Below are 52,613 nucleotides of genomic sequence, written 5' to 3' on the forward strand. Positions count from 1 at the left end.
CGGGGGAGAGGGGGATGCGTGGGGTGAAGGCAGCCGCACGCGAAGTGTGCGCTGTTGCCCGGGACCTAAGCAGGAATGGACGCGGGCCCTCAAGCTGAGAACCTGGATGCAACGGTTGTTCTGGGCATGAAGGCTTGCGCACGAGCCTCTACGCGCTCATGCAATTCACGACGTGCACTTGCGTCCGTGCACAACGTGCGGCACTCCCCGCTTCTGGCGCAAAGCCGACACCGGCCCTTCAGGGCAGGAGGCTCGTCGCGAGGCGGTGGCCATGCTCCCGCGCGCGCTCCATCCAGGAGCTGGCCCGCGGGAGATCCTCGCGGTTCGTAGGCGGGGGTGACCATGGCTCGGAAGCTTCTCACGGCGGCTGAGTGTCGGCTGTGTGTCGATCGCGTCGTACCCATCGAACTGAAGCGGGAGGCCGCGGCGCGCGCCATCGAGGTGAACCCAGAGAACGATCCGGCGCCCGTGCTGGCCCGGGTGAAGCGCGCGGGCTCCTCGTGGCATCCGCTCAAGCTGGCGCTCGAGACGGGCAAACGCTGGAAGCCTGGGCAGACGCTGCGCATCCGGTTCCTCGACGGCAGCCCGACGCAGCGCCGGCGCGTCGTGGAGATGGCGGACCAGTGGATGCAGTTCGCGAACATCCGGTTCGACTGGAAGGGCGGTCCGGGTGCGGAGATCCGCGTCTCGTTTTCGGCCGATGCGGGCTCGTGGTCCGCCGTGGGCACGGACTGCCTCATCACGCGGTACTTCCCGAAGAACGAGCCGACCATGAACTTCGGCTGGCTCGAGGACGACACGGACGACGTCGAGTACCGCCGCGTCGTCGTGCACGAGTTCGGTCACGCGCTCGGCTGCATCCATGAGCACCAGAACCCGAAGGGCGGCATCCAGTGGAACGTGCCCGCGGTCATCGCGGCCTTCAGCGGCCCGCCCAACAACTGGTCCGAGGAGGAGATCCGCTTCAACGTCATCGACAAGTACTCGCTCGATCAGCTCAACGCGACGCGGTTCGACCAGAACTCCATCATGCTCTACGGCTTCCCGAAGGAGCTCATCAAGGGGCCGCCGTCGCTGCTGCGCAGCGGAACGCCGAGCAACACGCGGTTGTCGGCCCGGGACAAGTCCTTCATCCGGAAGATGTACCGGCCCACGAACGGCAAGGCACACCGGGCCGCCGGGCGGTGGACCGCCGTGTCCCAGCACGGCCCGATGATGTAGCGGGTCCGGTGGCTCCGGCGCAGGCCGCCCGGAAACACGGGCGGTCCGCCGCCGCGCATCAGCGCCGGCACAGGAAGATGTCGTCGAAGGCGCCGTCTCCGAGGGGCCGCTTCAGGGGCTCGACGCGGAAGCCGGCCTGGGTGAGCACGCGATCCCAGGTGTCCCGGGTGAAGAGCCCCTCGACGTGCCGGTCGTGGACGGCCTGGACGGTGTCCCCGTCGCGCAGCAGGAACGCGAAGTCGACCTGGTAGGTGCTGTCCTCGGGGTGGGGATCCCACGTCCACATGAGGCCGCGCATCGAGCGGCCTCCGCGGTCCTCCTCCAGCGTCTCCGTGGTGTCCTGGAAGGTCTCCCGCAGGGTGTCCGGCGCGAAGATGGCGGCGCCGCCGGGCCGCGTGTGCTCGAACGCCGTCCGGGCCGCGGCGAGCAGGTCCTCCTCCGTCAGCATGTAGCAGATGGCGTCGTGGACCAGCACCGCGTCGAACGTCCGGCCCAGGCGCAGGGTGCGCATGTCTCCGAGGACGTGCTCGCAGTCCGGGTTCTGCTCGCGGCTGAGCTGCTGCATGCCCGGGGAGAGGTCCGTGAGTGTGCAGGTGAAGCGGCGCTTCAGGTGCAGCGCGGTGTTTCCGGCGCCCGCTCCGAACTCCAGCAACGTTTGCGGCCGCGGGGAGATGATGTGCTCGAACGCCGACTGGAAGCAGACGGCCTCGTCTTCATGGTCCTCGGGAGGGTCGACCAGGGAGTACCAGGGCACCAGCTCGCTGTAGAGGAGAGGTTGCATGGGACGGGGTTCTAGCACCCACCCGTTCCGTCCCGCCGGGAGCCGGCCGCCGTGGAATGAACCTTCATTCCGCCGCCGCGTCAGGGAACGCGCGGTGGGCCGTCACGCGCTCCTGTTCGGGCGACGGACACCCGGCGAAGGAGCGCATGCGGATGGCGAGGTCCCGGAAGCGGCTCCTCAAGGGGGATGCGGTAGGGCTGGCGAAGCTCGAATGCGCCTTGAGGGGCGAAGACCCCGACATGGTCCCCCACGTGGCCGCCGATAAACTCGCCAGGTACCGTGAGGGGCTGAGACTGCTGACCCGAATCCTCTCATCGCCGGGAGACCCCACGCTTCGCGAGGCCGCCGTCTACGGATTCGTGTTCGCACACCTTGCTCCAGAGCACCTCGTGCTCCTGCGGCGCATCTACGCGAATCCGCACGAGGCACCGGGCGTCCGCTCACAGGCCGCGGAGGCGCTGGGCTCTCACTACTCGAACTACCGGCACATCTGGCAGCGCCGCTACCGCCGTGTCATCGATTTGCTGGTACGCGGGCTCGATGACCCAGAGCCCGCGATCCGGCTCTGGTCCATCTACGCGCTGGCCGGACACAAGGACCCGAGGATCCGTCCCAAGCTTCAGGCCATCGCGGAGAACGACACCGCGACCGTTCCCGGGATGTGGTCACTCCGGCAGGAGGCGCTCTGGGCCCTCGACTGGGGGACGGACCTCGTCCTTCGCGATCCCCAGTCATTCTGAGCAGGGGCCCGCCCATCTCCCTTCACGCCCAGGGAGACGGGCTGGCCCGGCCCTCCAGGGCGTGATGCCGAGCATCCGGTTCCCAAGGAGGGCCGTCCCCGGATGGGGGGCGGGTTTCCCTCGGCCGAGGAGGCTCGCCGCGTCCGGCGGATGATTCCGTGCTGGGGCACGGAGTCATCCGCCTGGATGCAACCGGGTGTCTCAAGAGTCCGGCGCGGTACAGGCGATCGCCCGTTCAGGCCACGACTCCGTGCTTGGGGCGCGGAGTCGTCCACTCTGGACTCAACAATGAGCGAGTGGGGCGGCGCCTACTCGCAATTGTATTGGATATACACTTTGGGGGAGGGGACCGCGTTGCAACTCGAGCCGAGCGTCGAGCATGGCTGACCCTCCGGGTTGGCGGAGGCGCACCTTTGAGGCGGGCAGGAGCCGTTGCAATACAAAACCCCGCAGAGTTCGTCGCAGAACCCCTCGTTGCCGTTTGTATCCCTGCGCCATGTTCCACCGACGGTGACGCATGCTCCATTGCTGCACGTCTGTCCTGAGGAACAGGTCTGGACCAGGGTGTCGGTGGATCCACACGTGCCGCCGCTGACGCAACCGGTGCCGGTGGTCCTCCGGACGGTATTGCCGCTGCAGTAGGTCGTGCTCGCGGTGGAGCATGTCTGGACAAATGAATCCGAGGAACCACAAGCCCCACCACTGCAGCCGGTGCCCGTGCTCCTGCGGATATCGTTGCCGCTGCAGTAGGTGCTGCTCGCGGTGGAGCACGTCTGGACAAGTTGCTGGGCGGACACGCAGGAGCCACTGAGGCAGCCGCTGTTGACCGTTCTGTAGACGGTATTGCCGCTGCAGTAGGAGCTGCCGACACCCGTCTGACACGTCTCGACAAGTTGCTGGGCGGACACGCAGGAGCCACTGAGGCAGCCGCTGTTGACCGTTCTGTAGACGGTATTGCCGCTGCAGTAGGAACTGCCGACACCCGTCTGACACGTCTGGACGAAGTTGTCGCTGGAGTCACAGGAGCCACCGCTGCAGCCGGTGCCCGTGCTCCTGCGGACATCGTTGCCACTGCAATAGGTGCTGCTCGAGGTGGAGCACGTCTGGATGAGGGTGTCGCTGGAGCCACAGGAGCCGCCGCTGCAGCCGGTGCCCGTGCTCCTGCGGACGGTGTTGCCACTGCAATAGGTGCTGCTCGAGGTGGAGCACGATTCGATGAGTTGCTGGGTGGACCCGCAGGCGCCGTTGATGCAGCCCTGGTAGACGGTCTGGTAGGCGCCGTTGCCGCTGCAGTAGGCCCCGCTGGTTCCCGTCTGACAGGTCTGGACGGCGGTGTCGGTGGAGGTACAGGCGCCGCCGCTGCACGTTCCGGTGCCGGTGGTTCTGCGGACGACGTCACCGCTGCAGTAGGTGGTGCTCGCGGTGGAGCAGCTCAGGGGCGCGCCACCGCATGAACCGGCGCCATTGCAGACGTCGCCCGTGGTGCAGCTGTCGCTATCATTGCAGCTCGTCCCCGAGGCCTTCGGCACGTAGCTGCACGTCCCGTTGGAGCAGGTGCCCGCCGCCTGGTAGCACTGGCTGGGCGGGCTGTTGCAGCTCAGCGCCGCGCCGCCGCACGTACCGGCTCCGTTGCAGACGTCGCCCGTGGTGCACGCGTTGCCGTCATTGCAGCTCGTCCCCGAGGACTTCGGTGCGTAGCTGCACGTCCCGTTGGAGCAGGTGCCCGCCGCCTGGTGGCACTGGCTGGGCGGGCTGTTGCAGCTCAGCGCTGCGCCACCGCACGTACCGGCGCCGTTGCACACGTCGCCCGTGGTGCAGGCGTTGCCGTCATCGCAGCTCGCCCCCGAAGCCTTCGGGACATAGCTGCACGTCCCGTTGGAGCAGGTGCCCGCCGCCTGGTAGCACTGGCTGGGCGGGCTGTTGCAGCTCAGCGCCGCGCCACCGCACGTGCCCGCGCCGTTGCAGACGTCGCCCGTGGTGCAGCTGTTGCCATCATCGCAGCTCGCCCCCGAAGCCTTCGGGACGTAGCTGCACGTCCCGTTGGAGCAGGTGCCCGCCGACTGGTGGCACTGACTGGGCGGGCTGTTGCAGCTCAGCGCTGCGCCACCGCACGTACCGGCGCCGTTGCACACGTCGCCCGTGGTGCAGGCGTTGCCGTCATCGCAGAGGGTCCCCGCGCTCTTGGGCGGGTAGGTGCACGCGCCGTTGCTATACGTGCCCGGGGAGTCATGGCAGGCGTCCGGAGGCGTCGTGCAGGCCGGCACTCCCGCGCAGACTCCCGCCCCGCTGCACACGTCGTTGAGGGTTCCTCCGTTGCCATCGTCACACGCGGTGCCCGCGGCCTTCGGTGCATAGGTGCACGCACCCTCGCTGCACGTGCCCGCCGCCGCGTAGCACTGCCCGGGCGGGCTGTTGCAACTCACCGGCGTCCCCGCGCACCCTCCGGCCCCGTTGCACGTCTCCTCCACGGTGCACGCGTCTCCGTCATCACAGCTGGCGCCCGAAGCCTTGTACGCGTAGGCGCACGCTCCATCGCCGCCGCACGTCCCGTCCGCCACGTAGCACTGCCCGGGCGGACTGCTGCAACTGGTGGCGCTCCCCGCGCAAACGCCCGCGCCATTGCACGCGTCCTGCCCGGTGCACGCATCCCCGTCATCGCAACTGGTGCCCGAGGCCTTCGGCGCGTAGCTGCACACCCCGTTGCCGCACGTCCCGGCCGCCTCGTAGCAAGGCCCTGGGGCGCTGTCGCAGCTCACCCCCGCGCACGCGTCATACACATACGTCTCCGCCGTCTTCAGGCTCGCGCCGCTGACGCCGATTCCGCCCACCACCAGCACCTTCCCCCGCCCCTCCAGCGGCACTGCCACGTGCACGTACCGCGCGCCTCCCATCACGGTCGTCACGCTCCACAAACGGGTGTCCGGGGCGTACACCTCCGCGCTGCCCAGCGCGTTCGTCGCCGCGCTGCCGTACATGCCTCCGGCCACCAGCACCTGTCCCGTGCTCAGCGGCACCGCCGTGTGCAACTCGCGCGCGGTGCCCAGCGCACCCGCCGCGCTCCACAGCCCCGTGCTCGGGTCGTATTCCTCCGCCGTCGCCACCAGCCCGGTGCTGCTGTTGCGCCCGCCCACCACCAGCACCTTGCCGGAAGGCAGCAGCGTCGCCGTGTGGTTGTGGCGCGCGGTCGACAGGCTTCCCGTCGCAATCCAGGTGTTGCTGGAGGGCGTGTACAGCTCCGCGCTCGTCAGGCTGGTGCTCGCTCTTCCGCCCACCACCAGCACCTGGCCCGAAGGCAGCAGCGTCGCCGTATGGTTGCGTCGCGGCATCGCCAGACTCGCCCCCGCGCTCCACGTGCCGGAGGCCGGGTCATACACATCCACCTTGCCTTGCGGTCCCGAACCGTTCCCGCCGCCCGCCACCAACACCTTGCCCGAGGGCAGCAGCGTCGCCGTCAGGGAGTCTCGTGCCACTCCGGTGGCGAAGCTGCCAGCGGAAGTCCAGGCATTGGAGGCCGGGTCATAGAGGGCAGTGGAAGCCAGACGGCCCGTCGCGTTCTCCCCGCCCGCCACCAGCACCATGCCCGAGGGCAGCAGCGTCGCGGTGAGGACCTGCCGGGGCTCCGGCATGGGGGCCGCGGCCGTCCAGGTGCCCGTGCCCGGGTCGTAAAGAGCCGCGGAGGACAGATACCCGCCAGCGTTGTACCCACCCGCGACCAGCACCTTGCCTGAGCTCAGCGCCACCGCCGCGTGGTACTTGCGCGCTTCCGCCATGTCGGCCGTGGCATTCCACCCCTCCACGAGAGGGGACGCGTTGCGAGTCAGCGTCTTCTCTTCGGGCGGCTTGCTACAGCCGACGACAACACAGAAAAACCCCAACAGCAGAGCCCGGCCGGCTCTCATTGCTTGCATGACATCCCCATGAATGGAGGCTGTCTCCACGCCCCCCGTTGACTGGCCTTCGAAGGCCAGGGTGCCTCACTTGGCGTGAAGAATACAATCGCACTGCTGATCATCCAGACGTATGAGCTCATACGCTAATCCCACCCGCAGACTGGGGTTTTGGGTGACTCATGCGAGTCAAGATTCAGTCATCCGGGCTGACGACTTGCGTCAAGCTGTTGCGACGACCGTTTGAGACCGCCGGCTGAGGGTGGGACTCAAGTGAGTGTCGCTGCGCAATCTTTCGCCCTCAGGGGTTCTTCACGGCGAGACACGTTCATCGCCATGAGAGGGATTCCGTGAGGCAATGTTGGATGGGAATGCTGTGGGCGCTGGCGCTCGGGCTGCTGAGCGCATGCGGGCCCGGGGTGAAGGGCCGGCTGGGTCCCCAGCCACAGTTGGAAGCGGGTCTGGATCCAATCCTGAGCGTTGGATGAGTTGACAGGCCATCGAGCGGCCGTGGGCCTGTTCATCGGCAGGGTGCGAGACGTCTGGAGGGTTACCTCGACGGAGGAGTACTCATGCCGAAGGTGACGCTCGATGTACCGGAGGAAGTCGCGCAGCTGCTCAAGGCCATGGAAGCGAAGCTACGGCGGGAGGCCGAGGTGGGGAAAAGCTTCGGGAAAGTGGACCCGGACGGCGCGCTGGAGGCCATCGACGAGGCAGCCGAGGCGCTGCAGCGCGATGCGAAGCGGAGGTTGCTTCGAGGCTACGACGTCGACGCCCCCCGTCTCCAACTCGCAGGCCAGGTCCACGCCCGGGTCGGCCGGTACACGGCGACGTACAAGACGCGGCAAGGCCCCGTCGAAATAGAGCGAAGCCTCTACCGGCAGGTAGGGGTGCGCAATGGCCCCACGGTGGACACCCTCAGCGTGCGCGCCGGGTGCGTGGCGGATGGCTGGCTGCCCGAGGCGGCGGTGCCCATGGCGTACCTGCTGGCCCGGGGCACGTCGCGCGAGGCGGAAGCGACGGCGCGTCAGGTGGGAGCGCTGCCCTACTGCCGCTCCTCCTTTGAGCGGATGGGCCACGAGGTGGGCGGGCTGTACGGCCACCAGCGGCCCCAGGTGGAGGCCGCGCTGGCCGAGGCCCTGGACGCGCCTGAAGGCACGCACAGCGTGAGCGTCAGCATGGACCGGGTGGCGGTCCCCATGGAGGAACCGAAGAAGCGCCCCGTGGGACGGCCTCGCCGGGGCGCTCCCAAGCGCCCGGTGGACGTCGTCTGGCGCATGGCCTACACCGCGTGCCTCACCTTCCATGACGCCCAGGGCGACGCGCTGGGCAGCGTGCGCTACGGACGCATGCCCCAGGGCGATGCCCGAGGGCTGGCCGAGCGGCTGGTCCGCGACGTCCAGTCGCTGGTCTCCAAGCAGTCCGCCCTTCATGTCGCCGCTCTCACCGATGGCGCTCCCGAGCTGCATGGCCTGCTGGACGAGGCCCTCGCCGCTCACGCTCCGGCGGCCACCAAGGTGGTGCGTCTGGTGGATTTCTGGCACCTGATGGAGAAGCTCGGGACCGCGGCCCTCGTGGTCGCAGGTGAAGCGCATGCCTCCGCCCTGTGTGAGAAGTGGAAGCTTTCCCTGCTCAACACCCCTGGGGCCGTGTGGACCATCGCCAGTGCGCTGCACGCTTCCGGCAGGCGGGACGTCGTCCTCGGTGACCGTCGACCGGTACACGAGGCGCTCACCTACCTGGAGAACCACGGCGAGCGGATGCATTACGCCGACGCACGAGCGCGGGGGCTGCCCATTGGCAGCGGCAACGTGGAGGCCACCTGCAAGTCGCTGGTCGCCCTGCGCATGAAGCGCCCAGGGGCCCGATGGAAGGAGGCGTCCGGCCAGCACATCCTGGACCTCCGCTCCCTTGCGCTCTCGGACCGGTGGGACGCCGCCATGAACCTCACGCTCGCGCCGCAGCGCGCGGAGGTGCGGCGCGTCTCGTGATCAGGATGGGCGCCACACCCTTGGAAGCCGTGACCACGACGTTCGAGAGCGTGGACGGCACGATGCTCCGGTTGCAGGTGAGCGGCTCGCGGTTCACCCACGACTGCGCCGTGTATTGGAGGGGTCAGTCACTGCCGACCACCTTCGTGAGCGAAACGGAGCTGACCGCCGTGCTGTCGGCGACGACGGACATCTGGTCGGACGACGATGATGACATCACCGTGCGGAGTGCGGAGGGAGCCGTGTCTTCTGCCTGGCAGCTGCCCCATCCCAGGCTGGTAATCCTCGCCATCAGCCCAAGGACAATCCAAGCGAAGCCCGAGGGGCCGATCCGTTTGACGGTGACGGGCCGCAACTTCGTCACCGGCACCCAGGCCTCCTTTGACCTGAGCACCTATCTCACGACGGTCCGGAGCACCGACACGCTGGAGGTGGAGCTCCCGGCCTCCGCGCTGCAATCTTCCGGGACCCCATCGCTCCAGCGCAGGACGCCCTGGCCCATCTGCGGCGGCGGCATGGGCCCCTGTGATCACATCCTCAGCGACCCGTATTTCGTCCAGGTGGACCCCGCCGACCCGTGCCAGGGGGGCGCCTGCGAACCGCCGCCTCCCACCTGCAACGCGTCCAACTGCAATGGCTGCTGCAACGGCACGACGTGCGTGGCCGTCTCGTCCCAGTCCAACGGGCAGTGCGGCCGCGGAGGCAACTCCTGTGGGGCGTGTGGCTCGAGCGAGCCGGTGTGCCTGGCAGGGGAGTGCGTCAACCTGTGTCAGGGCGTCACCTGCGACCAGCCTCCGGCCTCCACCTGTCTTGATGCCACCACGGTGCGGCAGTACGTCTCGCCTGGCACCTGCGCTCCGTCCACCGGAACGTGCAGCTACTCCCCCCAGATGGTGGCATGCGCCGACGGGCAATCCTGCGTGAACGGAGTCTGTGCAACGAGCAGCCCGCCATGGAGCCAGGCCCACCCGGCCACCGTTCCCTCCATCCGCAAGGACTTCGCGATGGTCTACGACTCGGCCCGTCAGCGCGTGGTCCTCTTCGGGGGATTCGACGTGCAGCAGGGGCAGCCCCTCAACGACACCTGGGAGTGGGACGGCACGAATTGGGAGCAGAAATCACCCGCCATTGCGCCCAGGTCACGCGCCTACCACGCGCTGGCGTACGACTCGGCCCGTCAGCGCGTCGTCCTCTTCGGAGGCGCGGAGAGGAAGAGCAACAGCGTGTACGTCGATCTCAACGACACCTGGGAGTGGGCCCCCCAAGGCTCCTCTGACTGAAGTTCGAGCAGAGGCCCACGGGGCGTCACCGGACGACACCCTGTGGGCCTCCTCGGCACCTCTGCATCAGCCCTCACCCTCAACAGGCCTTCTCTTCGCCCTATCCGTTGAGTCAAAGCGCTCGCGGGCCTTCTTGACGACGCCGATGTGGTCGATCGACCAGTTCCGGATGGCGTCAACGATGCCGTAGAGAGAGCGGCCAAGCGGCGTCACCTCGTATTCCACCGTGACGGGGACCGTCGCGAAGACGCGGCGCTCGACAAGGCCATTCCGCTCGAGGCGGCGCAGCGTCTGGCCGAGCATCTTCTGCGTGATGCCTTCGACCTTGCGCTTCAGCGCATTGAAGCGCACCGGTCCGTCGGAGAGGGCGAGCAGGAGCAGCACCGACCACTTGTCAGCGAGCTGGTCGAGCAGCTCCCGCGTCGGGCACGTCGCGACGAAGGGGCCTCCCGGTTTGCGTTTGGCCATCTTGGTTTCCTCCAGGTGCCTTGGTCCCATCCAAGTACCCTGAACGCCTCCTGGTATCCTCTTGATACCAGCTATCCCCAGGCACATGGTGGGGCCCATGAATGACTTCCAGCATGACGTCGTCGAGGCCAACGGGATCGCGATCCACGTCGCATCGGCCGGCAAGGGGCCGCCGCTCCTCTTCCTTCACGGATTTCCGCACACCTGGTTCGTATGGAGGAACGTGATGCGAGCGCTCGCCAGCGAGCATCACGTCATCGCACCGGACCTCCGTGGTCTCGGAGACACGACACGGGCGGCGTCGGGCTATGACCTCGACACGCTCGTCGCCGACGCGCTCGCCGTACTCGACGCGCACACGAAGGAGCCCGCGGTCATCATCGGCCTCGATCTCGGCGCGCCGATCGCGTTTCTCACCGCCTCGCGCCATCCCGCGCGTGTGAAGAAGCTCGTCGTCATGGAGGCGCTTCTCGGTGGACTCCCTGGCGCGGAGACGTTCCGTCCACCGTGGTGGTTCGCGTTCCACGCGATCCCTGGCATGCCGGAGGAGGTCATCTCGGGCCGCGAGGAGGCGTACCTCGACCACTTCTTCGCCATCGGCACGAAGCGCGGCCTTCCCGCCGAGGCGCGCGCCGCATTCCTCAAGGCATACCGTGGCCGGGACTCGCTCCGCTGCGCCTTCGCGCACTACCGCGCGCTCCCCGAAAACGCACAGCTCCTTGCGAAGGTCGAGCGCCTGACCGTCCCAACGCTCGCGATCTCCGGGGGCGTCGTCGGCGACGCACTCGCGCGCCAAGTCGCGCCGCTGTGCGACCACCTCGAGACCGCGCGCCTCACCGACGCCGCACACATCCTGCCCGAGGATCAACCCGCGGCGCTCGCGGCGCTCCTGCGAGGCTTCGCCCGGACGCAAGGCTGAGCGTCCTGGACGCCCCGCGTGTCCCACAAGCTGAGGATGCCCCTTGCTGCGGCATGGGGACGCGCCCGAGGTTCTTCAGCGTGGCGTTACTGTGTCGCGACGTGACGCCCATCCGGCGATGAAGACGCGCGTGTTCGTCGATTTCTTGAGCGAGCCGGCTTCATCCGGCGCTCGCTCCGTGGCGGGCCATGCGGGCAACGACGAGATGGTGGAAGGGCCGGATGACGTTGAAGTACACGGGTCCGGCCCAGTTCCGGTAATGCACCAAAGTCACCACGTGGAAGCGCCGACGGGGGCCTTCCGCGGGCTCCACCACCACCGCCAGCGTGGCCTCCAGGTGCGTGTCCTTGGCCGACACCACCCACACGTGCTCTTCCTCGGCATGGCGCACGGTGAAGAATGAGGCCGCGCTGCCCGGCGTCATCGGAATGTCCGCGGGCCGCGACAGGCGCTGCTGGGGGATGCCGTGCTGCCGCATCCCGAGCAGCCGCACGAACACGGCGCGAACCCGGTACAGCGCGCTCACCCACACGGGCTGGTAGGACATGAGGCCTGCCAGGAACTGGCGCAACGTGGCCTGGGATTCCACCGTTTTCACGTCCACGTGGTCCGCACCCTGCGCGAAGGGGCGCAGAACGTCCGGCAGCGACCTGCTCGTCACCCGCATGTGGAGCCTCCCATTGTCCATCCGATACGCTACCGTATCGCGATACGGTAGCGTATCGAGGTGCTGGAAACCCGTGCCTCCAGACTGGATTGGACGATGAGCCGCACTCCTTCCCGAGTTCCCGAACCGGCGTCCTTCCGGAGCATCGAGGACATCCGCAGGGCCCCTCGGGGGGCCGGGTTGTCGGCGGAGGATTGGGCGGATGCCGCGCTGTGGAGCCTGGAGAATGGCGTGGATTCGCTGTCCGTGGAGCGGCTGGCGCGCAGCCTGGGGGTGACGAAGGGCGGCTTCTACTGGCACTACAAGGATCGGTCGGACGTGCTCCAGGCCGCGCTCTCACGGTGGGCGGAATGGGCGACCACCCGGGTCATTCAGCGCCTGGAGGCGATGCCGGATCCCAGGGCGCGCTTGCGCCAGCTGCTGGAGCTGACCTTCGAGCAGGGCGCGCATGGAAGAATCGAGGTCGCCCTGGTCGCTGGTGCTTCTTCGGACCCTCGCATCCAGCCGGTGCTTGCGCGGGTGTCCCAGCTGCGCATCGACTATCTCACCAGGCTCTACAGGGCGCTGGGGCTGCCGGCGCGTGATGCTCGCAGGTGGGCGCTCCAGGCGTACTCCACCTATGTGGGCCTGCTGCACCTGTCCATCGCCAGCCCTGAGTCGCTGGGCACGAGCCGTGCCCGGACCGAGTATGTGCAGCATGTCGTGCGGACGCTCATGCCGGTGTGAGGGTCGCCTCACTTTCCTGCCTGCTTCTGCCGGACCGAATACTCAGTGCCCGAGACCGACGAACAGGCACTGCCTGACACTTTCGTTCCGACTACTTCATTCGGCTCCAGCGGCTGCGCACTGCCTTTCCGTGGATCGAGGACACCAGGCTATCGCGGCTGGAGCCTGAGCTCGCCGCGGCGATCCGCGTCGTCGTCCACGATCCGTACACGCTCGTCGGGCCCGCCGCATCAGGCCCGGGATGAACAAGTCGATCTCCGAAGTCCTCGCGGCTCGGCAGCAGCGCGTTCCGGGCGCTTCGAATGCCGCCCATTCCGGGCGATGACGTGAAGCGGCACACCGCGTGTGCAGATGGGACAGCCAGCGCCGTCCAGAAGGGCCTGCCAAAGCTGCGGGTCGTTCCACTGGCTCATGGGCTCCGTCTCGCTCTCTACCCCGGGCACACGCCGCTCAGCGCGTCCGCGGAACCCACGCGCCATGAAACCCGGCGGGCACCCGGCGCGGCAGGTGAACGGTCGCGACGGGCTCCGCGTCGATCTCGCGTGCGTCGAGAATCACGAGGTCGCTGGAGTCCGTCGCCGCACGATAGACCATCACCATCAGCCAGCCGTCGTCCTCGTCGACGCCTCCCGGGCACGGCACGAACACAGGCTCGCTGTTCTGGTCGCCGGGCGGCAGCGCGTAGCGCTTCGTCGCGCCGCGCTCGTGATCGAAGCGGACCACGCCGCGCATTTCGACGGGGGTCGGCTGCTCGGTCGCATACAGGTAACGGTAGGGGCGCCCCGTCCGGCCCTCGTTGATGCGCGGCAGCTCGATCCCGCCGTCGCTGAGCGGCCCTTCGTCGACCCGGCCGCTCGCCGTGTCGATCACATAGCGCCACAGCATGCCGACGGGGTTGTCGGCGAACCTGCCCGTGCTCGCGTCGAGCCGCAAGAACCACGGATAGCGGACCGCATCGAGCACGACGCATGCTTCGTCGCGGTCATACGCGTTGACGACGTGCTGGATGAAGCAAGGCGCGATGCCGAACCAGCGCACGTCGCCGCCGTACCGTGGGATCACGCCGATGCGCGCCTGCCGGTCATCGTGCCAGCGCAGCGGCATCCGGTGGCCCTGCTTCAGCAGCGAGAAGTCGTACCCGACGTTCAGGTCGAGCAGCAGGCTGCGGGTCGCGGTGATCGCGAGGTCGTGCATCATCGACGGCGCCGGCACGTCGACAACGACGTCGGCGCGCTGCACACCCTGCGCGTCCGCGACACCATAGCGCAGCCACGGCGCGCGCCAGTCCGCGCGAAACGCGATGAGCTCGCCCGTCAGCGGATCGACCTTCGGATGCGCGGTCATCCCGCCGGCAACCCCGGCGTGCCGTCGGGGCGCGCCGAGCGAATCGAGCTCGGCTGTGATCGCGAACGGCGCCGCACCCTCCGCCAGCGCCAGCAATTCGCCCGCATGCAGCAACACGTTCACATTCGGATTGGTGTCGGGCAGGTGCGGCGCCTGAGCGGGCGAGTACACGTCGGCCCAGCGGCGCGTGCGCGCCCAGCGGTTCCGGTAGCTGGCCGCGCGGCCATCCTCGAACGCGATCGCGTGCAGCATCGCTGCTTCCGGCCACCACGACAGCACGCCGTTGCCCTCGAAGCGGCCGCGCAGTGGGTTCGGACCGTTGCGCAGCAGTGTTCCGTCGAGCTCGCGCGGGATGACTCCGGTGACGGACAGGTCGACGAGGTCGACCTCGTCGGCGACCGGAGCAACCGCGCCGCGGTTCAGATCGAATGCAGTCATGACGCCATTTCTACCCGGGTATAAATGCCATGTCAATATTGCCCGGGTAAAACAGGGCCCCACAAACGGGGCAGCGGCGAGGCAGGAGCGCACGCCGCAGCTGGATGGGGCCGGGCTGCTCAAGCAGGAGCTTCGCGCTGGACGTGTTCGCCCGCGTACGGGGTACGGCGGAGCCGCAAGGGTGAAACTTCAATTTTGTCTCTTGATGGGAACTGGAGGTTTTCCGGTTTCCAGTTAGTTCCCGGTGGAGATGAACATCGCCAGTCACTCTCCCCGTGAGCGGCAGGATCCGTCCGCGTCGGTCCATGCGACGGAGCCCGAACCCGTCGACGCGATCCTCCGGCGTGACCCGTTGGGCGCATACGCAGACATGGACGAGGGCACCCGTGCCCGCTACCAAACCGCCTGTCAGGAGTTGGCTTCCGGGTCGAGACAGACACCCGAATCTGTCGCACGCGCCGCCGTAGCGTGGAGCGCGGAGAAGGGGGGCAACGATTCGCGTGACCGTCACGTTGGAGATGCGTTGCTCTCTCGTGGCAGGCCGGAGTTCGAGGTCCATCTGGGGTGTGCGGTGCCCGCGCGTACCCGCCTGACCAGGGGCTTGGTTCGTCACGCGGCACCCATCTATGTCGCAGTTGTCTGTCTTTTGACCCTGCTGACGCTGCTGGGGCTGGAGCGCGCGCTGGCCGCGTCCGGGCTCGACGCCGCGGACCGATGGCCCCTGGTCGTCCTGCTCCTGCTGCCGTGCCTGGAGCTCTTGCAGGGGGGGCGTCGACGCTGTCTTCACGCGGTGTTTCAGGGAGCCGCCACCGATGCCCAGGATGGACCCGGAGCGGGTCTTGTCCAAGGAGACACGGACGCTGGTCGTCACGCCCCTGCTGGTGGCGAGCCTGGACGACATCGAAACCCAGCTCCGGAGGCTGGAGCGCAACTTCCAGGGCAATGTCTCCCCGGAGCTCTTCTTCGCGTTGCTGACAGACTTCCCTGACGCCAGTCAGAAGGAGCTCCCCGAGGAGGCGGCAATGCTGCTCCGCCTGGAGGACGGGATCCGGCTGCTCAACGCGCGGCACTGCCCCCAGGAAGCGCCGCGCTTCTTCCTGCTTCATCGCGAACGGCGGTGGAATCCCGTGGCGCGCTGTTGGATGGGGTGGGAGCGCAAGCGGGGCAAGCTGGAGGAGCTCAACCGGCTGGTGCTCGGGGCGGACGACACGAGCTACGTGGGGCCCGTACCGGGCGTCATTCGGACCGTCCGGTATGTCATTACCCTGGATGCCGACACGCACCTGCTCCCAGGCTCCGCGGCGCGGTTGGTCTCCGTCCTCCACCACCCCCTGAACCAGGCCCGGTTCGACGGTGACAGCCAGCGCGTGGTGTCCGGGTATTCGATGCTCCAGCCCGGGCTGCGAGGAGAGCTCACGCGGCCGGCATGGATTGCGATGCGAGGCGTGAAGACGTCCCTCTTCCGGCGCAAGACACGCGAACGCACCAGCTTGAGTCAACGCGCTTTTGGCATCGACGAGTTCGTCGGCAAGGGCATCTACGACGTGGCGGCCTTCGCCCGGAGCCTGGAAGGGCGCATCCCCGAGAATGCCGTCCTGAGTCACGACAAGTTGGAGGGCATGTTCTCGCGGGTCGCGCACGTTCCCGAGATCCAGATGTTCGAGGGACGCGTCACGGACATCGCCGGGACCGCGCGCATCTGGCACCGCTGGACCCGAGGAGACTGGCAGTTGTTGCCCTGGCTGCTGCCATGGGTGCCCACGCGCGGCGGCCGGTGGGTCGTCAATCCGTTGAGCGTGATCGACCGGTGGCGGATCTTCACGGACATGCGCCGCAGCCTGAGCGCTCCATGGGCCCTGCTCGTGGTGACCTACGGATGGTTGTGGACGCCGGGGAGCACTGATGCGTGGGCCTGGACGCTGGGCGTGGCGGGGTGGTTCTGTCGCCGGCCCGTCCTCGGTTCGCTCATGTTCGTCGCGTGGACCGTCTGGCGGCTTCCCCCTCCGCGTCACGTTCCGCGGTTCCTTCTCTCCACTGCCTACGGCACGCTGCTGGATGCCTTGATGGAGCTGGCGGTCCTGCTCCCACTGGCGGGGGTGATGATGGACGCCATCGCTCGCGCGCTCTATCGGATGGGGGTGGATCGCGCGCGCATCCTGGATTGGACGACGCATTCCCAGGCGAACCGGAAGCTCCGCGCCATCTCGTCCATGATGCTTCCGGAGTTCTGGCGCGCCGCACTGCTGGCGCTGGTCATCGCGGGGGCGCTCGCCGTCATGAACCCGGGTTCGCTGCCCTGGGCGTCGCCCATGCTCGTCGCCTGGGTTCCCCTGCTCGTCTTCGCGCGGAAGGAACGGGCGGCCCCGCCTCTGGAGGAAGGGCAGGGGGCTCCCGCGGAGTTGGCGCGGCGCTGCTGGACGCTCTACGCGCGGGCGCTGCGTGAAGGCATGGACTTCGCATTCCTTCACGACGCGTCGAGCGGCCTTCTCCACGAGGGCCATGACATGGGGTCGGGGACGCCAGCCCCGCGGCTCCAGGCGGCCTTCGACGACGCGGGACTCCTGGCGAGCTTCGTCGCCATCGCGGAAGGGCAGTTGCCCCTCCGCCATTGGCAACGGCTGCTGGAGTCGCACCTGGAGACGCGGGGGGCTGGGACGCCGGATGCCCATGCGGCGGTCGAGCAGCTGGCCCCGTCCGTGTTCCTCTGGTTTCCTCCCGCCACGCTGCTGGGGGACGCGGCGCGCCCCGCGGTGGAGACCGCGTCCCGGCCCGAGGCTCCCCTGCACCTCCAGGCACTCGCGCTCCGGTTCAAGCCGGGCAGTCCCGTCGACGGTCTCCAGGCGCTGCTGGAGGCGGAGCCCCTTGCATCCCCCCGGTCGCTGGGACTGACTTTGCTGGCCCTGACCAATCTGGCGTGTGACGACATCCTGATCCAACACTTCCACCGGCACTGGCGGATCGCGTGGATCGACGTCCTTGTCTATGAGACGAAGGAAGCACCATGACAGTCATTGGCACGGCACGGACGCAACCGAACGACAACGTCCAGGAGGGGCGGTTGGCTTCGCTCCGGAACATCCTGCCGGTGCTCCGCATGGTGTGGGAGTCGGGCCCGAGGACAGTGGTCGCCCACCTCGTGCTCCGGACGCTGGCGGCGTTGATCCCCCTGGCGGTCCTCGTCGTCGCCCGGTGGATCGTCGATGGCGTCGTGGCCAACGCCAGCGCGGGGCTCGGGATGACGGGCCGGCTTTGGGGATTTGTCGCGCTGGAGTTCGGGCTGGCGGTCCTGGGCGCCGTCCTCTCCAGGGGGATCGACTACGTGGGCGTGGTGCTGCGCGAGAACTACGTGCGGCAAGTGAGCTTGCGGTTGATGGCGCAGGCTTCGCGGCTGGACCTCGCGACCTACGAGGACCCGGCGTTCCATGACCGCTTGGAGCGGGCCCGGGCCCAGGCCACTGACCGGCTGGTGATGGTCGCCGCGATCTCCCGCTTCCTGCAACTGGGGCTGACGACCGTGAGCCTGTGCGTGGGCATCATGGTCTTCTCCCCGTGGATCCTGCTGAACATCGTGGTCTGCCTCGTGCCCGCGGCACTGGGCGAGGCGTACTTCGGGGCGCGAGTGTATGCGCTGAACTTCCGGCACACGCCCAAGCGGCGTGAGCTCGACTACCTGCGACAGCTTGGCGCGAGCAGGGAGAGCGCGAAGGAGCTCAAGATCTTCGGCTTGAGCTCGTTCCTGATGGGCCGCTACGAGAGCGTGTCGGGAGAGCTCCGGGACGAGGTCGTGAAGCTGTCGCGACGCGCGCTCGCGGGCCTGTCCCTGCTTTCGGTGGTCAGCTCTCTTGGCTACTACGGCGCCTATGCCTTCGTCGTCTACCAGGCCGCGCGCGGATCCCTGAGCGTGGGGGAACTCACGTTCCTCGCGGGGGCTATCGCGGGAGCAAACCGGACGCTCCAGGAGTTCTCCGTGACGGGGGCGGGCATCGCGGACCAGGCGCTCTACATCCGCGACATGCTGGCGTTCTTCGCGCTCCAGCCGTCCATCCGCTCGTCGACGAACGCGGTCCCGGTCCCCAGGCCCATCCGCAAGGGATTGGAGTTCCGCGATGTGACCTTCACGTATCCCGGCAGACCCGAGCCTGTCCTGCGCGGCGTGAGCTTCCACATGGCTCCGGGGGAGCGCATCGCGCTCATCGGGGAGAACGGGCAGGGGAAGACGACCATCGTGAAGCTGATGATGCGGCTCTACGAACCGAGCTCGGGGCAGATCCTGCTCGATGGCGTCGACCTGCGGGACTACCGGCTGGAGGACCTGTGGCACGAGGTCGGTGTCATCTTCCAGGACTTCGCGCGCTACGAGATGACGGCGCACCACAACATCGCGGTGGGCCGTATCGAGCAGCACGAGGATCCGGCGCGCATCCTGGAGGCCGCGCGCAAGAGCCAGGCCGACGCGGTGATCGACCGGTTGCCGGGCCGGTACGCGCAGATGCTGGGACGCCGCTTCGACGGCGGACTCGACCTGTCCGGAGGCGAGTGGCAGCGGATCGCGCTCGCCCGGGCGTACCTGCGCGACGCGCAGATCCTCGTCCTGGACGAACCGACCGCGGCGCTCGACGCCCGTGCGGAGCTGGACGTCTTCAACCGTTTCGGTGAGCTGTCGAGCGGGAAGATGGCGCTGCTCATCTCGCACCGGTTCTCGACGGTCAAGATGGCGGACCGCATCCTCGTCCTGGAGAACGGGAAGGTCGTCGAGGAGGGCCCCCACGAGCAGTTGGTCGCCGTCGGGGGGCGCTACGCGACGATGTACGAGCTACAGGCCTCCCGGTACCGCTGAGCGCCTTCGCCGCGGATGGCACGGCAACATGGCGGCGTGACATCGGGGACAACTCGGCGTGACGGAGGCGTCATCGCGCACGGAGATTCTGGAGTGAAGTTGAAAACATCCAGCAGCCCGATGCAGAAGGCGCGCGCGGCGGCCCGAAAAGCGCGCTTCCCGTGCCAGGGCCGCCGCTAACCGGGAGAGGGTATGTTTCGCACGTTGTTGACCGTCACATTGGCGCTGGCCCTGGGCTGCGCCACGCAGGAGGAGCCCACGCCGGCTCCCACCGCGCCCCCGACCACTGCAAGGGCCGAGTCCGCGCCGTTGAAGGAGAAGGTGTCGCGGCTCAACGACCGGCTGCGCCGGGGCGAGAAGGCGGGACTGACGCCGCTGTTGCGCGAGCGCGCCGACGCGCTGGGCTCGCTGATGGACATGGACGCGGGCGCCGCGCTGGCACTGTCGCTTCCCGAGTCCGTGCGCGCGAGCCTCGCCCGGAAGCAGCCGGACGCGGTGCCGCTGCTGGAGGCGCGCGGGGACTTCGAGGGGGAGTTGGAAGTGCTCGTCGCGGACAACCCGGCGCGGACGGAGGCGCGCACGGAGCACTTCCTGCGCGTGAAGGGCGAGCGGCTCCAGGTGCGCTTCGCGAATGCGCCGTCCGGGGATTTGCGCAGCGGCCTGCGCGTGCGAGTGCGGGGCCTGAAGCTGGCCGCGCGGCTGGCGGCGGAGGACACGCAGGTGGTGCGCCAGGCGTTCTCCGCCACATCCGCGTGCCGCACCACGGGGGACCAGCGCTCGCTGGTCATCCTCGCCACCTTCCCGGGGCAGCCGCAGACGCTCACCGCGGAGCAGGTGCGCGAGGTGTTCTTCTCCACCACGCAGCGCTCGCTGACGCGCTACTGGCAGGAAGCGTCCCAGGGCCGCACCAGCGCCAGCGGCGACGTGGTGGGCTGGTACACGCTGAACCGGGGCTACTCGTGCGCCGAGTCGGACGCCATGCGCGTGGCCGCCATCGCCGCGGCCGACGCGGACGTGGACTTCCGGCAGTATGACCGCATCTTCATCGTCCACCCGGAGGCGACGGGCACCAATTGCTCCTACGGCGGCCTGGGCACGCTGGCGTGCTACACGCAGCAGACGCAGGACGGCCCCATCACCGCCTCCACCGCGTGGCTGCTCGCCGACTACATGAGCCCCAATGACCTGGGCGTGGAGTTGGTGACGCACGAGGGTGGCCACAACCTCACCCTGCACCACGGCAGCGCGCGCGACTTCGGGGCGGAGGCCCTGGGCCCCGTGGGCGCGCGGGGCACGCTCACCGAGTACGGCGACAAGTTCACCTCCATGGGCGACTGGAACCTGGGCCACTACGCGGCGCCGCACAAGGTGCGCGCCGGTTGGCTGGAGCCGAGCGCGGTGGCCACGGTGGACGGCACGGACGGCACCTTCACGTTGTCCCCGCTGTCCGCGCCCATGGGCAGTGGCCTGCAGGCGCTGAAGGTGCGCCGCGGCTTCTACGGCGACGGCTGGCTGTGGCTGGAGGCCCGCCGGCAGGTGGGCGACTACGACGTCAGCTTCTTCCCCTCGCAGGTCTACGGCGGCGCGTTGGTGCACTACGAGGACGCGTACACGGGCAGCTACACGCACCTGCTGGACTTCACGCCGCAGACGTCCGAGTGGTGGGATCCGGCCTTCCTGCCCGGCACGTGGACGGACCCGTACACCAACCTGCGCCTGTCGGTGGACGCCGCCACGCCCGCGGGTATCACGGTAAGCGTCCACTACGAGCCCGTGCCGTGCGTGCGCGCGCCGCCGACGGTGACGTTCGACACCTGGTACGACTACGCCGCGCCGGGCTGGCAGGTGGACAGCGGTCTCTCCATCACCAACAACGACACGGTGGGCTGCCCCACCTCCACCTTCGCGCTCTCCACGTCGATGCCCGCGGGCTGGCCGACCACGAACCTCCCCGCCAGCATCACCCTGGAGCCCGGCAATCAGCGCTCCCTCTACTTCACCAAGGAGGTGCCGCAGGGCACGCCGTACGCCACGTACACGGTGGACGTCACCGTCGCGCGTGACGGCGCGAGCATCACCGCGGAGGACACGCTGGATGTGATTGCGCCGTGCCAGCAGGCGCCCATCGAGGTGCGCTTCGACCGGGCCTCGCAGACGGTGAGCGCCGGGGACACGGCCGCCTTCGGCGTCACCCTCGTCAATCACGACTCGCGCGCGTGCGGGTGGTGGTACTTCGAGCCTGCGTCCATGCTGCCCGCGGGCTGGGCCACGGACTATGATCAGTTCGGCTTCGACATCGAGCCCGGCGGCTCGTTCGAGCTCACGATGTACAAGACGGTGCCCACGGACGCGCAGGGAACCTACGCCGTGGACCTCCAGATTCTGCGGGACGGCTATGTTGTGGAGACCACCGCCACGGCCTCCGTCACGGTGAATCCCTGCGTGCGCTCGGCGCCGACGCTCAGCGCGCTGCCGTCGACGGTGGACGTGGTGCCGGGAGGGACGGGGAGCTACACGCTGTCCGTCACCAACCACGACGCGGCGACGTGTGGAGGCTCCACATTCACGCTGGCGCTGGATTCGGACCCGTGGGGCTCGGTGTTCTCCGCGTCGTCGCTCACGGTGGCTCCCGGGGCCACGGCCACCGCGACGCTGACGGTCACCGCGCCTTCGAACGCGGGCGCGGGCAGCCGCTCCTTCGAACTGGGCGTGCTGCGTGACGGGGTGTCCGTCGGTGGCGTGCAGTTGGAGGCGCGCGTGGTGTGCGTGCCCCGTGTGCCGTCGGTGGGCTTCACGCCGGCTTCGGCCACCGTGGAGGCGGGAAAGCCGCTCACCATGACGATGACGGTGACGAACAACGACAGCACGGCGTGCGCCGCGAGCAGCTTCTCGCTGGGCGCCTCGGCACCGTCGGGCTGGACGTCGGGCCTGTCGCAGACGGCGCTCTCGCTGGCTCGTGGCGCGAGCGGACAGGTGACGCTCACCGTGACTCCTCCGCAGACGGTGTCCGGTCGCTTCCCGGTGAGCGGGACTGCTGCGCACACGGGCGCGAGCGCGGCGCTGGGCAGCTTCACGGTGGACGTCACCCCGCTGCCGCTGAAGGCCACGCTGTCGGTGCCGGCGCTCAGCTACAGGCGCAACGGTCTGGTGCTCGTCACGACCCTCGTGACGCGAGGAACAGGCTCCGCGCAGGCAAGCGTGCGATTCAGTCTGCTCCGTCCGGATGGCCTCACGGACGTGCTCACCGTGTCCACGGATGCCAAGGGCAAGGCAGGGTGGAGCTACGTGGCGCGCGTGCCCGGTGCGCACTCCGTCACCGCCACCGCCACGGCGGGCACGGAGACGGTCACCAGCAACACGGTGGGCTTCACCGTGCAGTGACGCGTCGGGTGTCCGTGTGGCGGGCGTTGCAAGGTGAGCGTGAAGCAGGAGGCCGGACTCCTGGGTTTGGAGCCCGGCCGATTGCTCGAGGAGAACGTGATGGCGGCGCCCTTCTCGACAGTGGGCACCAACTCTCGACGCCCGTCCTGGCGCTCCTGGCGGACGCGGAGCTGTGCCGTGAGGCGAAGCCCCGGCTCAGCCCGGCAGCACTCGCCACAGGTGCGGAATCATCCCCAGTGACCAGCTCTCCGCAGTGAGCTCCGCGTACGGGTAGCCGCGGCCTTCGAAGGGGATGCGAGTGCCGGTGCCGGACTGGCCGGGCACGCGCGTGAGGCGTCGCGCCTCACAAGAAACCGCAGCTGTTCGTCCGATGCTCCTTCGTCAGCCTCTGCGCATGTCGAGATGCGGGATGCCGTCCTCGTCGTAGATGTCGCTCACGGCCACGAAGCCGAAGCCCTCGTAGAAGCGCTGCAGGTAGGCCTGCGCCCCGATGCGCACAGGCGCGCCCGGAAAGCGCTCGGAGAGGAAGTGCAGTCCGCGCTCGACCAGGTCACGGCCCTGCCTCTGCCCGCGCAGCGCCGGCGCGGTGACGACGCGGCCGAGGCTCGCCTCGGGGAACTTGAGGCCGGGCGGCAGTGCGCGCAGGTATGCGCCCAACTGCCCCGTGCCCGGGACGCCCCCGAGCAAGTGGAAGCACTCGGCGTCCAGGCCGTCCGCATCGAGATAGAGGCTCTTCTGCTCCACTACGAAGACTTCGGAGCGCAGCGCGAGCAGCCGGTACAGCTCCTCGAGCGTGAGCTCGTTGAAGCGCTTCCACTGCCAGTCGAGAGAAGAGGGGACCATGGTGTCCTGTCACTTTATCCTCAACTGGGGGCAATCCCCCTTCTGGGGGAGAGGCACCTGCCCAATGGCGCGCTACAAGACGCGGGCATGCAGCACTTCGTCGAACGCACCTCCAGAACCGACTGCGAGGAACGCTCGAAATGCTGAGGGCCGTCCAGGGTTCTTGGTCAGACAGGCATGTTGAGGCGAGCCGCCTGGTAGAGAAGGTCCAAGCGGTTGTCGGCGCGCAGCGTGGCGAAGATGTTTTTCACGTGGCTCTTCACCGTGTTGCGGGCGATCCCCAGCTCCTCGGCGATTCGCTGGTCGTTCCAGTTGCTGAGCATGCCCATGGCGACAGTGACCTGGGTGGGGGTGAGCTGGCACTTCATCTGCTCAGGGAGCGGGATGGATTGGGGGAGTTCGTTCATCATGAGGGCCCATTTCCGGGGCCCCTCGGGGGCACGCAGTTGGATGAACCGGACCACGCGGGCGCAATTCCCGTGCATGCGGACCCAGGAGTCCTTGTCGAGCCGGGCATCCGGCGTCATGCGCAGCAGGGCGTCCAACTGCTCCTTGAGGGGGCGAGGAATGCCGGACGAGTGGAGGTCGGAAGGGGCGAACCATCGCTCCAAAAGGACGGCGGCGTTCGGGGAGCGCAGCACCTCGCGGTGGGGTGGCTCCACGACGAGGATGGCGCCATTGGGGCGGCGGTAGAGCTCCTCGAGGATGTTGGCGTAGGTGGCGAGGCCCTCGGTGATGCCGCACTTGCGGATGGCTTGGGTCAGGTGCCGGGTGATGCTCGCGAGAGCGTCGGCGTTCTGAGCGGAGAAAGGCCGTGGCAGGTGTCTATAGAGCGCGAGGGCGGCGAAGACGCCGGGGCGGATGGTGAGGAGGACGGCCATGATGTGCTCCATGGGTGGCCCCAACTCAATGCTGCGTTGGCGGATGAAGCTCCCCTCGAACTCCTTGCGGGACATGAGCTGCGATTCGCGGACGACCCAGTTGCGCCGTTTGAAGATGGGCTCCCGGAAGAAGTCATGTTTGATCACCTCGTCGTACCGCTCGAGGATGGGAAGGCGATGGCCCGGAACGTGCCATTCGTTCCCTGGCGATCGCCCATCCTCCATGAGGCACAGCGCCATGGCGTCGGCCTGCGCGAGTTGGAGGAGGTGGGGCCGGAGTGCCTTGAGGGCTTCAGGAAGGCTCAGCGGGTCATGGAGGGCGAGGAGTGCCTCTTCCCTGAGCGAGTACTCGGCGGCAGTGAGATTCGGTAGACGGACCATTCACCCTCCTGGAGTAGGCCACCCCTCGATTTGTACGAGGTGACCTCTCATCCATAGCCACCGACTGAAAACCTGTCCCCCACTCTCCAGAGGGATTGACTGAGCCTGGCCAGGCTCAAGCGCGAGCGCCAATCTGAACGGTTGGAGCAATGGTGCATGACCTCCCGAATGGGAAGGCTACCATCGCAAATGCTCGCGCAGTGGGTCTCTTTCCTACAGCCGGAGTGACGCACCGGGTCCCTGAATCGGGTCAAGGCGCTGCGCGTCCGCCGATCTCGGGGAACCGCTCGTAGGTCCGCTTGAGCGTGTCCAGGTGGGCGGGGTTGTCCAGGTCGAGCGGCGCGTCAGTGAGCTGCACGACCCAGCCGCCCGATGCCGTGCGCCGCGCCCGTGAAAGCAGTTCGGCGTCGCGGGTCGGGTCCGGAAAGCCGAGGGCCTGCGCGGCGGCAGCGGACCAGTAGTTCAGCCACCCGAGGTAATGCGGAATTTCAGGCGAGCGGATGTAGTCCGGAAACCTAAGCGCTGGGAGCCCGCGTGGTGGGACACCCGGCTTACGCACCGGATCAATCGTCTGCTGCGAAATCTCGACGGCCGCGTTGGACGGCGTCGCGCGTCCCCAGAAAGCGCGAGCGCCTTCCCCTATGGCTGCCAGCACATCCGCTCCCGCCGCGATACCGGCTGCGTCCAGGTGCAGCGAACCGTGAACCTCCAAGTGCGGCGGGCTCCCTGCCGCAAGCCCGTTCGGATTCTCCCATCCGGTAATCGTTACCGGGCGGTTCTCGTCATCGTTGCAAAGGAACGGAAACCCGTTGTCCGCCCTATCTGAAACGACCCATTCGTCGCGGCGAGGCAACGCAAGAAGAACTTCCTTTTCAGAGAGCGTCCACTCTAGCCGCAGACCAGGAAGCGCGCCTTCCATCCCGTGAACGATAGCGAGAGGTCGCCTGTCGTCATTCACGAGCGCAGGCGCATAGACAATGATGCCAAGTTCATTAGGAAGGACCGCCATGTTAGCACCAATCCATGACAACAATCGCGAGGGTGTTGTCCAGCTTCTCAATAGCGGCTTTGTGCGCAGCGCTTCGCACGCCAACAACAAACTTGTATCCACACGCCTCTGCAAGTCTTCTTTCGCGTTGCAGCTCCGGTAGCTTCACTCGTGCAAAAAACTGCTGGGAGCGCAGGTTGTGCTTGTCGAATTCATCAGTCTTGACGTCCCATAGAGTCCGCGTAACGAGCACCAGCGCGTCAAACTGCTTGCCATTAACAAGCACGTCCCAGCCGGGGAAGCTGTTCTGCGGAAGGAGGTCGGCGCAGTCGTTGTGCGGGTCATTGCCGCCACGATGCGGCACTGGGACGGGCCTGCACTCAGGACTGCGCTCGCGCTCCGGTGATCCGGGCGGCACCGGGGGGAGCCAGTCCTGACCCGCTGGCTCGGGCTTCAGCTTGGGCTTGCGTTGCACTTCAGCTTCCCGGGATGCCACCTGCGTTCCTCGTGAGGCCCCAGCTTCCTCGGGGTAGGCGTGCCGCAGCTCATACGCGTCCAGCGCCTCTTTGATGGCGACGCCGACCACCACCACGCCAAGTACGATCACGGCCCCCACGGCAATCTCAGGAGCCGCCAGTACGCAGAACCCGATTCCCACGGCAGCGGCGTCAGCGGAGGCGACCGTGCATCTTCCCGTGGTGTCGTGGAACTCGATCCGGTCATGGTCGAGGGTTCGATAGCACTTCTCTATCAGTACGGGCCAAGGCTGGGACGCTTCGCGGACAACGCACCGCCCGTCGTCAGCCCAGGGCAGTTTCGCCGCTCGAAGGAGGTTGGCAATCCTCGGGTTCTGGGGCACACGCTCTCTTGGGGACGGTGCCGACGTAGCGCACGCGGAGAGGATGAGCAGAATTGCGGCGCAGGCGCGGAATCGCATGGTCACGTTTCTTCAATCGAGCCAGCGAGCCATGGGAGCAGGGCTGGCCGCTTGTGGGATACTCCAGGACGAGACGCGGACATTGATGGGGCCTCTAGATTTCGGCGCTTGCAGTCGACGCCCCTTATTTTGCTGGCGCAAGAAATGTGACGATCCAGGCGGAGAATGACCCCCAATTGACTCCACGGAGCGCAATGAATGCGAGTTGATTTTTCGAGATTTCGCCCTGATCGATATCATCTGGAACAAGTGCAGTGTAGGTTTGTTGTGGTGCTTTCGAGTTGTCAGCAATTGTGATTTGCCAGAAGCGCATCGCTCCAGTTCCTCCGCCCCAGGGTTGCTGGTAGACGAACTGGCTGCTGACAAAGACGCTCGCCACGTTGCCGGCGTGCACCTCGATCTTGAGCCGAATGGTGAGGGGCCTGGGCGTCCATTTCGTGACGTAGAATGAGTCGAAGTAGCTCTCCCAGGTGTTCAGGGGCCCGTCAGCGGGCGACCAGTCGCCGCATGTACTTCCCAAAGCGCACGGGATCGTATGATGATAAATCTTTACGCATTATCTCTCGGCGATACTGAAGGCGAAAGGCTTCGGCGCGAGCTGCCTGTAGCTTGCTCTCAATTTGGCTGATGGCCTTGTGTGCAATTGAGGAGGCTGCGTCCAGCTCCTTCTGGGCCTGAACGAATTCGGGCGCGAATCGATCCCGTACTGCCAAGTCGGCGGCTTTCAAGCTCCCGTCGGCTTGGCGTTCGAGCACAGCAAGGCGCTCTCGCTCGCGCGCTACCTGAACTCGGACAGAATTGATCTCATCAGCGTTCTTTTGCCACATGCGGTCAAGCTCAAGCTCCAAATCAGCATGGAGCTTGGCGTACTTGCCGCGGATGTTCTGGGTGGCGCTCCCATCTAGCTTCGTGGGCATCATGGAGCGAGCCTGGCGCTCGACTGCTTGGCGCCAAATCCAGAGCGCATGCGCTCTGGCAGGACCGATGCCGTGCACGTGTTGCACCGCGTGCGGCGACGAAATGCTCGCGGCCGTGTAGAACCCCGCCATGTCCAATTTGTATTTTAGTGCAGCCTTGACGCCCGGGATGTCTGCATTACCTAGCGTTGCTCGATGCAGCGCGGTGGAGATGAACTGCTTTTGCAAGGCCTGCAGCGCATCGTTCATTTCCGATTGTTCGCTGAGCGTTACTTCTGCGATCCGCTGCTGCAGGCCAGAGATTCGTGCGCCTGAATCCCTTTGGATGATCCCGAGTCGGTCACTCTCAAAGAGGTCCACGGCTCGCTGTTCCTGCGTAATCTGCGCCCGCTCTGACTGGTGCTTTGTGTTATGTCGCTCCAGTTCCTTGGCTTTCCTCTTCTGGATTGTCTCTTCGGCCTTGCGATGTTGCTCGCTCACTACTGTGAACTCACTCTTCACGTGCCTTAATTCATTCGCGAGCGACGCAACGAGTGATTCACCCTTGTGCGCGTCTTTTTTTGCTTCATGAAGATTGCGGCGTGCCTGTGAACGAGCTTGGGCGGCTGGCTCTCGATGATGCTGAAAGAGAAGAAAAAGCACAATAAAGAGCGCGACGAATGGAACAGAGAAGAGCGCTAGTGCAGGTAGCGCCCCACCCAAGACTCCGATTCCGACCACGAGCGCGAAAATGACACTATAGGCCGTTATTACCTGTTCACTGGCCTTGCTCCCAACGAATTGAGCTGACGCTTTCGTGGGGGGCTCAACGAAGTCGAGGACCCAAGAAGCAGGAGCGTCGGCTGGGGTCTGCGATGAGGGAGCAGTTGGCAACCTTGGTGCATGGGCGGACTTATGATCACCCACCCAACTTGGAATGGCACTCGACTGAGATGTTGGCGGTGCGGTCTGAAGCAGATTGCCGTCAAGTGGGGGAACCTGACCGGCAGGAAGAGAGAGCAAAGTCTTGAAGAGCGCGGTGAGCGATCGAACACTTTGCTCTCGGGAGTTCAGGAGCGCGAGCAGTACCTTCGATTTCTCAGGCTCGGAGAAGTCGCGCTTACGAAAGAGCAGGCAGTCGTCGCCGCCTTTGAATTGGTCCCAGAGCTGCGGCTGGCTTGCGAGCGCCAAGATGGAAATGAGAACCACCCATGCGGAGAAGTTGTCGAGGTCCGGGCCAAAGAGGTCACCTCGCTTAGGGTGTTGGTAGTTGTCGTGTCCGCGCTCGTAACTCGTGGAGCCTGCCAACGAAGGCACGAACATTCCGTCATAGTCGATAAGACGCAGTTCACCGCCGACGATGAGGACGTTCCCGTGTTGAAGGTCTCCGTGGGCGATTCCGGACTGGCGCAGTGCCCGAGTCATTTCGACCCACTTGGTCGCCAGTGCAAGCAACGCCTTCGGGGAGCGCAGGTTTCGTTCAATGTGCGACCCAAGAGACTCGCCGTTAAGCCACTCCATCTTCAGGATGGGCAACCACTGGCCCCGTACCTGAATGCCCTTTTCGATGAGTGTGAAGCCCACCGCGTAGCGCAGCTTGGTTCCTTCGAGGTGCCTGCTTATTTCCGCGTAACGCCGCTTCTGGTCGGGGTGGATCGAACGTGTGAAGCAACGTACTGCCCATGACTGCGTGCCGCAGTTCAGCCGGTATACGGTCGCAAAGTTCCCGGACCTTGCTTTAGGGAATGGAAGTGCCGGACTGGTGAGTTCGGGCTGCCCGGATTTCAAATCCGGGTCGCTGAATACTTGGCTTGGATTCTGAACAGCCTCTTGGTACTCGCTATCGGTAGGAAGGGACATTGACGCTCCGTTAGAAAACGTCAATCCGCATCAAGGTCGAGTCGTCGTTCTTGAGCGTGCCTTCCCTGCGCAGTCGCGCAATCATTGCGTCGAAGGCCTCGGCTTGGTCCTTCGTGTTCAGGTCTCGGAGGACACGCCAAGGAGCGCGTCCTGCTTCGTCCTCTGCCATGAACCAACAAGCAAGGGCGTCGGTCATCAGGTACAGCGTATCGCTTGGCTCGCAGGTGCCTTCTGCGATGCGAAGGTGCTCTTCGATAGCTACCGAGTCGCCCAGGTTGCTCGGAAGCAAGAAGGGTGATGAGCCGAACTCAGATGAATGCTCCAGTGGGAAGCGAAACACGACGCGTTCAGCTCGCACTTGCACGAGACAAGAGTCTCCGACTGCTTGGGCGCGCCATGTCGAGTGCTCTTGCCCATCGCGACCAGTCCGAAGGTGCAGGCTTAGGAACGACGCGAACGCCCCATCCTGGGCCTTGACTGCCGCGTACCATGGAAGCTCTTTCCTCCCGACCTCGGCGGCCCATCGAGGGCGTGCGCTAGCCAATAGGCTTGGCACATCCATGGTGTCGTTGGACTCGAAGAACAACGACACGAGCAGTCGTGCCCACACGCCTGAAAACGAACTCTCAGTGGCTCCGTCAGAGATTGCGAAGCGAAAGGAATCGCCGGTTTTGCGCGCCGGTCCCTTCGAAGAAAACGAGTCCTCGTACTCGGCGACCGAACTTCCGGCCTTCTGCACCCAAAAGACTTCTTCGTTGATCTCCACTTCCATGCGTCACCTACCGCAGGTTGCTGGGCCGCGTGCCGATGTTCAGGAACTTGATGACGGCCACCATGTCCGCGTTGAAGACGAAGCCACGAGTACCATCGGAGGTCTTGATACCCTCCTGCTCGGCGGTGGTGCGCATTCCCGGCGTGAGTTGGCTCGACATTTGAAAGAGCAGCTTGGCGAACTGGTCAGGGAGCATCACCTCGGTGTCCGGGAATTCGATCGGCGTGCTCCTCCTTGAGGAGAGATGCACGTTAAGGAAGAGAACCTCTCCGTCGCTGCTTCGGAGCTTTCGAAGAGCTTCGGCGACGGCGGTGGGGTCGCCGTCGGTTGCTTCCCCGTCGGTGATATTCACGACGATGGGAGGAAATGCATCGGGGTGTTGGCGCAGCCATCCTTCCAGAATTTCCTTGGCGCGCGTGATTGCCTGACACATCGGCGTACCTCCATTCGCGACTGGCTCGAACCAGATCGGGAACCTGATCTTCTCCTTCAGAATGCCGCCCGCGCCATCATCGCGCTCGCGGGTGCGCTCGTCGATCCGAGCGGGCGAGTTTCCGACCTCGCTGATAAGCACCGTGTCACGACCCGCGAGCGAACCGCTGAACGCGGAACCGACGCTGGCTCCGTAACCGAGGACGCCGACGTGAAAATAGTCGCGGATGCCCTCCTCCTTTGCGCACTTGATGACCAGGTTCTGAAGGAGTCGGTTTGTTGCATCTGCAACGCCATCAGCCTTCTTCTTTTGCGATTCACCGCTGCCACCGAACGGGTCAGCCATTGATCCCGACTGGTCTACCAAGAACAGCAAGCACGTCGGGTTGCTTCTGCTGATTTCTGCCGAGTAAGCCACGACGACCCCCATGAAGGTTTCCCGCCGAGACGGCTGCGGTCTGGTGAACTTCCCATCAATCAATGGAGCTCTCAAGAGCCGAATGGACGACGTCCGGTACCCGCTTGAGCTACGACTACAGCGAGTCCTCCGCGTCGTTTCCAACAGGAGGCGAAGACGGAATAGCTGGATCGCCAGTCTTCAGGGTGTGCCGGGCACGAGGGGGGCGAACTCGTAGCCTCTACATTCGGGAGACCTGCCTCGGTCCATGTTCACCCAGGGGGCTGTGGGGTAGATGCCGGGCGGGCTGCCTCGGAATGAAGTGATGAATGGGTTCAATCTGCCCGGAGCAGTCCCCATTCCGGTGGAGCGCTTGGGGGTTGGCTCGTCACGCCTCATCATAGGCAGCACTCTTCTATAGGGGCGTAGTGCGCATGCGGGTTGAGATCCCCGTCCCGCTGGATGCCAGCCCGGTCGAGTGCGTACGTGCACCTGCTTCTCCCCCAGACGAAGTCCAGTGCGAACTCCGGCGAGATGATCCGCTTCACGATCTCCGCTGGACATGACGAGGGGCGTCACTGCTCGTTGTGCTTTACTCAAGGCGCTGATGGCCGGGCGCTCCCCGGCCCGGTGACGCCGACGCGGCGTCTGCTCGTCCCAAAGGACCGACCATGAAGAAGCTGCTCGTAGGAATGATGCTGGCTGTGATTCCGCTCGTGGGCTGTGGAGCGGAGGTCGACGGTCTGGCGGAGCAGGGCCAGATTGTCACCACGGAGGATGGCACCGAAATGGTCATCAAGCATCGCTCGGAGCCAGATATGGCTCAGTCCGGGGATGTGTCCTCCATGGGCGCGTCCTGTTGGGTCGTGCTGGAGTACTGCAAGGACCCGAAAACGGGCCGGCCGAACTGCGCGCAGACCCACTGCACCATGGACGAAGCGGTCACCGCCTGTAAGGCCCTCATCAAGAAGCATTGCTGAGCTGCGCTCCAGCCCCAGGGGCGTGGGCAGGCTCCAATGGGGGTATCCTGGGATGCCATATGTACATTCTGTCTGTGATCTGGGGATCTGCCATGACCCGGCGCATCGAAGTGGGGCTCTGATTGGCCAGTGGGCTCGTGACACGTGCCGCTTCTGCGCGCTCGGCTTCTGCGCGCTCGGCGTCTGCGCGGAGCATGGCCCCAGGGCCGGACGTGGGGGAGACGCCCAGCCCTCCTGTTCGACATCCGGAGGTCCCGCCTGTCCGGCAGCAGCAGGCGGGCTATCGGGTGCTCCCCATCGAGAAGCTCGACAACGGCGGGTGGCTGTCAAGGCTCTCGGCGGGGGCAGACAACTCCGCGCTGTCTGGCAATTGGGATGACGTCAAATACTTCTCGGACCTGGCGCGGCTGAAGCGCACGCTCCGCCCCTGACGAACCGTGACGGGAGAAACACCGCGCCATCTAGAGGCTGGAGACGCTTCGGGGCCAGAAAAGACCGAGGCCGGAAACCGCTGGGTCTCAGCGGCTTCCGGCCTCGGTCCTTCAGTGTCCCCGACGGGATTCGAACCCGTGTTACCGGCTTGAAAGGCCAGCGTCCTGGGCCTCTAGACGACGGGGACGTCGTCACTGCTTGAGTCGCGGGGGGCTCGAACCCCCGACCCTCGGCTTAAAAGGCCGGTGCTCTACCAGCTGAGCTAGCGACTCGCTATTCTTTTTTTGGCACCGGCTGCGGATCCGCCAGCGGCCCCGCGAGGCGCTTCCTACCAGCAGCGCCCGGGGAGTTCCACTGGCGATCGCAGGCGCCCCTTCCTGACACGCTCCGTCCCGCCCCTGGGTGAACATCCGCTCGCCGGGCACCCGCCGTCCGTCAGCGTCCGGCGCTATACACGGGGCATGGCCCAGGAAGCTCCCGAACCGCCCGACGACGCCGCTGAGGACGAAGAGGCAGGGGAGCAGGCCCCGTTCCGCCGCTACCTCACCCGCGCGGGCGCCGAGCGCATGCACCGCGAGCTGCTCCAGCTGCTCAACGAGGCCCGCCCCAAGGTCACCGCCGAGGTCTCCGCCGCCGCTGCCCAGGGCGACCGTTCAGAAAACGCCGAATACATCTACGGCAAGAAGCGCCTGCGGGAGATCGACCGGCGCATCCGCTTCCTCTCGAAGCGCCTGGACACCGCCACCATCGTCACCCCCTCGGAACAGGCGGACCGCTCGAAAGTCTACTTCGGCGCCACCGTCACCCTGGAGGACGAGGGCGGAATCCGCAGCACGTACCAGATTGTCGGTTCGGACGAGATCGACGCCGCCGGTGGCCGCATCAGCGTCGAGTCACCCATGGGCCGCGCGCTCCTGCGCAAGGCCCCGGGCGACACCGTGGAGGTGCGGCGCCCGCGGGGGGAGATTGAACTCACCCTGGTGGACATCCGCTACGACTAGGACGCTCCCATGCCCCGGACGCCAGAGCTCACCACCCATGCTCGCCGCATCTATTCGCGCCTGAACAGCGCGGACCTGGCCGCGTCCGCGGGGGAGTCCCTGTCCCTGGAGGACCTGGGCCTGGAGTCCGGCGGCGACCGCGTGGGCCTGGCGTTCGGCACCTACAGCCGCGAGGGCCTGGAGCACGCCCTCCGGGCCTATGGCTTCGCGCAGCGCCTGGAAGAGCGGGTAGGGCCCGTCGAGCTGCGCCTGTCCTGCCAGGACCCGTTCCAGCCGCGCATCACGCTCCTGAGCCGCCGCTATCACGCTGCCGTCGTGGACCTGTCCCTGCGTCAGGCCATGGGCGCGGAGGTCGGCTTCACCCGCTCGGCCGCGGAGGCGCCGCTGCTCTACGTGGACAGCCTCCTCCTGCAGCACCCGGGGCGCCCCTTCGACTGGAACCGTCCGCCGCTGCCGGGACAGCTCCATCCTGGACTCTCGCTGTCGCGCGACCTGCTGGAGCTCCTGCACCTCATGGCCCGCCGCATCGGCGCGGAAGGCGTGGCGCTGATGCCCGCGACCTTCTCCGCCGCGTGCGTCTACGAGCGGCGCTTCACCTTCGCGGACGGCGTCGCGCAGGGGCACTTCAGCGCCCTTCGCCGCGCGGGCCGCGGCTGGCCCCGCTGGATGCTGGCGTGGGCGGTGGAGTTGGGCTGCATGCGGGACGCGCAGGGACAGCCGACCCTCTTCACGCCCACGCCGATGATCAGCCCCCTGTCGCGGCGGGTGGCCCGGCGGCTCGACACGGGCGGTTGGCACAAGGCCTGGCGCCTCCACGCGAAGCAGGCGCTGTCGCTGGACGAAGAGGCGTTGCAGGCGCGCTTCCCCTGGGCCCGCATGCCTCCCGGCCCTCCGCCCGAAAGGGTGGTGGAGGTGCTCGGGTATGATCCGCTGGCGCCCGCGTCGCTCTTCCAGGACGCCAGCGAGCCCGCGCCGGCCCCGGTGCGCTCGGCCGCGACGTCCTGAGGGGCCCGCGGTAGCGCCCCGTTTCCGGAACGCCCGTGCTGTTTCGGACGGACCTTCGCGCTTTCAGACGGGAATGCGGCTGCTGGCCCCTCGTTCGGTGCCTATATTCAGCGGTGTTGGTCCTCCACGGTCGTCGCTCGCCGTCAGCAATCGCACCCGAACCAGGTCAGGTCGCGAAGCCCTCGATGCGAAAGAACTTCATCCTCGACACGAACGTCCTCCTCCATGACCCCCGCAGCATCTACGGGTTCAAGGACAACAACGTCATCATCCCCATCTACGTCATCGAGGAGATCGATCAGTTCAAGCGCGATCTCTCCGAACTGGGGCGCAACGCGCGACTGGTGGCGCGCTACCTAGATTCCTTCCGCGCCGAGGGCTCCTTGAAGGAGGGTGTCCCGCTGCCGCACGGCGGGATGCTCCGCGTGGCCTTCACCGACCGTTCGCTGCCGTCCTCCATGGCGGACAGCAACCTGGTGGACAACCGCATCCTCGCGGTGGCCCTGGACATGATGGAGACCGAGCCGGAGACCCAGGCCGTCTTCATCACCAAGGACACCAACCTGCGGATCCGCGCCGACGCCCTGGGCCTCTCCGCCCAGGACTTCGACACCGAGCGCGTCGAAATCACCGACCTCTACACCGGCTTCACGGAGCTGCTCGTCCCCACGGAGATGGTGGATCAGCTCTACAAGCCCGGCGGTGAAGTGGAGGTGCCGGCCCAGGACCGGCTCTTCCCCAACCAGCTGGTGCTGCTCAAGGACGAGCTCAACCCGTCCCACACCGCCATGGCCCGCTTCAGTGGCGCCAAGGCGCGGCTGGTACCGCTCGCGCGCAACAGCAAGGAAGGCACCTGGGGCATCCGGCCGCGCAACATGGAGCAGGCCTTCTGCCTGGACCTGCTGCTCAACGACGAGATCAAACTCGTCACGATCGTGGGCAAGGCGGGCACGGGCAAGACGCTGCTCGCCATCGCCGCGGGCCTGCAGAAGGTGACGGAGGAGGGGCTGTACCACAAGCTGTTGGTCAGCCGTCCCATCTTCCCCCTGGGCCGGGACATCGGCTACCTGCCGGGCAGCGTCGAGGAGAAGCTCAACCCCTGGATGCAGCCCATCTTCGACAACGTCGAGTTCCTCATGAACCTGAGCCGCGCGGACAAGAAGGCCGGGCGCGGCCACCATGAGCTCATCGACCTGGGGCTGATGGAAATCGAACCGCTCACGTACATCCGCGGGCGCAGCATCCCCAACCAGTTCATCATCGTGGACGAGGCGCAGAACCTCACCCCGCACGAGGTGAAGACCATCCTCACCCGCGTGGGCGACAACACGAAGATCATCCTCACCGGCGACCCGTTCCAGATCGACAACCCGTACGTGGACTCCACGAACAACGGGCTCGTGCACGTGGTCAACCGCTTCAAGAACGAGAAGATCGCCGGCCACATCACCATGGCCAAGGGCGAGCGCAGCATGCTGGCCGAGTTGGCGGCCAACCTGCTGTGAAGCGCCCAAGGCCCGCGCCTGATAGAGACGAGTCATGACCCAGGATGGCACCGACAAGACCGACGCCCCCGGCGAGGAGAAGAAGCCCCTCGTCGAGTACCCCTCCGTCTACGAGTACAAGGTGATGGGCAAGGCGACGGTCGAGGAGACGCCCGGCTTCGAGGAGCACGTGCGCTCGCTCTTCCGGCGGAAGCTGGGCTCGGAGGTCTCCCCGGACTCCATCCACGTGCAGCACAGCCGCAAGGGGAAGTTCGTGTCCCTGAGCGTGTCCGTGCTGCTGTTGTCCGAGGAGCAGCGCCGGGGCATCTACGCGGAGCTGCACCAGGATCCCCGCATCGTCTACTACCTGTGAGGCAGGCGGTGCGCGGGCGGATGCCCCAGGGCGCCCGGAGGCGGCCGGCGGCTGGAAGTCCGGCCGGGGTGCGTATATGAGGGTGGAATGAGTCCCGCTGAGCAATTCCCGCTGTACCACCCGCCGGGGGCGCAGCGCGCGTTCGGATCCGACGACGCCACGCGCCGCTTCGCCAAGGTGGCCCAGCTGGAGCAGGGCTCCCGAGTGCTGGTGCTCGGCTGTGGTCCGGAGGGCGGCGCCGCCGTGCTGCTGGCCCAGGAGCTCAAGTGCTCCGTGGTGGCCGTGGACACGGATGAGACCCTGGTGTCCCCCGTCCGCGAGCGCGTGCGCAGCCAGGGCCTGACGGATCGCATCGAAGTGCGCCGCGTGGCGCCGGACGCGCTGGGCATGCTGGACGGTCCCTTCCACGGCATCCTCGTGCCGGGGCGCGTGCAGTACCCGCTGGACGTGTCGCTGCGCGTGTTCCGCCCGCTGCTGGGCAAGCGCGGCCGCGTGGGCTTCACCTTCCCGGCGCGCGTGGGCCGCTTCACGCCCAAGCCCGTGCTGGACTTCTGGGAGAAGCGCCTGGGCGCGCCGCTGCTGCTGCCGCGCGAGCTGCTCCAGGCGCTGGAGACCTCCGGCTTCGAGCCGGAGTCCGTGGAGTCGCTGCACGACACGGAGCTGGACGCGCTCTACAAGGACATGGAAGCGAACCTGCCGGAAGGCGCCTCGCCGGAGAGCGCCACCTTCCGCGAGGAGCTGGCCCTGCACCGCGAGCACAACCAGCGGCCGGGCGTCAGCTACGCGTTCGCGGTGGGCCGTCGCAAGGAACCGGGTGAGAAGCCCCCGGCGTCGCGCGACCGCGGCTGAAGTCTGTCGGAGTCTTGATGCGTGGGGGAGGGCCCGGAGACGCGGGCCCTTCAACCGCCGGGACTACTGCACGCCGTTGAAGTCGAGCAGCTCGATGGACTCGGGCGCCACGGACAGCGTGACCTGCTCGCGGTAGCCGGCCGCGTCGCCGCCGACCTGGAAGGGCATGGGGCGCGCGAAGCGGATGGTGACCTCGCGGGCGTGGAAGTCGTGCAGGCCTTCCGGAGCCCAGCGGCCGTTCCACAGGCGGGGGAGGTTGGCCAGCACCTGCGTGGGCGACACCTGTCCCAGGCGCAGCTGCAGGAAGCCCCGGCGGTCATTCGCGTGGGGGAACATGCGGAAGCCGTAGCCGTAGAAGGGCATGGTGCCCGCGGCGGCCATCATCAGCTTGCCCCGGAAGAGCAGCGCGCCCGGCGCCAGCGGCCCGCCCACCGTCTGGCCCTCCGCGCCCAGGCGGTAGGCTTCCGACGGGCCGTTGACGACTTCGCACTCCACCAGCACGGAGCTGGTGAGGTAGTGCGGCACCGTCTTGAAGGCCACCGCGGAGAAGTAGCCGCCACCGCCGGACATGACCCGCTTGAACAGGCCCTTGCCCAGCGACTCCTTCACGGCGATGTAGTCGTTGAGCACCTTGCCATCCACGCCCAGTCCCGCGAAGGGCGCGCGCTGGCCGTCCACCAGCACCAGGTCCATGGTGCGCACGCTGGGGATTTCCGCCGCGCGGGCGCGCACCACGTCGTTGAGGATGCCGTCGCCCCGGGTGCTGGACGCGTTGACGAACGCCGCGATGCCGTTGCCCGTGCCCAGCTTGAGGATGCCGAAGCGCGGCGCGGCCTGTCCGGCGAACTTCCCGCGCGGGCCCACCTGCTGCAGCACCTCGTTGACGAAGCCCATGAAGGTGCCGTCGCCGCCGCCGGTGAAGACGGTGGGGTAGCCCCGCTCCAGCACCGTCTGCGCGATGCGCCGCGCGTCCAGCGGCGAGCGCGACAGGAACAGGTCCTCCTCCGGCACCACGTGCGACAGCAGCTTGACCACCCGGGCGTCCACCTTGCGGGCGTTGGCGTTCAGCAGCACCGCGACCTTCGGTTCGACGGACGGAAGCGCCGCGGGCGAGCGGCGGAAGTCCGTGGAACGCAGGGGCTGAACCAGCATGGACGACTCCAAAGGGGCGGGGAGCGGTATGACAGCGCTGACGCGGTTCGGACTGTGCACTTTTCTCGCCAACCCCTGACGCGTGGTGTCAGGCGGGCAGGTGGAAGTGATTCCGAGGGGTTGAACGGTCCGCTGGTGTCCAAAATGCCCGCCCGGTTGCTACCGCGGGGTGACGGCAGTGTAGAGCGCGTTACGCACCCGTGGCGCTCGGATGGCGTTCCGGTGACACGCGGTCGGCCGGGCCTGCGCACTGCGCTACGCAGCGGGCGTCATCACCTTTGCGCTGGGTGCCCGGGCCTACGGGAAACCCGTCCTCGCGTTTGACACGCCGGGGGGGGTGGTTACGTTGGGCTTACATCGGGATTTCGCAGGAAAAACGCAGTCATTTCCAGAGGATGGGAACCGTGGGCAAGATTATCGGAATCGACCTGGGCACCACGAACAGCGTGGTGGCGATCATGGAGGGTCGCGAGCCCAAGGTCATCGTCAACGAAGAGGGAGCCCCCACCACGCCTTCGGTGGTCGCGTTCACGAAGGACGGGGAGCGCCTGGTCGGTCAGGTGGCGAAGCGCCAGGCCATCACCAACCCGGAGCAGACCGTCTACTCGGTGAAGCGCTTCATGGGCCGCCGTTTCGAGGAGACGACCGAGGAAGCGAAGCTCGTCCCCTACAAGGTGGGCCGTGGCCCCAACGGCGACGCGCGCGTGGACATCGCCGGCAAGCAGTACAGCGCGCCGGAGATCAGCGCGCAGGTGCTGCTGAAGCTCAAGCGCGCCGCGGAGAACTACCTGGGTGAGAAGGTGACGGAGGCGGTCATCACCGTCCCGGCGTACTTCAACGACGCCCAGCGCCAGGCCACCAAGGATGCCGGTGAGATCGCCGGCCTGACGGTGAAGCGCATCGTGAACGAGCCGACCGCGGCGGCGCTCGCGTACGGCATGGACAAGAAGAAGGATGAGAAGATCGCCGTCTACGACTTCGGCGGCGGCACCTTCGACGTGTCCATCCTGGAGGTGGGCGAGAACGTGGTGGACGTGCTCGCGACCAACGGCGACACGCACCTGGGCGGTGACAACATCGACCTGGAGATCATGAACTGGCTGATCAGCGAGTTCAAGAAGGACACCGGGCTCGACGTCAGCAAGGACAAGATGGTCATCCAGCGCCTGAAGGAGGCGGCGGAGAAGGCCAAGATTGAGCTGTCCAGCGCGACGCAGACGGAGATCAACCTGCCGTTCCTCACGGCGGACGCGTCGGGTCCGAAGCACCTGAACGTGAAGCTCACGCGCGCCAAGTTCGAGCAGATGATTGGCCCGCTGGTGGAGCGTTCGCTGGAGCCGTGTCGCAAGTGCCTGAAGGACGCGGGGCTGGACCCCAAGGAGCTCAACGAGATCGTCCTGGTGGGTGGCTCCACGCGCATCCCCATGGTGCAGGAGGCGGTGAAGAAGCTGTTCGGCAAGGAGCCGAACCGCTCCGTGAACCCCGACGAGGTCGTGGCGCTGGGCGCCGCGGTGCAGGCGGGCGTGCTCGGCGGCGAGGTGAAGGACATCCTCCTGCTGGACGTGACGCCGCTGTCCCTGGGCGTGGAGACGCTGGGCGGCGTGATGACGAAGCTCATCGAGCGCAACACCACCATCCCCACGCGCAAGTCGGAGACCTTCTCCACGGCGGCGGATGGCCAGACGCAGGTGGAGATCCACGTGCTGCAGGGTGAGCGCGAGATGGCGGGCGACAACCGCAGCCTCGGCCGCTTCCACCTGACCGGCATGCCCCCGGCGCCGCGCGGCGTGCCGCAGATTGAAGTGACGTTCGACATCGACGCGAACGGCATCCTCAACGTCAACGCGAAGGACAAGGCGACCGGCAAGGAGCAGAAGGTCACCATCAGCCACTCGTCCGGCCTGTCGAAGGACGAAGTGAGCAAGATGGTCGACGACGCGCGCAGCAACGAGTCCGCGGACAAGGCGCGCCGCGAGCTGGTCGAGGTGAAGAACCAGGCGGAGAGCCAGTCCTACGCCGCGGAGAAGATGATCAAGGAGAACAAGGACAAGCTCACCCCCGAGGTGGCGAAGGCCGTCGAGGACGGTGTCGCGGAGCTGAACTCCGTCCGCGAGGGGCAGGACAAGGACGCCATCAAGGCGGCCCTCGAGAAGCTCCAGCAGGCCAGCTACAAGGCAGCGGAGGAGATGTACCGGGCCACCGGCGGCGCGCCGGGCGCCACGCCTCCTCCGGGCGCCGAGCCCTCCGCGGCTCCGGGCTCCAGCGCCCAGCCGTCCGCGAAGGACGACGTGGTGGACGCCGAGTTCCGCCAGTCTTGACGCCGTGAGCCTCCCGCCCCGCGGCGGGGGCTGAAGTCCCAAGGGCCGGTGCTCCGACGAGGGGCGCCGGCCTTCTTCTTTTCTCCGCGGCGGTGGACGGGTGTGCCGGACGCGGGATGAGGGCCGGGAGCAACCCCGCGAATTCACGCGGGAGCGTGTGGCGGAGGCACTGCAAGGGGAGGGTGGGTTCCTCGCTGTCCACCACGAAGGTGTCCCGCCATGTCCCGCATCGACTCCCTGCTGTCCGGCGTCCTCCCCGACCTCGCCGCGCCCGAGGGCGCATCGCTTCCCCTGGCCCCGCGTTTGGAGGCGCCTTCACGGACGTCGGCTGCTCCGGCCAACTCCGTGGAGGTGTTTCGGGGGACCGGCGCGCAGGCCACGACTCCCTCGAGGGCGCCGCAGGTGGCGCCCCGGGCGCGGGAGGGCAACGGCTTCGACTTCGGCGTGGGGGGCGCGTTCCCGCCGAAGCCCACGGGCTCCATCCAGGAGCAGCTGAAACAGGGGGCGCGGCTTCTGGAGCAGACCCAGGCCGCCGCCTTCAGCGTGACGTTGGACAAGGGCGCCTCGATGGATGCCTACGCGCGCAAGCAGCTGGGGCACCTGGACCCGAGCCCGCCGATTGCTGGCGCTCCCACGGCGCTCACCGACTACACCAGCACCATCCCCGGCGTGTCCGCGAGGGACGCCTTCGAGGCCTTCGTCAGCAACCCGGAGCTGCTCTTCGGGGCGGCGGGCATCTCGCTGCGGCCGGCGGCGAGCGCGCTGACGGATGGCGCCCGGCTGTTCCTGGAGGAGCAGGGGCCGCCGCCGGTGTGGGCGCCCATCGCCGTGAAGCTCAACGAGACGGAGCGCGTCGTCCACATCACCACCCTGGACGGACACCCGCTGCGCGGCACCAACCAGTTCGTCTTCGACGACGACGGCAGTGGCGGAACGCGCATCCGACAGTACTCGGCCTTCCAGGGCAGCTCCCCGGCGACGTCGGTGGGCATGGCGCTGATGGATCCTATTGAACGGCAACACGACATCTGGCGCAGCGTGCACGGACAACTGCATGAGATGCTCAAGCCGCGTTGACATACTGGGCGCAAGGGGACGCTGACGCATGACGACGCTCCAGACGACACCGCCGGGACATGACGTGGTGCTCTACGACAGCCACTGCCGCGTCTGCAGCGGCGCCGCGCGGGAGATGCGCAAGGTGGTGGGCGGGCAGGGTACGCGGCTGCTCTCGTTCCGCGACGAGGGCGTCCTGGACGCTTTCCCAGGGGTGAGCTTCGAGCGCTGCGAGAAGGCCATGCAGCTCATCCAGGCGGACGGCCGCGTCCTGGAGGGAGCGGAGGCCATCGTCCGCGCGCTGGGCCGGCGGCCGTTGGGGCGGCTGCTCTACGTGTACTACGTCCCCGGACTGCGGCAGCTGGCGGACGCGGTGTATGGGGTGGTGGCTCGCTACCGCTTCCGCATCGCGGGTCGCAACTGCCCCGACGGGGCCTGCGCGGTGCACTTCAAATAGGGGGAGGGGCGCGGGTAGCATGCGGCCTTCCCCGCATCCACCTCTGGCCCTTTAGTGACTTCGCCTCCTCCCAACCTGCAGGCCGCCCAGTCCTTTCGCCGCTTCTTCGGGGAGCTGAGAGAGACGTACCTGGAGCGGGAAACGCTGTTCACGCAGATTGAGCTGGCGCTGCTCTGCCGCGAGCACGTGCTGGTGGTGGGGCCGCCCGGGACGGCGAAGAGCGCCGTCGCCAGCGCCGTCCTGGGGCGCATCACCGACGAGGTGTCCGGCCTGCCGTCGCTGTTCTCCAAGCAGATCGCGGAGACGACGCTGCAGACGGACCTCATCGGTCCGGTGGACTTCAAGGTGCTCACGGAGACGGGGCGCACCGAGTACCTCACCGACGAGGGCATGCTGGGCGCGGTGCACGCGTTCCTGGACGAAGTTTTTGACGGCCGGGACATGCTGCTGCGCTCCATCCTCAACGTGATGTACGAGCGCGAGCTGAAGCACGGCCGCAAGGTGACGACCGGCCGCACCGAGTGCGTGGTGATGACGAGCAACCGGTACCTCACGGAGGTGCTCGCGCGCTCGCCGGAGCTGCTCCTGGCGTTCGCGGACCGGTTGAGCTTCATCAGCTTCGTGCCCAAGGCCTTCGCCCGGCGGGAGAGCCGGGCCGCCATGCTGCACCGTTTCGTGCACGGGACGCGGCCGGACCTGCGCGCCACGTTGACGCTCCAGCAGTTGGACCTGCTCCAGGACGCGGTGGCCCAGGTGAAGGTGCCCGGCCACGTGCTGGAGGGCGTGGAGATGCTCACGGACGCGCTGGAGCGCGCGCTCGTGGCGCAGGTGTCGAAGCTGCCGGACTACGTGCCCACGAAGTACTTCTCCCAGCGTTCGGTGGTGAAGGCGCTCTGGACGTTGAAGGCCGCGGTGGTGCGCGATCAGATCTACCGCCGCCCGGACCGGCCGCTCGAAGCGACCGTGGAGGACCTGGACGCGCTGCGCTGGTTCTTCCTCCTGGGCGGTCCTCCCGCGGCGGAGGCGGACGCGCTGCTCAAGGCGGCGGTGGACCCTCGTGAGCGGGCGCAGCTGGAGATCGTCCGGCTGGAGCAGCGCACCTTCGACGAGGTGCTGGGCAAGGTGCGGCAGGAGCTGGGCGGTGGCGTGGAGCGCGAGGCGACGACGCTCGCGGCCGCGGACGACGTGAACGCCGCGGAGGGCCTGAGCCGCAACTGGCAGGCGGGCGTGGTGTCCACCACCGCGCGCGGCGTGCTGGGCAAGCTGGTGCCCGGGCCTCGCCACGGTCAGAACCGGGCGCCGCTGCTGGTGGCGGCGCGTGCGCTGGTGGCGGCCCTGGAGCAGCGGCTGTCTCGGGGCATGACGGCGGGGCAGGGGGAGGGGCGCGGCGGTGTGGCGTTGCTCATCGCCATCCGCGACGTCCTGGAGCTGAGCCGGTCGGTTCCGGAGCTGAAGCCGGGCTACCCCGCGCTGTGCGAGTCGGCCGCGCGGTTCCTGGAGCAGGCGCTGGAGATGAGCGCGTCCGCGGCGGAGGGGCTCGCGTTCGAGGACAGCGTCAAGATGGAGTGGCTGGTCGGGCTCGCGGAGAACCTGGAGGAGGAGCTGGGCGTGATGGGCTCGCTGGCGGCGATGCTCAGCGAGGCGGTGCCCTCCCTCCACGAGCGGCTGCGCGACGCGGACAAGGACACTCGCCGCCGGGTGGTGGCCGCACTCCGACGCCGCGTTTCGGCGGCGTTCCCCGCCCAGGCGCCCCGGGGCCGCAAGGATCCGCTGGATGCGCTGTCCGCGGACTCGCGGCGGCTCACCCAGCTGGAGAACGCCCTGACGGCGTTGGATCCGTCCCAGGCGGGGTTGAAGCAGGAGCTGCTCCGGCCACTGAGCGTGGCGTACGCGCGCGAGGTGCTGGGCGCGACCCCGTTCGAGCGCATCGAGCAGTACGGCCGCGCGGTGCAGGCGGTGGCGGAGAACCTGCGCCGCGAGGGCGTGACGGCGGAGCCGGTGCTCGCCGAGTGCCGCGACCTGATGGAGAACCGCCTCCGGGAGCATGCTCGCGTGCTGTCTCGCGAGGTGGCCAGCCCGCCGCCGGCACCCAACGCCGTGCTCAATGGCGACGCGTACACCTACTACCGGGGCGAGCTGTCCGCGCAGGCCCCCGACGGCGAGCTGACCGCGCTCGTGGGCCTGGACGGACAGCTGATGGCGGCACGTCCCGCGTCCGCGTCCGCGTTCCTCTCCGACACGGTCCGCGCTGCCGTGGCCGAAGCGGAGCTGTCCTTCCTCCAGTCGCGCATCAAGTACCTGCGCAGCTGGCTGACCCAGTTGTTGTCCGCGCTGCCCGCCCCGGAGGCGCTCAACGGCCGTGCCGACGCGGAGCGCACCTTCGAGCGGCTGGTGCGCAGCCGCTTCCCCCAGCTCGCGCTCAAGGAGGGCGAAATGGTGCGGCTCAAGGCCACGCTGAACATGCTGGAGACGCTCCCGGGTGAATTGGGGGAGAGAGCGCGCAAGCTGTCCGCCCAGCTTCGCGGCATCGACGAGGACTTCGGACGCTTCAGCCGGCAGGTGCTGGAGCGGCGGACCGCGCAGTGAGCGCTGGGGCCATGTTCGGAAGGCGGCGCTGAGACGTGCTGGCGCGTCGGCTCACTCCCCTGCGGCAGCGCCTGGATGCGCTCCGCCAGCCCGTGGCGGCCCGTGGCGGCCCGTGGTCCTGGCCCTTCGGCCGCAAGCTGAAGGGGCCGGAGGACATGGGCCTGCCGGTGCTCGTGGCGCTCGACCGCGAGTTGGATCGCGTGGGCGTCCACACCGCCGCGGATGCCCGGCTGTTGCTCGCGCTGGGCACCCAGCGGGGCAGGGCGGGGGCGCTCGCGCAGGGGCTCGCGACGCGCGCGAACCAGGCCCTGGAGGAGTACGAGGAGTGCCTGCGCCTGGTGGAGAAGGCGCACCGTTCCGGCGAGATGCCTTCGGGGGCCCTCACCGCGCTGGACCGCGGCTTCGTGCGGCTGGCCCGCGCGGTGAAAGTGGCGGATCTCTTCAGCCGGCCGCTGGAGGCTCAGGGCGCTGAGAACGCGCCGTTCGAGATCTTCGAGCGCCCGGCGGGGACGACCCGGGAGCGGCCCCCGGCCAATGCGCGCCTGGCCGTCGCGGAGCTGCTGGCCGCTCGTGCTCGGGACAACGTCATCGACCTGGTGCAGAAGCGGCGCGACCTGGACCTGGCCCACGAGATGCTGCTTCGCCTGGGCACCACGGACGCGGATCGCGCGCGGAGCATGGCGCTGCGCACCGACGTGGCGGAGGCGCGCGAGCGGGTGCGCGAGGTGCCGCCCACGCGCTCCCTGGAGGCGCTGGTGCGCGGCGTGAGGAAGGCCGCCCAGGAGGATCCCCGGGAGGCTTACCGTTCGTTGCAGGGCCTCTACGAGCGCGCCATCGAAGCGGGAGACGCGGAGCTGGCCTCGGCGGCCCGGCGCGCGCTGACGCCGCTGCTTCCCCCGGAGTCCCGGCTGACGCGGATGGTGGAGGAGGCGGAGGCGGGCACGCGGCTGCAGTGGCTGGGGGAGGCGGATGCCGAGGCCGACTCCGGACGCGAGGCGGAAGACGCTCCGGACGAGCAGCTCGCGGACCTGGCGTTCTCACTGAAGCCGGAACAGCTGGCCACGTTCGACCTGGCGGCGGGGTGCGCGCGCTTCTTCGACGTGGAGGACGCGTTGTCGGAGGAGATCGTCGAGAAGGATGCCGCCGCCGTGCGGGCCGTCCCGCGCCAGGTGCCCTATCCGACGCAGACGATGTCGTTCGATACGACGGGCAGCCTGGATGAGATCCACCACTTCGTCATCACCGATCCACGGCGCCTGCTCCAGGACCTCGCGGGGCACCGGCAGCTCGTGCGCACGTACCTGGACGACGCGCCGCCCCCCAAGCCGCGCAAGGTGAAGCGCACCGCCGTGCGCGTCTACGTCTGTGACGCCTCCGGCTCCATGCACGGCGCGCGGGCGCGCTTCCGTGACGCGTTGATCATCGCGGAGCTGAACAACCTGCGCGTGAAGGCGCGGCGCGAAGAGAACTTCGATCCGCTCTACTTCAGCTTCTTCAACGACGTGCCCACGGAGCTGGCCCGCGTGGACACCGCCGCGGAGGCGACCCGGCAGATTGAGAAGCTCTTCCGGGACTCTCCCGCGGAGGGGCAGACGGACATCTCGCTGGCCCTCCTGTCCGCCTTCGACTCCATCCGCGCCGCGCAGGGGCGCGACCCGTACCTCGCTCGCGCCACGGTGGTGCTCATCACCGACGGCGAGGACCGCGTGGACCTGGACCTCATCCGCCGTACGCGCGCGCCCATGGGGGCCCTGGACATCGCGCTGAGCTTCATCTCGCTGGGAGAGGAGAACCCGGACCTCAAGTCCCTGGTGCTGGAGCAGCGCGCCGCGGGAGGCCGCGCCTTCTACCACCCGCTCTCCGACGAGGAGATCCGCTGGGCGCGCACGGAGTTCGACACGCCCTGGCGCACGCTCCTGCCTCGCGACGTGCCGGCCTCGCTGGAGGCCCTGGAGGCCCTGGCCCCGCACCTGGACGCGCTGGAGGCGGTGGCGGCGGGCCGCGCGCCCGGGGCGGGCGTGGCCGTGGAGGCCTCGTTCGACGCGCTCTTCCCATCCACTCCCGCGGCGTCCACCGTGCCGGAGACGCCCGGGGCGGAGCTGGTGGCGCGGGTGACGGACATCCTGGAGGCGGTGGGCGAGGCCGCGTCGCTCGCCTCCGCGGACCGGCGCGCGACGGAGAGCGTGGTGCTCCTGCAGCACCTGCTGTCCGTCTACGGACTCACGCCCGCGCGCTACCTGGCCGTGCTGTCCGGCGGAGGGCGTCCGGTGGCCGAGGCGTTGGAACGCGTGCGGTTGCTCTGCCGCCCGTTCGGGTAGGCTTCAAGGCACGCGCCATGTTCGGCTTCCTCAAACGCAAGAAGACACCCGCGGCGCCCGTGGACCCGTTGGCCACGTTCGACCGGCTCATCGAGGACCTGGAGCGTCAGGCGGCCGAGGTGCGCAAGTCCGCCGCCACGCTGCTGGCCCTCAAGGGCGAGCTCTCCCGGGGAGTGACGCGCTACACGGCCCGCCTGGGCGACATCGCTGGACGGCGTCAGACGGCGCATGACCGGGGAGACGCGAAGGGCGTGGGCGTGCTGGAGCGCGACCGCGTGCAGACGGAACGCCTGTTGGAATCCACGCGGGAATCGCTGCGGCGCGCGGAGCGGGACTCGGCGCTGCTGCTCGGCGCGGCCGGCGAGCTGGGCGAGCGCGTGGTGGACCTGCGCATCGAGCGGGAAAGTGCATCCGCGCGCATGGCCGCGGGTGGTGTCGTCACGGAGGCACTGCGCGAGCAGGTGGAGCGCTTCGACCGGGTGATGGCGCTGGATGCGGCGCGCGACGAGGTGGAGAAGGCGCACGCCCTGGCGGACATCTACCGCGAGGAGCACCAGCCCCACGCCGCGCCCGAGCGCGTGAAGTAGGGCAGGGCGCTCAGGTCCGCCGCGCTGTCTGGTGCAGCTCCAGCACGATGTTGCCGCCCTTGAAGAGCCGCACCGCGCCGGAGGTCTGGCTCACCGTGAGCGCGATGCAGTGGGTGGAGGACGTGATGCCCGCGGAGGCCGCGTGGCGCGCTCCCAGACCCAGGGGAATCTTCACCGTGTCGTCGTTGGCGGACAGGTAGCGGCCCGCGGCCAGCACCACGCCGTCCTCGCGGATGACGAACGCGCCGTCCAGCACGGAGAAGTTCTTGATGGCGTCGCGAATCTTCGGGTCGAGCACGTTGCGCTCGGACTCCGACAGGCCCTGGAACGGGTTGATGGTGAGCTGCCGGCTCTTCTCCAGCACGCTCGTGTGGTCGCCAATCGTGATGATGGTCCCGATGGGGTGGCCCTCGAAGCCCTCCTGGCCAATCTGCAGCGCCAGTTGAATCAGCGCGTCCACCACCTGCGAGTTGAACTCCTCGCCCAGCTTCACGCCCTCGATGGCCAGCCGGTCGTCCAGCGATCCTCCGATGCGCATCTGCATCAGCATGTCCGGAGCGCGGCCCACCTTTCCCGTCATGCAGAGCACGAGGTCGCCTTCCTTGAACGCTCCCTGGGACAGCGCGGAGACGAGCGCCACCTTCACGCGCTCCGTGCGCGAGTAGTCATACGCGGGAATGACGAGCGCGCGGGCCTTCTTGCGCAGGAGCTCCTGCGCCAGCGGCTCCAAGGTCACTGCGTACACCAGCTTCTTGCGTGCGGGCTTACCCCGGAGGTCGTCCGGCGAAATGGGCGTGTCGCAGATGTAGAGGAAGTGGTCGACGTCGCTTTTGGCGGCCAGGGAGAGCGCCGAGCGCAAGAATTCCCGATCGAACTTCGTGTTGTCGCTCAAGGCGCCCCTCGTGCACCCACGTTTTAAAGCAGGTCAGCTTGACACTGGGAACTGCATGAATAAAGCTTTCGGGCCCTTTTTTTCGGGGTCAGGCCCCCTCTACCCGTCCAACGGAGCCGCAGGCTGTGAACCAGAAAGATCTCAAGCGTTACAAGAAGATGCTCGAGGACAGCAAAACGAGCCTGCTCGAAAGCGCGAAGAAGACCCTGGTGGAGGAATCGTCCTTCGACACGGACGACCTGCCTGACGAAATCGACCAGGCCGCTTCCGAGTACACCCAGTCCATGGTCTTCCGTCTGAGGGACCGCGAGAAGTTCCTCCTGCAGAAGATCGACGGCGCCCTCAAGCGCGTGGAGGACGGCACCTTCGGCATCTGCGAGCGCTGCGAGGAGGACATCTCCCCCAAGCGTCTGGATGCGCGTCCGGTGACGACGCTCTGCATCCGCTGCAAGGAAGAGCAGGAGAAGAAGGAGAAGTCCTACGGCTAAAGGCCGTGGCTTCACCGGGCCGCACGGGGCTCCGATGCCCGTGCGGTCCGCGCCTGTCGAGCGAAGCGCCGTTGCTTCAGGCCGCCGCGGGCTGGATTTCCACCCGCAGCAGCTGACGGCCGATGAGGAAGTGGTCGCCGTTGTCGACGAAGGTCGGCCCCGCCAGGCGGATGAAGGTGCCGTTGGACGAGCCGACGTCGCGCACCATCAGCCGGTCCCCGCGGACCTGCAGCAGCGCATGCCGCCCGGACACGAAGCCGTCCGTGGGGAAGGCGATGTCGCCCTGCTCACGACCCAGCAGGTTGTCGCCGTCCTTGAGCGGGAAGGCCGCGCCGCGCAGGCCGCCCTCCAGCAGTTGGATGAGCCGCAGCCGGTAGCCGGGATCCGGCGAGCCCCACACCTGCGTGCCGCCGGGCCCCAACGCCGCGGCGGGGATGGGCTCCAGCACCATGCGCTGACGGCCCAGGCGCAGCTCACCGCCGGCGGGCAGCTCGCGCTCATTGCGCAGGCGCACGAAGACGCCGTTGGCTCCGCCCACGTCCTCGATGGCGAGCCGGGCGCCGGAGAAGAAGAAGCGCGCCTGCACGGGCATGATGAACGGGTCGTCGTTGAGCGCGATGTCCGCCTGCTGGCCGCAGGTGAGGGTGTCGCGCTGCATGCGCACGAGCGCTTCAGGGCCGCCGTCCGCGCGCACCACGCGGATGGACACCTGTGGGCGCGACGAGATGTGCGCCACGGCCATCACCATGGTTCCGGAGCGCAGCGCCGAGCCGCAAGCTCGGCAGACAGTGGCATCCCGGGAATTCTCGGTGTCACAGCGGGGGCAATAGTCCACGGCGTCCATGCGAGTTGCCCTTCTAGCAGGCCCGAGCCGCGTTGGGGGGCCCGACAGCGTACGGCTTGCCCCCACCCGAGGGGCATGGTGAAGTCCCGGGCCCACTGACTGGACGCTGACGTGTACTGCCCTTCCTGCGGCGCCGACGCCGAAGACTCCTCCCGTTACTGCCCCGCCTGCGGCGCGACGCTCCTGCGCTCGGCGGAGGGCGGCGACGAATACGTGGGCAAGACGATTGCCTCCAAGTACCGGGTGGAAGCCCTCATCGGCGAGGGCGGCATGGGCAAGGTGTACCGCGCCCGGCAGCTCGCGTTGGACAAGGTGGTGGTGCTGAAGGTGCTGCGCCACACGCTGCTGTCGGACGAGCGCACCGTCGCGCGCTTCCAGCGCGAGGCCAAGGCCGCCAGCCGCCTGAACCACCCCAACTCCATCAGCGTGCTGGACTTCGGCCAGGCCGACGACGGCGCGCTCTTCATCGCGATGGAGTACGTGGCCGGGCAGGACCTGCATCAGATCCTCAGCCGCGAGTGGCCGCTGGGCGAGGCGCGCGTGGTGCGCATCGCCCTCCAGATCCTGAGCGCGCTGTCGGACGCGCACGGCGCGGGCGTCATCCACCGGGACCTCAAGCCCGAAAACATCATGGTGGAGCAGCGCCGCAACGAGCCGGACTTCGTGAAGGTGCTGGACTTCGGCATCGCGAAGATCACCGACTCGCAGGACGAGGGCCCGGCCCTCACGCGCGCAGGCTTCGTGTGCGGCACCCCCGAGTACATGTCGCCGGAGCAGGCGCGGGGCGCGGTGTTGGATCACCGCTCGGACCTGTACGCGGTGGGCGTCATCCTCTACCAGCTGACGACGGGCCTGCTCCCCTTCGAATCCGACTCGGCGGTGGGCTTCGCCACCAAGCACCTCACCGAGGAGCCGCCCCCGCCCACGCGCCGCCGTCCTGATGCGCGCATCTCCCCGGGCATGGAGCGGCTGATCCTCCGCGTCCTGTCCAAGGACCCGGATGACCGGCCGGCCAACGCCGGGGCCTTCAAGGCGGAGCTGCTCGCCGTCGACAAGGAGCGCCGTCGCGGAGGGGCCGCCGCCAACGACACGGGCGGGCGCCGTCCCCAGGCCTCTGGCGTGCTGGCCCCCATCCCGCGCAAGTCCCAGGCCGCGCACAACGCCGCCCGCAACAACACGGCCTGGAACGACGTGACGGTGGAAGCCACCGTGCAGGGCCTGCCGCATTCGCGCACCCCTGTCTCCGAGGAGTCCACGCTCGCGCAGGAGGGCACCCGGACCTCCGTGGCCGCGCCCGCCTCCGGTGGCGGCGACGGCATCATCCTCTTCTTCAAGGCGCTCACCACCGTGCTGGTGCTGGGGGCGGTGGGCTTCTTCGTCTACTACTTCGGCATTGGCGCGGGCAGCGGCTCCGAAGGCAACCAGTACGTGGCGCCGCCCAACGCGCCCCGGTTGCTCACCTCCGGTTCGGATCAGCCGGACTACCTGCGGCAGATCCCCAGCAACGCGCGCAACGTGGACAAGGCGCGCAAGCTGACGCAGGACGGGGACCGCGACGTGATGGCCGGGGAGCTGGGCCGCGCGACCTCCAGCTACAAGGAGGCCTTCAACTTCAACCCGGAAGCGGAGCTGGCCCTCAAGCTGGGTGAGCTGTACTGGCAGCGCGACAACACGGACGAGGCCCGCGGCTGGTGGGTGCGTCACCTGACCGACATGCCCGACTCGCGTGCGCGCGCGTACATCGAAGTCCGGCTCGGCAGCCCGGTGGCGCGCCCCTCGTCGCCCTGAGTGCCGGTAGTACCCGGCCCGGACCGACTCGGCCCGGTGCCGCGCGGGCCGCTTCCCGTCAGCCCAGCGTTTCGACCTGCATGACGTGCTGGCCCAGGCGGACGCGGTCGCCCGGACGCAGGGGGCGCTCCGTCGCGGGCGGGATGCGCACGAAGGTGCCCAGGCCGCCGGAGAGGTCGCGCAGCATCGCGCCGGTCGCCGTGGGGCTCAGCTCGCAGTGCCGGCCGGCGAGCCCCTCGTCATTCGGGTACGCCAGGTCGCAGTGGGCCTGTCCGATGGTGAGCAGCGCCGCGGCCGTCACCACCGCGCGGCCCGCCCTGCCACCCATGTGAACCTCTTCCACGCCGTACAGCGCCTGGCCGAGCGGCGCGGGCGAACCATACGGGGTGGGCCGGCCCGCCACGGGCGCGGGGGACTCCACGCGGCCGGTGAAGCGGAACAGCCGTTGGCCCGCGCTGAAGAGGGCACGCGGCGCCAGCGGCTCCGTGCCGGCGAAGGTGACGTAGACGCCCGACGCGCTCGACTCGTCGCGCACGTAGAGGGCGCCGTCCTTCACCAGGAAGGTGGCGTGCAGCGGCGACACGAAGACGTCGTCCGGGAAGAGGATGGCGCCGCGCTGGCGGCCCACCACGCAGCCCGTCACCGGCAGCTTGTAGCGCTGGCCGCGCGTCGTCCCGGCGATCACCGCCAACCCGAAGCGCGACGCCACGGGCGGAGGACGCGCCGTGGCGCCCGTCGTCGCGGGAGGCGTACCCGCCGGAACCGGCGCCGTGGCTCCCGTACCGCCGCGAGGGGGCAGGGCGTTGTCCGGCACGGGCGGAGGCGGGCGGGTGTTCGCGGGCGGCAGGGCCGGCCCGTAGCCCGCTCGGGGAGGAGGCGGCGTCCCCGTGGCCGGCGGCGCGGCCCGGCGGGCCTCCACCATCAGCCCCTGGGCGG

42 protein-coding genes and 2 tRNA genes are annotated in these 52,613 nt (G+C 67.9%); 24 read left to right on the forward strand and 20 right to left on the reverse strand.

The window, feature by feature from the left end; all coding sequences use genetic code 11:
• Positions 1-342: 342 nt before the first annotated feature.
• Positions 343-1,221 (forward strand): M12 family metallopeptidase, encoded by an 879-nt coding sequence (locus tag D7Y11_RS10730; RefSeq protein ID WP_120581346.1) that lies wholly within the window; start codon positions 343-345, stop codon positions 1,219-1,221.
• Positions 1,222-1,279: 58 nt separating this feature from the next.
• On the opposite strand, the gene D7Y11_RS10735 is transcribed toward D7Y11_RS10730, so the two are convergent.
• The gene (locus D7Y11_RS10735) at positions 1,280-2,002 is read right to left on the reverse strand and encodes a trans-aconitate 2-methyltransferase (protein ID WP_126933623.1); all 723 of its coding nucleotides are present in this window, start codon (positions 2,000-2,002) and stop codon (positions 1,280-1,282) included.
• Positions 2,003-2,154: 152 nt separating this feature from the next.
• On the opposite strand from D7Y11_RS10735, the gene D7Y11_RS10740 reads away from it, so the two are divergent.
• Complete coding sequence (locus tag D7Y11_RS10740) at positions 2,155-2,742, forward strand: HEAT repeat domain-containing protein (RefSeq protein ID WP_158641918.1); 588 nt, start codon at positions 2,155-2,157, stop codon at positions 2,740-2,742.
• Positions 2,743-3,050: 308 nt separating this feature from the next.
• On the opposite strand, the gene D7Y11_RS10745 is transcribed toward D7Y11_RS10740, so the two are convergent.
• Positions 3,051-6,512 carry a kelch repeat-containing protein gene (locus D7Y11_RS10745; RefSeq protein ID WP_158641919.1) on the reverse strand — a complete coding sequence of 1,154 codons (3,462 nt, stop codon included), beginning with the start codon at positions 6,510-6,512 and terminating at the stop codon, positions 3,051-3,053.
• A gap of 689 nt (positions 6,513-7,201) precedes the next feature.
• Here D7Y11_RS10745 and D7Y11_RS10750 point away from each other — a divergent pair.
• Entirely contained in the window at positions 7,202-8,620 is a 1,419-nt protein-coding gene (locus D7Y11_RS10750; RefSeq protein WP_126933626.1) for an ISKra4 family transposase, read from the forward strand.
• A gap of 29 nt (positions 8,621-8,649) precedes the next feature.
• Positions 8,650-9,900, forward strand: a complete 1,251-nt coding sequence (locus D7Y11_RS10755) for a kelch repeat-containing protein (RefSeq protein WP_158629185.1) — start codon at positions 8,650-8,652, stop codon at positions 9,898-9,900.
• Positions 9,901-9,966: 66 nt separating this feature from the next.
• Here D7Y11_RS10755 and D7Y11_RS10760 read toward each other — a convergent pair whose 3' ends face one another.
• Positions 9,967-10,368 carry a helix-turn-helix domain-containing protein gene (locus D7Y11_RS10760; protein ID WP_121755389.1) on the reverse strand — a complete coding sequence of 134 codons (402 nt, stop codon included), beginning with the start codon at positions 10,366-10,368 and terminating at the stop codon, positions 9,967-9,969.
• A gap of 97 nt (positions 10,369-10,465) precedes the next feature.
• Here D7Y11_RS10760 and D7Y11_RS10765 point away from each other — a divergent pair, with 97 nt between their 5' ends.
• A complete protein-coding gene (locus D7Y11_RS10765; RefSeq protein ID WP_121755391.1) occupies positions 10,466-11,287 on the forward strand; it encodes an alpha/beta fold hydrolase in 822 nt (273 codons plus the stop codon).
• A gap of 160 nt (positions 11,288-11,447) precedes the next feature.
• On the opposite strand, the gene D7Y11_RS10770 is transcribed toward D7Y11_RS10765, so the two are convergent.
• A complete protein-coding gene (locus D7Y11_RS10770) occupies positions 11,448-11,954 on the reverse strand; it encodes a DUF2867 domain-containing protein (RefSeq protein WP_158629184.1) in 507 nt (168 codons plus the stop codon).
• Between the two features lie 96 nt (positions 11,955-12,050).
• On the opposite strand from D7Y11_RS10770, the gene D7Y11_RS10775 reads away from it, so the two are divergent.
• On the forward strand, positions 12,051-12,680 hold the full coding sequence (locus tag D7Y11_RS10775) for a TetR/AcrR family transcriptional regulator (protein ID WP_233607253.1): 630 nt from the start codon (positions 12,051-12,053) through the stop codon (positions 12,678-12,680).
• Positions 12,681-13,130: 450 nt separating this feature from the next.
• On the opposite strand, the gene D7Y11_RS10785 is transcribed toward D7Y11_RS10775, so the two are convergent.
• Entirely contained in the window at positions 13,131-14,462 is a 1,332-nt protein-coding gene (locus D7Y11_RS10785; RefSeq protein WP_126933628.1) for a carotenoid oxygenase family protein, read from the reverse strand.
• 812 nt (positions 14,463-15,274) lie between these two features.
• Here D7Y11_RS10785 and D7Y11_RS10790 point away from each other — a divergent pair.
• The 3 genes from D7Y11_RS10790 to D7Y11_RS43240 all read left to right on the forward strand — a co-directional run bounded on the left by D7Y11_RS10790 (position 15,275) and on the right by D7Y11_RS43240 (position 22,680).
• Entirely contained in the window at positions 15,275-17,467 is a 2,193-nt protein-coding gene (locus D7Y11_RS10790; RefSeq protein WP_126933629.1) for a hypothetical protein, read from the forward strand.
• The gene (locus tag D7Y11_RS10795; RefSeq protein WP_126933630.1) at positions 17,464-19,299 is read left to right on the forward strand and encodes an ABC transporter ATP-binding protein; all 1,836 of its coding nucleotides are present in this window, start codon (positions 17,464-17,466) and stop codon (positions 19,297-19,299) included. The genes D7Y11_RS10790 and D7Y11_RS10795 overlap by 4 nt, the downstream gene beginning before the upstream one ends.
• Positions 19,300-19,491: 192 nt before the next feature.
• Positions 19,492-22,680 carry an NEW3 domain-containing protein gene (locus D7Y11_RS43240; protein WP_158641921.1) on the forward strand — a complete coding sequence of 1,063 codons (3,189 nt, stop codon included), beginning with the start codon at positions 19,492-19,494 and terminating at the stop codon, positions 22,678-22,680.
• Between the two features lie 195 nt (positions 22,681-22,875).
• Here D7Y11_RS43240 and D7Y11_RS44945 read toward each other — a convergent pair whose 3' ends face one another.
• The 9 genes from D7Y11_RS44945 to D7Y11_RS10840 all read right to left on the reverse strand — a co-directional run bounded on the left by D7Y11_RS44945 (position 22,876) and on the right by D7Y11_RS10840 (position 31,100).
• Positions 22,876-23,004 carry a hypothetical protein gene (locus tag D7Y11_RS44945; protein WP_255431053.1) on the reverse strand — a complete coding sequence of 43 codons (129 nt, stop codon included), beginning with the start codon at positions 23,002-23,004 and terminating at the stop codon, positions 22,876-22,878.
• A gap of 57 nt (positions 23,005-23,061) precedes the next feature.
• Positions 23,062-23,523, reverse strand: a complete 462-nt coding sequence (locus D7Y11_RS10805; RefSeq protein ID WP_126933631.1) for a GNAT family N-acetyltransferase — start codon at positions 23,521-23,523, stop codon at positions 23,062-23,064.
• A 167-nt stretch (positions 23,524-23,690) separates the two neighbouring features.
• The gene (locus tag D7Y11_RS10810; RefSeq protein ID WP_126933632.1) at positions 23,691-24,785 is read right to left on the reverse strand and encodes a LuxR C-terminal-related transcriptional regulator; all 1,095 of its coding nucleotides are present in this window, start codon (positions 24,783-24,785) and stop codon (positions 23,691-23,693) included.
• 250 nt (positions 24,786-25,035) lie between these two features.
• The gene (locus tag D7Y11_RS10815; protein ID WP_126933633.1) at positions 25,036-25,794 is read right to left on the reverse strand and encodes a DUF5953 family protein; all 759 of its coding nucleotides are present in this window, start codon (positions 25,792-25,794) and stop codon (positions 25,036-25,038) included.
• 1 nt (position 25,795) lies between these two features.
• Positions 25,796-26,710 carry a DUF6310 domain-containing protein gene (locus D7Y11_RS10820; protein WP_126933634.1) on the reverse strand — a complete coding sequence of 305 codons (915 nt, stop codon included), beginning with the start codon at positions 26,708-26,710 and terminating at the stop codon, positions 25,796-25,798.
• A 124-nt stretch (positions 26,711-26,834) separates the two neighbouring features.
• Positions 26,835-27,089, reverse strand: coding sequence for a hypothetical protein (locus tag D7Y11_RS10825; protein WP_126933635.1), 255 nt, complete (start codon positions 27,087-27,089; stop codon positions 26,835-26,837).
• Positions 27,090-27,195: 106 nt separating this feature from the next.
• Positions 27,196-29,466 (reverse strand): hypothetical protein, encoded by a 2,271-nt coding sequence (locus D7Y11_RS10830; protein WP_126933636.1) that lies wholly within the window; start codon positions 29,464-29,466, stop codon positions 27,196-27,198.
• A 10-nt stretch (positions 29,467-29,476) separates the two neighbouring features.
• Positions 29,477-30,238, reverse strand: coding sequence for a protein phosphatase 2C domain-containing protein (locus tag D7Y11_RS10835; RefSeq protein ID WP_121761213.1), 762 nt, complete (start codon positions 30,236-30,238; stop codon positions 29,477-29,479).
• A gap of 7 nt (positions 30,239-30,245) precedes the next feature.
• Positions 30,246-31,100 (reverse strand): vWA domain-containing protein, encoded by an 855-nt coding sequence (locus tag D7Y11_RS10840; RefSeq protein ID WP_199753713.1) that lies wholly within the window; start codon positions 31,098-31,100, stop codon positions 30,246-30,248.
• A gap of 638 nt (positions 31,101-31,738) precedes the next feature.
• On the opposite strand from D7Y11_RS10840, the gene D7Y11_RS10845 reads away from it, so the two are divergent.
• Both D7Y11_RS10845 and D7Y11_RS10850 read left to right on the forward strand, forming a co-directional pair.
• Positions 31,739-32,047: a hypothetical protein gene (locus D7Y11_RS10845; RefSeq protein WP_121779317.1), complete on the forward strand. Its 309-nt coding sequence runs from the start codon at positions 31,739-31,741 to the stop codon at positions 32,045-32,047.
• Positions 32,048-32,241: 194 nt separating this feature from the next.
• Positions 32,242-32,478, forward strand: coding sequence for a hypothetical protein (locus D7Y11_RS10850; RefSeq protein ID WP_126933637.1), 237 nt, complete (start codon positions 32,242-32,244; stop codon positions 32,476-32,478).
• Between the two features lie 115 nt (positions 32,479-32,593).
• Here D7Y11_RS10850 and D7Y11_RS10855 read toward each other — a convergent pair.
• Positions 32,594-32,666: transfer RNA gene (locus tag D7Y11_RS10855), tRNA-Glu, on the reverse strand.
• A 12-nt stretch (positions 32,667-32,678) separates the two neighbouring features.
• Positions 32,679-32,751: transfer RNA gene (locus D7Y11_RS10860), tRNA-Lys, on the reverse strand.
• A gap of 189 nt (positions 32,752-32,940) precedes the next feature.
• Between D7Y11_RS10860 and greB the strand changes: the two genes are divergently transcribed.
• The 5 genes from greB to D7Y11_RS10885 all read left to right on the forward strand — a co-directional run bounded on the left by greB (position 32,941) and on the right by D7Y11_RS10885 (position 37,191).
• Positions 32,941-33,480, forward strand: coding sequence for a transcription elongation factor GreB (gene greB / locus D7Y11_RS10865; protein WP_120575117.1), 540 nt, complete (start codon positions 32,941-32,943; stop codon positions 33,478-33,480).
• 9 nt (positions 33,481-33,489) lie between these two features.
• Positions 33,490-34,485, forward strand: a complete 996-nt coding sequence (locus D7Y11_RS10870; protein ID WP_120575118.1) for a deacetylase — start codon at positions 33,490-33,492, stop codon at positions 34,483-34,485.
• A 185-nt stretch (positions 34,486-34,670) separates the two neighbouring features.
• Complete coding sequence (locus tag D7Y11_RS10875; RefSeq protein WP_120575119.1) at positions 34,671-35,990, forward strand: PhoH family protein; 1,320 nt, start codon at positions 34,671-34,673, stop codon at positions 35,988-35,990.
• 34 nt (positions 35,991-36,024) lie between these two features.
• Positions 36,025-36,342 carry a YbeD family protein gene (locus tag D7Y11_RS10880; RefSeq protein WP_120575120.1) on the forward strand — a complete coding sequence of 106 codons (318 nt, stop codon included), beginning with the start codon at positions 36,025-36,027 and terminating at the stop codon, positions 36,340-36,342.
• An 87-nt stretch (positions 36,343-36,429) separates the two neighbouring features.
• Entirely contained in the window at positions 36,430-37,191 is a 762-nt protein-coding gene (locus D7Y11_RS10885) for a cyclopropane-fatty-acyl-phospholipid synthase family protein (protein WP_120575121.1), read from the forward strand.
• Positions 37,192-37,254: 63 nt separating this feature from the next.
• Here D7Y11_RS10885 and D7Y11_RS10890 read toward each other — a convergent pair whose 3' ends face one another.
• Positions 37,255-38,343, reverse strand: a complete 1,089-nt coding sequence (locus tag D7Y11_RS10890) for a diacylglycerol kinase family protein (RefSeq protein WP_126933638.1) — start codon at positions 38,341-38,343, stop codon at positions 37,255-37,257.
• Positions 38,344-38,747: 404 nt separating this feature from the next.
• Between D7Y11_RS10890 and dnaK the strand changes: the two genes are divergently transcribed.
• The 6 genes from dnaK (at position 38,748) to D7Y11_RS10920 (ending at position 47,665) form a co-directional block, all read left to right on the forward strand.
• Complete coding sequence (gene dnaK / locus D7Y11_RS10895; RefSeq protein ID WP_120575131.1) at positions 38,748-40,661, forward strand: molecular chaperone DnaK; 1,914 nt, start codon at positions 38,748-38,750, stop codon at positions 40,659-40,661.
• Positions 40,662-40,880: 219 nt separating this feature from the next.
• Positions 40,881-41,738, forward strand: a complete 858-nt coding sequence (locus D7Y11_RS10900; RefSeq protein ID WP_120575123.1) for a hypothetical protein — start codon at positions 40,881-40,883, stop codon at positions 41,736-41,738.
• Positions 41,739-41,766: 28 nt separating this feature from the next.
• Positions 41,767-42,174 (forward strand): thiol-disulfide oxidoreductase DCC family protein, encoded by a 408-nt coding sequence (locus tag D7Y11_RS10905; protein ID WP_120575124.1) that lies wholly within the window; start codon positions 41,767-41,769, stop codon positions 42,172-42,174.
• Between the two features lie 54 nt (positions 42,175-42,228).
• Positions 42,229-44,760, forward strand: coding sequence for an AAA family ATPase (locus D7Y11_RS10910; RefSeq protein WP_126933639.1), 2,532 nt, complete (start codon positions 42,229-42,231; stop codon positions 44,758-44,760).
• Between the two features lie 35 nt (positions 44,761-44,795).
• Positions 44,796-47,078, forward strand: a complete 2,283-nt coding sequence (locus D7Y11_RS10915; RefSeq protein ID WP_121755159.1) for a vWA domain-containing protein — start codon at positions 44,796-44,798, stop codon at positions 47,076-47,078.
• 17 nt (positions 47,079-47,095) lie between these two features.
• The gene (locus D7Y11_RS10920; RefSeq protein ID WP_120575127.1) at positions 47,096-47,665 is read left to right on the forward strand and encodes a PspA/IM30 family protein; all 570 of its coding nucleotides are present in this window, start codon (positions 47,096-47,098) and stop codon (positions 47,663-47,665) included.
• Between the two features lie 10 nt (positions 47,666-47,675).
• Here D7Y11_RS10920 and D7Y11_RS10925 read toward each other — a convergent pair whose 3' ends face one another.
• Positions 47,676-48,557, reverse strand: coding sequence for a diadenylate cyclase (locus D7Y11_RS10925; protein WP_120575128.1), 882 nt, complete (start codon positions 48,555-48,557; stop codon positions 47,676-47,678).
• A 125-nt stretch (positions 48,558-48,682) separates the two neighbouring features.
• Between D7Y11_RS10925 and D7Y11_RS10930 the strand changes: the two genes are divergently transcribed.
• Positions 48,683-49,045, forward strand: coding sequence for a TraR/DksA C4-type zinc finger protein (locus tag D7Y11_RS10930; RefSeq protein WP_120564404.1), 363 nt, complete (start codon positions 48,683-48,685; stop codon positions 49,043-49,045).
• Positions 49,046-49,121: 76 nt separating this feature from the next.
• On the opposite strand, the gene D7Y11_RS10935 is transcribed toward D7Y11_RS10930, so the two are convergent.
• A complete protein-coding gene (locus tag D7Y11_RS10935) occupies positions 49,122-49,889 on the reverse strand; it encodes an FHA domain-containing protein (RefSeq protein ID WP_014395768.1) in 768 nt (255 codons plus the stop codon).
• Between the two features lie 111 nt (positions 49,890-50,000).
• On the opposite strand from D7Y11_RS10935, the gene D7Y11_RS10940 reads away from it, so the two are divergent.
• Positions 50,001-51,677: a serine/threonine-protein kinase gene (locus D7Y11_RS10940; RefSeq protein WP_120575129.1), complete on the forward strand. Its 1,677-nt coding sequence runs from the start codon at positions 50,001-50,003 to the stop codon at positions 51,675-51,677.
• A gap of 58 nt (positions 51,678-51,735) precedes the next feature.
• Here the strand turns inward: D7Y11_RS10940 and D7Y11_RS10945 are convergent.
• A partial coding sequence (locus D7Y11_RS10945; protein ID WP_233607254.1) for an FHA domain-containing protein occupies positions 51,736-52,613 on the reverse strand: 878 nt, incomplete at its 5' end.

The organism is Corallococcus sp. AB018 (assembly GCF_003986945.1).
Classification (GTDB): Bacteria; Myxococcota; Myxococcia; order Myxococcales; family Myxococcaceae; genus Corallococcus; species Corallococcus exiguus.

Excerpts from the sequence above, each read along its gene's own strand:
- D7Y11_RS10730 (WP_120581346.1), top strand. The coding sequence starts at position 343 with ATGGCTCGGAAGCTTCTCACGGCGGCTGAGTGTCGGCTGTGTGTCGAT.
- D7Y11_RS10735 (WP_126933623.1), bottom strand. The coding sequence starts at position 2,002 with ATGCAACCTCTCCTCTACAGCGAGCTGGTGCCCTGGTACTCCCTGGTC.
- D7Y11_RS10740 (WP_158641918.1), top strand. The coding sequence starts at position 2,155 with ATGGCGAGGTCCCGGAAGCGGCTCCTCAAGGGGGATGCGGTAGGGCTG.
- D7Y11_RS10745 (WP_158641919.1), bottom strand. The coding sequence starts at position 6,512 with ATGGCGGAAGCGCGCAAGTACCACGCGGCGGTGGCGCTGAGCTCAGGC.
- D7Y11_RS10750 (WP_126933626.1), top strand. The coding sequence starts at position 7,202 with ATGCCGAAGGTGACGCTCGATGTACCGGAGGAAGTCGCGCAGCTGCTC.
- D7Y11_RS10760 (WP_121755389.1), bottom strand. The coding sequence starts at position 10,368 with ATGGCCAAACGCAAACCGGGAGGCCCCTTCGTCGCGACGTGCCCGACG.
- D7Y11_RS10765 (WP_121755391.1), top strand. The coding sequence starts at position 10,466 with ATGAATGACTTCCAGCATGACGTCGTCGAGGCCAACGGGATCGCGATC.
- D7Y11_RS10770 (WP_158629184.1), bottom strand. The coding sequence starts at position 11,954 with ATGCGGGTGACGAGCAGGTCGCTGCCGGACGTTCTGCGCCCCTTCGCG.
- D7Y11_RS10775 (WP_233607253.1), top strand. The coding sequence starts at position 12,051 with ATGAGCCGCACTCCTTCCCGAGTTCCCGAACCGGCGTCCTTCCGGAGC.
- D7Y11_RS10785 (WP_126933628.1), bottom strand. The coding sequence starts at position 14,462 with ATGACTGCATTCGATCTGAACCGCGGCGCGGTTGCTCCGGTCGCCGAC.
- D7Y11_RS10790 (WP_126933629.1), top strand. The coding sequence starts at position 15,275 with ATGCCCAGGATGGACCCGGAGCGGGTCTTGTCCAAGGAGACACGGACG.
- D7Y11_RS10795 (WP_126933630.1), top strand. The coding sequence starts at position 17,464 with ATGACAGTCATTGGCACGGCACGGACGCAACCGAACGACAACGTCCAG.
- D7Y11_RS43240 (WP_158641921.1), top strand. The coding sequence starts at position 19,492 with ATGTTTCGCACGTTGTTGACCGTCACATTGGCGCTGGCCCTGGGCTGC.
- D7Y11_RS10805 (WP_126933631.1), bottom strand. The coding sequence starts at position 23,523 with ATGGTCCCCTCTTCTCTCGACTGGCAGTGGAAGCGCTTCAACGAGCTC.
- D7Y11_RS10810 (WP_126933632.1), bottom strand. The coding sequence starts at position 24,785 with ATGGTCCGTCTACCGAATCTCACTGCCGCCGAGTACTCGCTCAGGGAA.
- D7Y11_RS10815 (WP_126933633.1), bottom strand. The coding sequence starts at position 25,794 with ATGGCGGTCCTTCCTAATGAACTTGGCATCATTGTCTATGCGCCTGCG.
- D7Y11_RS10820 (WP_126933634.1), bottom strand. The coding sequence starts at position 26,710 with ATGCGATTCCGCGCCTGCGCCGCAATTCTGCTCATCCTCTCCGCGTGC.
- D7Y11_RS10830 (WP_126933636.1), bottom strand. The coding sequence starts at position 29,466 with ATGTCCCTTCCTACCGATAGCGAGTACCAAGAGGCTGTTCAGAATCCA.
- D7Y11_RS10835 (WP_121761213.1), bottom strand. The coding sequence starts at position 30,238 with ATGGAAGTGGAGATCAACGAAGAAGTCTTTTGGGTGCAGAAGGCCGGA.
- D7Y11_RS10840 (WP_199753713.1), bottom strand. The coding sequence starts at position 31,100 with ATGGGGGTCGTCGTGGCTTACTCGGCAGAAATCAGCAGAAGCAACCCG.
- D7Y11_RS10845 (WP_121779317.1), top strand. The coding sequence starts at position 31,739 with ATGAAGAAGCTGCTCGTAGGAATGATGCTGGCTGTGATTCCGCTCGTG.
- D7Y11_RS10850 (WP_126933637.1), top strand. The coding sequence starts at position 32,242 with ATGGCCCCAGGGCCGGACGTGGGGGAGACGCCCAGCCCTCCTGTTCGA.
- greB (WP_120575117.1), top strand. The coding sequence starts at position 32,941 with ATGGCCCAGGAAGCTCCCGAACCGCCCGACGACGCCGCTGAGGACGAA.
- D7Y11_RS10870 (WP_120575118.1), top strand. The coding sequence starts at position 33,490 with ATGCCCCGGACGCCAGAGCTCACCACCCATGCTCGCCGCATCTATTCG.
- D7Y11_RS10875 (WP_120575119.1), top strand. The coding sequence starts at position 34,671 with ATGCGAAAGAACTTCATCCTCGACACGAACGTCCTCCTCCATGACCCC.
- D7Y11_RS10880 (WP_120575120.1), top strand. The coding sequence starts at position 36,025 with ATGACCCAGGATGGCACCGACAAGACCGACGCCCCCGGCGAGGAGAAG.
- D7Y11_RS10885 (WP_120575121.1), top strand. The coding sequence starts at position 36,430 with ATGAGTCCCGCTGAGCAATTCCCGCTGTACCACCCGCCGGGGGCGCAG.
- D7Y11_RS10890 (WP_126933638.1), bottom strand. The coding sequence starts at position 38,343 with ATGCTGGTTCAGCCCCTGCGTTCCACGGACTTCCGCCGCTCGCCCGCG.
- D7Y11_RS10900 (WP_120575123.1), top strand. The coding sequence starts at position 40,881 with ATGTCCCGCATCGACTCCCTGCTGTCCGGCGTCCTCCCCGACCTCGCC.
- D7Y11_RS10905 (WP_120575124.1), top strand. The coding sequence starts at position 41,767 with ATGACGACGCTCCAGACGACACCGCCGGGACATGACGTGGTGCTCTAC.
- D7Y11_RS10920 (WP_120575127.1), top strand. The coding sequence starts at position 47,096 with ATGTTCGGCTTCCTCAAACGCAAGAAGACACCCGCGGCGCCCGTGGAC.
- D7Y11_RS10935 (WP_014395768.1), bottom strand. The coding sequence starts at position 49,889 with ATGGACGCCGTGGACTATTGCCCCCGCTGTGACACCGAGAATTCCCGG.